The sequence below is a fragment of the Nocardia takedensis NBRC 100417 genome (assembly GCF_000308695.1).
Classification (GTDB): Bacteria; Actinomycetota; Actinomycetes; order Mycobacteriales; family Mycobacteriaceae; genus Nocardia; species Nocardia takedensis.
In genome coordinates this window covers 230,687-287,706 of record NZ_BAGG01000061.1, presented here as the reverse complement: position 1 = coordinate 287,706, position 57,020 = coordinate 230,687, and the positions used below count along the sequence as shown (strand labels likewise).

The 57,020-nt window shown below is 71.2% G+C and carries 55 protein-coding genes and 1 pseudogene (2 of these 56 running past the window's edge); 31 read left to right on the top strand and 25 right to left on the bottom strand.

The genetic code is table 11. The features are described from left to right. The 4 genes in view from ON30_RS13365 to ON30_RS13350 are tightly spaced (each overlapping or abutting the next) and all read left to right on the top strand, a layout consistent with a single transcriptional unit that may run on beyond the window. Positions 1 to 5,234: the 3' portion of a non-ribosomal peptide synthetase gene (locus ON30_RS13365; protein WP_169334907.1), read on the top strand. Its footprint begins 199 nt before the window's first position; only the last 5,234 of its 5,433 coding nucleotides appear in the window; its start codon lies off the left edge, out of view; its stop codon occupies positions 5,232 to 5,234. Continuing rightward, positions 5,231 to 6,301, top strand: coding sequence for a saccharopine dehydrogenase NADP-binding domain-containing protein (locus ON30_RS13360; RefSeq protein ID WP_040707142.1), 1,071 nt, complete (start codon positions 5,231 to 5,233; stop codon positions 6,299 to 6,301). Before ON30_RS13365 ends, ON30_RS13360 begins: the two co-directional genes overlap by 4 nt. Then, positions 6,298 to 7,329 carry a Gfo/Idh/MocA family oxidoreductase gene (locus ON30_RS13355; RefSeq protein ID WP_245554028.1) on the top strand — a complete coding sequence of 344 codons (1,032 nt, stop codon included), beginning with the start codon at positions 6,298 to 6,300 and terminating at the stop codon, positions 7,327 to 7,329. Before ON30_RS13360 ends, ON30_RS13355 begins: the two co-directional genes overlap by 4 nt. After that, positions 7,305 to 8,084, top strand: coding sequence for a thioesterase II family protein (locus ON30_RS13350; protein ID WP_051029271.1), 780 nt, complete (start codon positions 7,305 to 7,307; stop codon positions 8,082 to 8,084). The genes ON30_RS13355 and ON30_RS13350 overlap by 25 nt, the downstream gene beginning before the upstream one ends. Here the strand turns inward: ON30_RS13350 and ON30_RS13345 are convergent. Beyond that, entirely contained in the window at positions 8,012 to 8,893 is an 882-nt protein-coding gene (locus tag ON30_RS13345) for a TetR-type transcription factor C-terminal domain-containing protein (protein ID WP_083911356.1), read from the bottom strand. The two genes, ON30_RS13350 and ON30_RS13345, sit on opposite strands and share 73 nt — an antisense overlap. Before the next feature lie 139 nt (positions 8,894 to 9,032). Between ON30_RS13345 and ON30_RS13340 the strand changes: the two genes are divergently transcribed. Next, entirely contained in the window at positions 9,033 to 10,238 is a 1,206-nt protein-coding gene (locus ON30_RS13340) for an acyl-CoA dehydrogenase family protein (RefSeq protein WP_040707035.1), read from the top strand. Between the two features lie 22 nt (positions 10,239 to 10,260). Here the strand turns inward: ON30_RS13340 and ON30_RS13335 are convergent, their stop codons facing one another. From ON30_RS13335 to ON30_RS13325, 3 genes are read right to left on the bottom strand one after another with little or no spacing between them, the layout of a single operon-like run. Then, positions 10,261 to 11,616, bottom strand: a complete 1,356-nt coding sequence (locus ON30_RS13335) for a hypothetical protein (protein WP_245554027.1) — start codon at positions 11,614 to 11,616, stop codon at positions 10,261 to 10,263. Beyond that, positions 11,613 to 12,929, bottom strand: a complete 1,317-nt coding sequence (locus tag ON30_RS13330; protein WP_040707031.1) for a hypothetical protein — start codon at positions 12,927 to 12,929, stop codon at positions 11,613 to 11,615. Before ON30_RS13330 ends, ON30_RS13335 begins: the two co-directional genes overlap by 4 nt. Further along, the gene (locus ON30_RS13325; protein ID WP_040707029.1) at positions 12,926 to 14,197 is read right to left on the bottom strand and encodes a glycosyltransferase; all 1,272 of its coding nucleotides are present in this window, start codon (positions 14,195 to 14,197) and stop codon (positions 12,926 to 12,928) included. The genes ON30_RS13330 and ON30_RS13325 overlap by 4 nt, the downstream gene beginning before the upstream one ends. A 254-nt stretch (positions 14,198 to 14,451) precedes the next feature. On the opposite strand from ON30_RS13325, the gene ON30_RS42040 reads away from it, so the two are divergent. Continuing rightward, positions 14,452 to 16,599, top strand: a complete 2,148-nt coding sequence (locus tag ON30_RS42040) for a glycosyltransferase (RefSeq protein WP_306307375.1) — start codon at positions 14,452 to 14,454, stop codon at positions 16,597 to 16,599. Positions 16,600 to 16,612: 13 nt separating this feature from the next. Here the strand turns inward: ON30_RS42040 and ON30_RS13310 are convergent, their stop codons facing one another. Together ON30_RS13310 and ON30_RS13305 are read right to left on the bottom strand one after the other, a co-directional pair. Then, the gene (locus ON30_RS13310) at positions 16,613 to 17,362 is read right to left on the bottom strand and encodes an ABC transporter permease (protein WP_245554026.1); all 750 of its coding nucleotides are present in this window, start codon (positions 17,360 to 17,362) and stop codon (positions 16,613 to 16,615) included. A gap of 44 nt (positions 17,363 to 17,406) precedes the next feature. After that, the gene (locus tag ON30_RS13305; protein WP_174387482.1) at positions 17,407 to 18,369 is read right to left on the bottom strand and encodes an ATP-binding cassette domain-containing protein; all 963 of its coding nucleotides are present in this window, start codon (positions 18,367 to 18,369) and stop codon (positions 17,407 to 17,409) included. A 425-nt stretch (positions 18,370 to 18,794) separates the two neighbouring features. On the opposite strand from ON30_RS13305, the gene ON30_RS13300 reads away from it, so the two are divergent. The 3 genes from ON30_RS13300 to ON30_RS13290 are packed head-to-tail and all read left to right on the top strand — an operon-like array spanning position 18,795 to position 23,006. After that, on the top strand, positions 18,795 to 20,261 hold the full coding sequence (locus ON30_RS13300; protein WP_051029270.1) for a condensation domain-containing protein: 1,467 nt from the start codon (positions 18,795 to 18,797) through the stop codon (positions 20,259 to 20,261). Then, a complete protein-coding gene (locus ON30_RS13295; protein ID WP_040707027.1) occupies positions 20,258 to 21,691 on the top strand; it encodes a condensation domain-containing protein in 1,434 nt (477 codons plus the stop codon). The genes ON30_RS13300 and ON30_RS13295 overlap by 4 nt, the downstream gene beginning before the upstream one ends. Then, positions 21,672 to 23,006: a condensation domain-containing protein gene (locus ON30_RS13290; protein WP_040707025.1), complete on the top strand. Its 1,335-nt coding sequence runs from the start codon at positions 21,672 to 21,674 to the stop codon at positions 23,004 to 23,006. The genes ON30_RS13295 and ON30_RS13290 overlap by 20 nt, the downstream gene beginning before the upstream one ends. On the opposite strand, the gene ON30_RS13285 is transcribed toward ON30_RS13290, so the two are convergent. Further along, positions 22,949 to 23,215, bottom strand: a complete 267-nt coding sequence (locus ON30_RS13285; protein ID WP_051029269.1) for a GNAT family N-acetyltransferase — start codon at positions 23,213 to 23,215, stop codon at positions 22,949 to 22,951. The genes ON30_RS13290 and ON30_RS13285 overlap by 58 nt on opposite strands. Before the next feature lie 12 nt (positions 23,216 to 23,227). Further along, the gene (locus ON30_RS13280; RefSeq protein WP_040707023.1) at positions 23,228 to 23,851 is read right to left on the bottom strand and encodes a TetR/AcrR family transcriptional regulator; all 624 of its coding nucleotides are present in this window, start codon (positions 23,849 to 23,851) and stop codon (positions 23,228 to 23,230) included. 88 nt (positions 23,852 to 23,939) lie between these two features. Here ON30_RS13280 and ON30_RS13275 point away from each other — a divergent pair, with 88 nt between their 5' ends. Together ON30_RS13275 and ON30_RS13270 are read left to right on the top strand one after the other, a co-directional pair. Next, a complete protein-coding gene (locus ON30_RS13275; RefSeq protein WP_063719871.1) occupies positions 23,940 to 25,466 on the top strand; it encodes a carotenoid oxygenase family protein in 1,527 nt (508 codons plus the stop codon). A gap of 531 nt (positions 25,467 to 25,997) precedes the next feature. Then, entirely contained in the window at positions 25,998 to 26,282 is a 285-nt protein-coding gene (locus ON30_RS13270) for a hypothetical protein (RefSeq protein ID WP_040707021.1), read from the top strand. Between the two features lie 269 nt (positions 26,283 to 26,551). On the opposite strand, the gene ON30_RS13265 is transcribed toward ON30_RS13270, so the two are convergent. Then, entirely contained in the window at positions 26,552 to 27,409 is an 858-nt protein-coding gene (locus ON30_RS13265; protein ID WP_040707019.1) for a helix-turn-helix domain-containing protein, read from the bottom strand. 78 nt (positions 27,410 to 27,487) lie between these two features. Then, a complete protein-coding gene (locus ON30_RS37480; protein ID WP_083911354.1) occupies positions 27,488 to 27,988 on the bottom strand; it encodes a GNAT family N-acetyltransferase in 501 nt (166 codons plus the stop codon). A gap of 291 nt (positions 27,989 to 28,279) precedes the next feature. Here ON30_RS37480 and ON30_RS13255 point away from each other — a divergent pair, with 291 nt between their 5' ends. Continuing rightward, complete coding sequence (locus ON30_RS13255) at positions 28,280 to 28,885, top strand: NADPH-dependent FMN reductase (protein WP_040707017.1); 606 nt, start codon at positions 28,280 to 28,282, stop codon at positions 28,883 to 28,885. A 34-nt stretch (positions 28,886 to 28,919) separates the two neighbouring features. Here ON30_RS13255 and ON30_RS39125 read toward each other — a convergent pair whose 3' ends face one another. Then, positions 28,920 to 29,090, bottom strand: coding sequence for a hypothetical protein (locus ON30_RS39125; protein WP_157183717.1), 171 nt, complete (start codon positions 29,088 to 29,090; stop codon positions 28,920 to 28,922). 193 nt (positions 29,091 to 29,283) lie between these two features. Further along, entirely contained in the window at positions 29,284 to 29,610 is a 327-nt protein-coding gene (locus ON30_RS13245; RefSeq protein ID WP_245554025.1) for a hypothetical protein, read from the bottom strand. A gap of 339 nt (positions 29,611 to 29,949) precedes the next feature. Between ON30_RS13245 and ON30_RS13240 the strand changes: the two genes are divergently transcribed. Next, positions 29,950 to 30,129, top strand: coding sequence for a hypothetical protein (locus ON30_RS13240; protein ID WP_040707013.1), 180 nt, complete (start codon positions 29,950 to 29,952; stop codon positions 30,127 to 30,129). On the opposite strand, the gene ON30_RS13235 is transcribed toward ON30_RS13240, so the two are convergent. Beyond that, complete coding sequence (locus ON30_RS13235) at positions 30,130 to 30,843, bottom strand: hypothetical protein (protein ID WP_040707117.1); 714 nt, start codon at positions 30,841 to 30,843, stop codon at positions 30,130 to 30,132. Between the two features lie 27 nt (positions 30,844 to 30,870). Between ON30_RS13235 and ON30_RS13230 the strand changes: the two genes are divergently transcribed. Then, entirely contained in the window at positions 30,871 to 34,071 is a 3,201-nt protein-coding gene (locus ON30_RS13230) for an ATP-binding protein (RefSeq protein ID WP_051029267.1), read from the top strand. Between the two features lie 7 nt (positions 34,072 to 34,078). On the opposite strand, the gene ON30_RS13225 is transcribed toward ON30_RS13230, so the two are convergent. Further along, entirely contained in the window at positions 34,079 to 35,005 is a 927-nt protein-coding gene (locus tag ON30_RS13225) for an AraC family transcriptional regulator (protein ID WP_040707009.1), read from the bottom strand. A 108-nt stretch (positions 35,006 to 35,113) separates the two neighbouring features. Here ON30_RS13225 and ON30_RS13220 point away from each other — a divergent pair, with 108 nt between their 5' ends. Further along, positions 35,114 to 35,800: an NAD(P)H oxidoreductase gene (locus ON30_RS13220; RefSeq protein ID WP_040707008.1), complete on the top strand. Its 687-nt coding sequence runs from the start codon at positions 35,114 to 35,116 to the stop codon at positions 35,798 to 35,800. Between the two features lie 4 nt (positions 35,801 to 35,804). On the opposite strand, the gene ON30_RS42250 is transcribed toward ON30_RS13220, so the two are convergent. From ON30_RS42250 to ON30_RS13210, 3 genes are all read right to left on the bottom strand, one after another. Then, on the bottom strand, positions 35,805 to 36,035 hold the full coding sequence (locus ON30_RS42250; protein ID WP_083911353.1) for a VOC family protein: 231 nt from the start codon (positions 36,033 to 36,035) through the stop codon (positions 35,805 to 35,807). A gap of 79 nt (positions 36,036 to 36,114) precedes the next feature. Then, a complete protein-coding gene (locus ON30_RS13215; protein ID WP_040707005.1) occupies positions 36,115 to 36,576 on the bottom strand; it encodes a PPOX class F420-dependent oxidoreductase in 462 nt (153 codons plus the stop codon). A gap of 5 nt (positions 36,577 to 36,581) precedes the next feature. After that, the gene (locus ON30_RS13210) at positions 36,582 to 37,055 is read right to left on the bottom strand and encodes an SRPBCC family protein (RefSeq protein ID WP_040707003.1); all 474 of its coding nucleotides are present in this window, start codon (positions 37,053 to 37,055) and stop codon (positions 36,582 to 36,584) included. A 65-nt stretch (positions 37,056 to 37,120) separates the two neighbouring features. On the opposite strand from ON30_RS13210, the gene ON30_RS37470 reads away from it, so the two are divergent. The 4 genes from ON30_RS37470 (at position 37,121) to fadD8 (ending at position 40,015) form a co-directional block, all read left to right on the top strand. Further along, positions 37,121 to 37,369 carry an SDR family oxidoreductase gene (locus tag ON30_RS37470; RefSeq protein WP_083911352.1) on the top strand — a complete coding sequence of 83 codons (249 nt, stop codon included), beginning with the start codon at positions 37,121 to 37,123 and terminating at the stop codon, positions 37,367 to 37,369. Positions 37,370 to 37,459: 90 nt separating this feature from the next. Next, positions 37,460 to 37,930, top strand: coding sequence for a MarR family winged helix-turn-helix transcriptional regulator (locus ON30_RS13200; protein ID WP_040707001.1), 471 nt, complete (start codon positions 37,460 to 37,462; stop codon positions 37,928 to 37,930). Continuing rightward, entirely contained in the window at positions 37,923 to 38,297 is a 375-nt protein-coding gene (locus ON30_RS13195; RefSeq protein WP_040706999.1) for a DUF5313 family protein, read from the top strand. The genes ON30_RS13200 and ON30_RS13195 overlap by 8 nt, the downstream gene beginning before the upstream one ends. A gap of 116 nt (positions 38,298 to 38,413) precedes the next feature. Then, a complete protein-coding gene (gene fadD8 / locus ON30_RS13190; protein WP_040706997.1) occupies positions 38,414 to 40,015 on the top strand; it encodes a fatty-acid--CoA ligase FadD8 in 1,602 nt (533 codons plus the stop codon). A gap of 63 nt (positions 40,016 to 40,078) precedes the next feature. Here the strand turns inward: fadD8 and ON30_RS13185 are convergent, their stop codons facing one another. From ON30_RS13185 to ON30_RS13165, 5 genes are read right to left on the bottom strand one after another with little or no spacing between them, the layout of a single operon-like run. Further along, complete coding sequence (locus ON30_RS13185) at positions 40,079 to 40,492, bottom strand: hypothetical protein (RefSeq protein ID WP_040706994.1); 414 nt, start codon at positions 40,490 to 40,492, stop codon at positions 40,079 to 40,081. Continuing rightward, positions 40,489 to 41,601 (bottom strand): molybdopterin-dependent oxidoreductase, encoded by a 1,113-nt coding sequence (locus ON30_RS13180; RefSeq protein WP_040706993.1) that lies wholly within the window; start codon positions 41,599 to 41,601, stop codon positions 40,489 to 40,491. The genes ON30_RS13185 and ON30_RS13180 overlap by 4 nt, the downstream gene beginning before the upstream one ends. Continuing rightward, positions 41,598 to 42,242: a methyltransferase domain-containing protein gene (locus ON30_RS13175; RefSeq protein ID WP_040706991.1), complete on the bottom strand. Its 645-nt coding sequence runs from the start codon at positions 42,240 to 42,242 to the stop codon at positions 41,598 to 41,600. Before ON30_RS13175 ends, ON30_RS13180 begins: the two co-directional genes overlap by 4 nt. Further along, a complete protein-coding gene (locus ON30_RS13170) occupies positions 42,239 to 42,916 on the bottom strand; it encodes a TIGR04282 family arsenosugar biosynthesis glycosyltransferase (protein WP_040706990.1) in 678 nt (225 codons plus the stop codon). The genes ON30_RS13175 and ON30_RS13170 overlap by 4 nt, the downstream gene beginning before the upstream one ends. Continuing rightward, positions 42,913 to 43,572 carry a glycosyltransferase family 2 protein gene (locus ON30_RS13165; RefSeq protein WP_040707114.1) on the bottom strand — a complete coding sequence of 220 codons (660 nt, stop codon included), beginning with the start codon at positions 43,570 to 43,572 and terminating at the stop codon, positions 42,913 to 42,915. Before ON30_RS13165 ends, ON30_RS13170 begins: the two co-directional genes overlap by 4 nt. A 125-nt stretch (positions 43,573 to 43,697) precedes the next feature. On the opposite strand from ON30_RS13165, the gene ON30_RS13160 reads away from it, so the two are divergent. The 3 genes from ON30_RS13160 to ON30_RS13150 are packed head-to-tail and all read left to right on the top strand — an operon-like array spanning position 43,698 to position 46,752. Next, positions 43,698 to 45,029, top strand: a complete 1,332-nt coding sequence (locus ON30_RS13160) for a hypothetical protein (RefSeq protein ID WP_040706988.1) — start codon at positions 43,698 to 43,700, stop codon at positions 45,027 to 45,029. A gap of 6 nt (positions 45,030 to 45,035) precedes the next feature. Beyond that, complete coding sequence (locus ON30_RS13155; RefSeq protein ID WP_040706986.1) at positions 45,036 to 45,722, top strand: response regulator transcription factor; 687 nt, start codon at positions 45,036 to 45,038, stop codon at positions 45,720 to 45,722. Next, positions 45,715 to 46,752 carry a sensor histidine kinase gene (locus ON30_RS13150; protein WP_040706984.1) on the top strand — a complete coding sequence of 346 codons (1,038 nt, stop codon included), beginning with the start codon at positions 45,715 to 45,717 and terminating at the stop codon, positions 46,750 to 46,752. Before ON30_RS13155 ends, ON30_RS13150 begins: the two co-directional genes overlap by 8 nt. Here the strand turns inward: ON30_RS13150 and ON30_RS13145 are convergent. Next, entirely contained in the window at positions 46,736 to 47,791 is a 1,056-nt protein-coding gene (locus ON30_RS13145) for an NAD-dependent epimerase/dehydratase family protein (protein WP_040707112.1), read from the bottom strand. The genes ON30_RS13150 and ON30_RS13145 overlap by 17 nt on opposite strands. Positions 47,792 to 48,034: 243 nt before the next feature. Here ON30_RS13145 and ON30_RS13140 point away from each other — a divergent pair, with 243 nt between their 5' ends. Beyond that, positions 48,035 to 48,679 (top strand): LysE family translocator, encoded by a 645-nt coding sequence (locus ON30_RS13140; protein WP_040706982.1) that lies wholly within the window; start codon positions 48,035 to 48,037, stop codon positions 48,677 to 48,679. A gap of 15 nt (positions 48,680 to 48,694) precedes the next feature. Here the strand turns inward: ON30_RS13140 and ON30_RS42515 are convergent. Beyond that, positions 48,695 to 48,793 (bottom strand): annotated as a pseudogene (locus tag ON30_RS42515) (DUF7144 family membrane protein); the annotation flags it as partial. 182 nt (positions 48,794 to 48,975) lie between these two features. Here ON30_RS42515 and ON30_RS13135 point away from each other — a divergent pair. From ON30_RS13135 to ON30_RS13120, 4 genes are all read left to right on the top strand, one after another. Further along, the gene (locus tag ON30_RS13135) at positions 48,976 to 49,929 is read left to right on the top strand and encodes a TIGR00341 family protein (protein ID WP_040706981.1); all 954 of its coding nucleotides are present in this window, start codon (positions 48,976 to 48,978) and stop codon (positions 49,927 to 49,929) included. Between the two features lie 50 nt (positions 49,930 to 49,979). Continuing rightward, entirely contained in the window at positions 49,980 to 50,660 is a 681-nt protein-coding gene (gene ybiA, locus ON30_RS13130) for a riboflavin biosynthesis intermediates N-glycosidase (protein WP_063719870.1), read from the top strand. Between the two features lie 5 nt (positions 50,661 to 50,665). Continuing rightward, positions 50,666 to 51,745: a saccharopine dehydrogenase family protein gene (locus ON30_RS13125; protein WP_040707108.1), complete on the top strand. Its 1,080-nt coding sequence runs from the start codon at positions 50,666 to 50,668 to the stop codon at positions 51,743 to 51,745. A gap of 227 nt (positions 51,746 to 51,972) precedes the next feature. After that, on the top strand, positions 51,973 to 52,521 hold the full coding sequence (locus ON30_RS13120) for a putative immunity protein (RefSeq protein ID WP_040707106.1): 549 nt from the start codon (positions 51,973 to 51,975) through the stop codon (positions 52,519 to 52,521). A 67-nt stretch (positions 52,522 to 52,588) separates the two neighbouring features. On the opposite strand, the gene ON30_RS13115 is transcribed toward ON30_RS13120, so the two are convergent. Beyond that, positions 52,589 to 53,491 (bottom strand): LysR family transcriptional regulator, encoded by a 903-nt coding sequence (locus tag ON30_RS13115; RefSeq protein WP_040706979.1) that lies wholly within the window; start codon positions 53,489 to 53,491, stop codon positions 52,589 to 52,591. Positions 53,492 to 53,563: 72 nt separating this feature from the next. On the opposite strand from ON30_RS13115, the gene dapA reads away from it, so the two are divergent. The 4 genes from dapA to ON30_RS13095 all read left to right on the top strand — a co-directional run. Beyond that, positions 53,564 to 54,460, top strand: coding sequence for a 4-hydroxy-tetrahydrodipicolinate synthase (dapA, locus tag ON30_RS13110; RefSeq protein ID WP_040706978.1), 897 nt, complete (start codon positions 53,564 to 53,566; stop codon positions 54,458 to 54,460). A 139-nt stretch (positions 54,461 to 54,599) separates the two neighbouring features. Then, entirely contained in the window at positions 54,600 to 55,040 is a 441-nt protein-coding gene (locus ON30_RS13105; RefSeq protein WP_040706976.1) for a hypothetical protein, read from the top strand. Between the two features lie 130 nt (positions 55,041 to 55,170). Further along, the gene (locus ON30_RS13100; RefSeq protein WP_040706974.1) at positions 55,171 to 56,616 is read left to right on the top strand and encodes an alpha-L-fucosidase; all 1,446 of its coding nucleotides are present in this window, start codon (positions 55,171 to 55,173) and stop codon (positions 56,614 to 56,616) included. 95 nt (positions 56,617 to 56,711) lie between these two features. Continuing rightward, a protein-coding gene (locus tag ON30_RS13095; protein WP_040706973.1) for an FAD-dependent monooxygenase crosses the window boundary here: on the top strand, positions 56,712 to 57,020 show its 5' end (the start). The gene runs 897 nt beyond the window's last position; only the first 309 of its 1,206 coding nucleotides appear in the window; it begins with the start codon at positions 56,712 to 56,714; its stop codon lies off the right edge, out of view.

The following is a 57,020-nucleotide window of genomic DNA, read 5'->3' as shown; positions in this document are numbered from 1 at the left end:
ACCCGTTCCCGCTCACCGACGTGCAGGCCTCGTATCTGCTCGGGCGCACCGACGCCTACGACTGGGGCGGGACCGGCTGTCACGGGTACGCCGAATGCGAGGTCGTCCCGGGACCGTCCGGTGCGACGCCGAGCGCCGCCGACTTCCGCCGGGCCTGGCACGCCGTCCTGGACCGCCACGCCATGCTCCGCTGTGTCGTGCATCCCGACGGCCACCAGCGCATCGGCCTCGGCGCGGGCACACCGGACGCGCCGACCGGCCTGACCGTCCACGAGCACGAGGTGATCGGCCCGCTGCGCGCCCGGATCGCGGACCGGCTCGCGCACCGCGTCCACCGGCCCGGCGAAGGACCGATGTTCGAGGTGGTCGTCACCATCGGGCCCGAGAACACCGTCGTGCACTTCTCGATCGATCTGCTGATCGCCGACTTCCGCAGTATCGGACTCGTGCTGCGCGACTTCGAGCGCTGCCTGCGCGAGCCGGACACCGAGCTACCGCGGGCGGAGTTCACTTTTCGCGACTATCTGCTCAACGTCGAGCGTCGGACGCGCACACCGGCGGGGCGGGCGAAGATCGACCGGGACCAGCGGTACTGGCGTGCGCGCGTCACCGCCATGCCTGCCCCGCCGAGTTTGCCGCTCGTACCCGACACACCGACCGGCGCACCGCGATTCACCCGACGCGCCCTGCGGTTGCCGGCCGAGTCGTGGCGGACCTTCACCACGCGGGCGGCACGGCGGTCGATCACTCCCACCGCCGCGCTCGTCGCCGCGTTCGGCCGGGTGCTCGGACGTTACGCCGACAGCGACCATTTCACGATCACGTTGACGACCGCGCACCGGCAGCGGTTCGTCGAGGCCGTCGACACCCTCGTCGGCGACTTCACCGGAACCAGCGTCCTGGAACTCGACGTCCGGTGCGGAGAACCGTTCGCCGACTCCGCCCGTCGAGCCGGCGCGCGGGTGTTCGACGATCTCGACCACGCGGGCGTCAGCGGGGTGCAGGTGCTCAGGATGCTGGCCGAACGCGACGGCGGACGCGGCGGACGCTCACCGGTCGTGTTCACCTCGACGCTGGGAATCGCGGGCGCGGACCAGGATTCGCCACTGCTGCGCCCCGTGGTCGAACGCGGACTGAGTCAGACGCCGCAGGTCCTGCTCGACTGTCAGGTCACCGAGACCGGAGCGGGTCTGGACCTCGCCTGGGACACCCGCGACGGCGCGATCCCGTCGGCGGTGCTGGACCGCGCCTTCGCGGACTACCGGGCCGTGCTGCACACGCTGTCGACCGGGCCGGACGTCTGGGACGAGCCGTTGCTGCCCGCCGTCGCACCGCCGCTCACCTCGAAGGCCACCGCACGGCGGACACCGCACCTGCTGCACACCGGATTTCTCGAACGGGCGGCGGCCGCCCCCGACGCCGTCGCCCTGAACCACGGCCGGTCGCGGGTGACCTACGGCGAACTGGCGTCGGCGGCGCAGCGTGTCGCGGCGCACCTGCGAGGTGTCGGGGTCCGCCCGCGCGACCGGGTCGGCGTCCGCATGGACGCGGGCACACCGCAGGTCGCGGCACTGATCGGTGTCCTGCTCGCCGGCGCCGCTTACATCCCGCTGGACACGCGCTGGCCCGAAGCACGGGTCGCGCGCATCCGTGACCTCGCCCGCCCGGCCGCCGAGATCGCACCGGACGGGCCGATCGCCGCACTGCTCGCCGACCCGGCGACATGGGTGCCGTCTCCGTTGGACCTCGGTGTGACCGGGCTCGACACCGACCCCGCGTACGTGATCTTCACCTCGGGCACCACCGGCGTCCCGAAGGGCGTGGTGCTCGGGCACGCCGCCGTCGTCAACACGCTGGACGACATCAACGACCGCTGCGCGATCACGGCGTCCGACGCGGTGCTGGCCGTCTCCCAGCACACCTTCGACCTGTCGGTCTACAACATCTTCGGCATGCTGGCGGCCGGTGGCCGGGTGGTGTTCCCCGAGGGCTCGAACCGCGCCGATCCCGGAGCGTGGTGGCGCGCGATCGAGGAGCACGGCGTGACCGTGTGGAATTCGGTTCCCGCGCAACTGCGCCTGCTGCTCGACCACCGACGACTCGACCCGCGGGCGAGCGCGCCGTCGACCGGACTGCGGCGAGTCCTGTTGTCCGGGGACTGGATTCCGGTCACCCAGCCCGCCGAACTCGCCGCGGCGGCCCCGAACGCGTCGGCCTGGAGTCTCGGCGGCGCGACCGAGGCCGCGATCTGGTCGGTCCAGCACCCGCTGGAGAACCGGGTGTACGGGCGCAGCGTCCCGTACGGCACGGCCCTGCGCGGCCAGAGCGCGCGGGTGCTCACCCATCGCGGCGAACAGGCGGCCCCGTGGCAGATCGGTGAGATCCACCTCGGCGGTGCGGGTCTGGCCGACGGCTACCTCGGCGACCCCGATCGGACCGCCGCGTCCTTCGTCACCCTCGGGGACGAACGACGCTATCGCACGGGCGATTTCGGACGGCACGACGAGCACGGCGTCCTCGAACTGCTCGGGCGGCGTGACCGGCAGGTGAAGATCCACGGGCACCGTATCGAACTGCTCGACGTGGAGGCGGCTTTCGGCGCGGACGAGCGCGTGGACAGCGCGGCCGCGTGCGTGCTGGGTGACCGCCACCATCCCAGGCTCGCCGTCGCCGTCACCCCGGCGGCGGCCGACGACACCGAGATGCGCCGCCGGGCGCGGATACGCGAAGAGGTCCGCGCGGCCGGGCGCGAGGCGCACCGCGTCGCGACCGCGCGACTGGACGCGGCGGCGGTCACCGAATTCGCCGAAGCCGCCGAACACGCGGCGCGCGGGGCGATGATCGCCGCGCTGTCGCCGGTGCTGGGCCACGATCGGCCACGCGCGTTCGACCGGATCGCCGCCGACATGGCGGTCGCGCCCGCGCACCACCGTCTGCTGCGGCGCTGGCTCGAGGTCCTGGTCGCCGACGGCGCGGCCACCGCGGACGGTGACACCTTCGCGCTGACCGCCACCCTCACGATCGCGGAGGCCGAAGCCCGGTGGGCGTCGGCCGACGCGGCGGGCCGTGCCGTCGACTACGGGCCGGAGTTGCTGGCCTACGTCGGCCGGTGCGTCGCCGAATTGCCCGGCCTGCTGACGGGCGGCACCGATCCGCTGGCCCTGCTGTTCCCCGAGGGCGGAACGGATACCGCGCTCGCCGCCTACCGCGACAACCTGCTGAGCCGCTACCTGCACGAAATACTCACGGCCGAGGTGCTGCGGTTCGCGCGGGCGCGCACCCCGGACCGCCCGCTGCGCGTCCTGGAGGTCGGCGCGGGGGTGGGCGGAACCAGCAGCGTGCTGGTGGCGGCGTTGCGCGCGCACGGCGTCCACCACGCCTACACCTTCACCGACATCTCGACGTTCTTCCTCAACCGCGCGCGCGAAGCCCTCGCCGACCACGACACGGTGACCTACCGCCTGTTCGACCTGAATCTCGACCCGCTCGCCCAGGGCCTGACCGAATCGAGCTTCGACCTCGTGGTGTGCGCGAACGTGCTGCACAACGCCACCGACATCCCCGACCGTCTCCGTGCGCTGGAACGACTGCTCACCCCCGGCGGCGCGTTGGCCTTCCTCGACTCGACCTCCGTCAACCCCGCGCTGATGATCTCGATGGAATTCAAGGACGGCCTCGACGCCTTCCGCGATCTGCGCACCGACTCGCCGTTCCTCACCTTCGCCCAGTGGGAATCGGTGCTCGACGCCTCGCCTTTCGGCACGCCCGACACCTACCCGCCCCGCGGCGACGCGCTGGAAAGGCTGGGGCAACATCTGTTCTGGTGTCCGAAGGTCTCCCCCGCCGCCGCGATCGACCCGGACGATCTGCTCCGACGGGTGCGGAACACGCTGCCCGCCGCCATGATTCCGACGCACGTCGCGATCCTGTCGGCGCTGCCGCTGACCGGCAACGGCAAAGTGGATCGAGCCGCGATCCGGGAACTGCTGGACCGCGCGACCCGCGAGAACGCCGAGACCCTTCGTCCCGCCGAGGCCGGCGCGTTGGACGATCTGGAGCAGCGGATCGCCCGGATCTGGGTCGAGATCCTGCGCCTGCCCGACCCGGGCGCGCTGCGCCCCGACTCCGACTTCTTCGCTCTCGGCGGCGATTCGCTGCTGCTGGCCCAGGCCATCGGCCGCATCCGCCGCGACATCGCCGAAGCGGCCGACGCCGCGTGGGACGAACTGCTGCACGCGATGGTCACCGATCCGACGCTCACGGGCGCGCGCCGAGCGATCGGCGGCGGGACGGCATCGGTTCCGACACCGGAGATCTCCCCGCTGCGACTGCTGCACGGCCCACCCGACGCGAACGCCGGACCGGTCGTCGTCCTGGTGCACGACGGCAGCGGCGGCCTGGGACCGTACCACGCGCTGCTCACGGAATTGACCGGGCGCGAATCGGTTCCGACGATCTACGGGCTGTCCAGGTCGCCCGGCGACGGCTACGCCGACATCCCGCCCGAGGATCTGTTCACCACCCTCGCCGGCCGGTACGCGGAGGCGATCGCGGACCGCCGCCCCCTCGCGGTCCACCTGCTCGGCTACTGCATGGGCGGACTGCTGGCCGTGGAGATCGCCCGCCGCCTGGAGGAATCGGGTGTCGCGGTCGCCGACGTCACCGTGGTCAGTTCCTATCGCGTGCCGATCGAGATCGAGGACGAGGACGCCCTGGACTACTGCTTCGCGCAGATCATGGGCGTGCGCACCGCGGACCTCGGCATCGCGGCGCCCGAGGCGGCGATCGTCGACGCGTTCACCCGAGCGCGCGAAACTCGTGCCGCCGTCCTGCCGCCGGGCGCGTTGCGGGGAGCGCTGCCCGCGCTCGCCCAGGGGCCTTCGCCCGGCGCGGACCGCATGGCCGCCCTCGCCGCGTCCGGAGCGCTCGGCCCCGACTGGACCGCGCGGACCCTGACGGATCTGCGCGCCACCTTCACCCACAGTCTGCGCGCCGTCGCCAGGAGCGCCCGCGAACCCTACCTCGGCGACATCTGTTTCCTGCGTCAGCGCGGCGAGATCCACTTCCTGCCGACGCTCGGGGAGGACATGACCGAGTTCTGGCGGGAGTTCTGTTTGGGGGAACTCACGATCACCGAGATCGACGGCACCCATTTCGACTGCCTGGAACCGCCGAACGCGCGGGCGGTGGCGGACGTGCTGAACGCACGGTGGCACAACGGAGTCCGCTCGTGACGACCCGGGTCCTGCTGCTGGGCGCGACCGGCGCGGTGGGGAGCGCCTGCCTCGACGCGCTCGCGGCCGACCCCGAGGTCACGATCACCCTCGCCGGGCGCGATCCGGCCGCGCACCGGGCGCTGCGCGCGCCCGGGGTTCGCGTCGCCGAGCAACGCTTGGACCTGGCGGCGATCTCCACCGACGGCGCGCGACTGCTCGACCTGGCCAAGCGGGCCGACGTCGTGGTGAACTGCGCCGGACCCTCGCACCGGCTCAGCCGGTCGGTGGCCGCGGTGGTCATGCTCTGCGGGGCGGCCTACGTCGATCCCGGGCTCAATCGCGCGACGATGGAACGGATTCGGCGGCACATGCCGCACGACGCCGTCGCCGTCGTGCAGACCGGCGTGCAACCGGGACTGTCCGGGCTCGCGGTGCGCGGCCTCGCCGAATTCCTCGGCGGCGCGGACCGTGTGCGCGCGTGGTGCGGCGGATTGCAACCGCTCACCGCCGCGGCGGTCGCGGAGTATCTCGCCGAGGCCGCCGACGGTCGGTCGGCGGTGCTGCGCGACCACACACCGATCCGGGTGCGGCCCAGCGAGATCGGGGATCCGCCACGCGCGATCTTCCCGCCGTCCGCGCGCGGACACGCCCACCTGGACGACGAGATCGTCGCCGTCGCGGAGCGCTTCGCGATCCCGGACCTGGAATGGTTCAACGTCACCGACCATCCGGCGATCGAACGGGCGCTCGGGCGCCTGGACGGGGACGCCTCGGCGGCGGTCGAGCGGATCCGCGCCGCCGCCCACCTGGACCTGTTCGGCCGCGACCCCTATTTCACGCTGTTCGCCCGAGCGGATCGCGGGGACGAACACGCGGCCTACCTGCTCAACGCCCGCGACAGCTATGCCGTCACCGGGGCGATCACGGCGTGGGCCGCGCGGACGGCGACCACCGCGCCGCCCGGCCTGCACCCGCTGTGGTCGCTGCCACGGGCCGCCGAGCTCACCGCACGGTTGCGGCTGGTCCCCGGCCTGCGGATCACCCTGGAGGCCGGCGAACCCGACCACGACCGGGGATCGCTGTGACGCCCCCGACCGCGATCGTGGTGGGCGGCACCTTCGGCGGCGTCTACGTCGATGCCCTCGCCGGCCCCGGGAGCCCGGTCCGGCTGATCGGTGTGGCGGGCACCGGCGCGGGCCCCGCGCGTGACCTGGCCGCCCGCCTGGGCCTGCCGTTCCACACCGACCTGGACGCCCTGCCCCCGGTGGACATCGGCGTGGTGGTGGTCCGCTCGGCGATCGTCGGCGGTGTCGGCAGCGGCATCTGCGAGCGGTTGCTCGACCGCGGCGTCCACGTCCTGCAGGAGCAACCCGTGCACGCCGAGGAGATGCTGCGCCTGGCCGCGATCGCCCACCGCCACCGGGTCCGCTACGGCGTGAACGATTTCTACGGCTCGGTCGCACCGGTCCGCCATTTCGTCACGGCGGCACGACGACTCGCCGCGCGCACACCGATCCGCTACGTGCAGGCGCGCACCGCCGTCCACGTCGCCTTCCCGCTGTTCACCGTGCTGTCCGAGATCGTCCCGCGACTGCACCCCGCGCGGGTCGTCGGTTCGCTCGGCCCGGCCGCCCCGTTCACCGAGGTCCGCCTGACCCTCGACGAGATCACCGTCGACGTGCGGATCGACAACACCCTGTGCGCCCGCGACCCCGACAACCACCTGAGGTTGCTGCACGAGATCACCGTGGGGACCGACGCGGGCGAACTCGCCCTCGCCCACACCCACGGACCCACCCACTGGCGACCACGGGACCCGCGCGCCCTCCCGGATTCGGCCGTCGTGCGGCAGGTCGGCCCCGGCCACCAACCCACCGCGGGCGAGATAGTCCGGGACCTGTGGCCCGCCGCCGTGCGACACGCCGTCGCGGAATTCGCCGAGGCGATCCGGGAACGGCGGAATCCGCTGACGCACCGTTTCGTTCGCGCCGCGCGCCTGTGGTCCGAGGTCACCGCCGCCGCGGGTCCGCCGACCGTCTACCCCCCGCCGCCCCCGCTGGTGATCACCGCCGAGGAATTGAGCCCGCCATGTCCGTCCGCATCGATCCGCTGACCCCCGCGCGCCGCGACGCCCCGATCACCGTGTACGTCTTCCCGCACGCCGGCGGCAGTCCGCGCTTCTTCACGTCCTTGGCCCGTGCGCTGCCGTCGAATTTCGCGATGCTCGGACTCACCTATCCGGGCCGCGACATGCTGCTGGACCATCCGTATCCGGCCTCGCTGCTCGACCTGGCCGACCAGTGCGCGACCGCGATCCTGCCCCGCGCGCGTGCCGGCCACGTCATCCTGTTCGGGCATTCCCTGGGCAGCTACGTCGCGTTCGAGACCGCGCGTGTTCTCGAAGATGCCGGACTGGTCCTCGACGGCATCGTGGTCAGCGGGGCGGACGCGCCCGCCCTCGGCGCTCCCGGCCGGTGGCATCTCGCCGACGACCGCGCGTTGACCCGCCATCTCGCCGATCTGGCCCCCCGGACCGGCGCGGCACTGGCCGAGCCCGGTCTGGCCCGTCTGCTGCTGCCCATGATCCGCGCGGACTACCGCTTGGTGGAGACCTACCGCGCCCGCGTCGACCACACCGTGGACTGCCCGATCTTCGCGCTGCGCGGCGCGCTCGACACCGAAACCGGGCCGCAGGGCGTCAGCGCGTGGTCGGCCCACACCCGGTCGACCTTCCGCCGCTACACCCACCGCGGCGGCCATTTCTCTTTCCTGACCGATCCCGAGCAGTCGCAGACCTATCTCTGCGCGCTGGCCGGGGTTCCCCCGCGCGGTTCGCCACCCAGCAGCGCGAGCGCGAAATCGGCGTAGTCGCCCGCGATCTGCTCCGGTGTGGCGGGTCCGTCGGGGCGGAACCACTGCGGCAGTGACGTGCACATGGTCGCGATGGCCCGGCCCGCCGTCCGCAACTGCGCGCTGCCCGGCGCCGCGCCGCGCAGCGCGCCTTCGGCGGCGGCGCGGTCGATGGCGTCGTCCAGGGTGCGCTGGACCCGGTTGCGCGATTCGGCGATGCGCCTGCGGTTGTCCTCGGTGAGGCTGCGCATCTCGCTCGCGCCGATGAATGCCAAGGCGCGGCGGTGGGTGTGGAACAGGGCCAGCGCCTCGACGATCACGGCCACCTGCTCGACGCCGGTGCCCGCTTCGGCGCGCGCCGCCGCGATGCGTCCGTGCAGTTCGTCCATGGTGACGTCGAGGATGCGGACCAGCAGTTGCTGTTTGTCCTGGTAGTGGTGGTAGATGCCGGGCACGCTCATATTCGCCCGGCGCGCCACGTCCCGCATGGTGGTGCCGTGGTAGCCCGTCTCCACGATGGCGGCGACCGCCGCGTCCAAGACGGGGTCCATGTCGAGGGCGGGGAACACTCGCCACTGGGCCACCTCGCGCACCGGTTGCGCGGGCTCGGCGGGTGCGGTCGATCCGGCCAGCAGTGCGGCGGCGGGCACCGACAGCGCGGCCGCGATCTCGCGCAACCGGGTGACCGACACCCCGGTCCGGCCGTTCTCCACGGCACTCATCGTCGCCGCGCTGACCCCGATCCGCGCCGCCAGTTCGCGCGCGGTGAGACCGGCGGCGCGACGGGCCGCGCGAATCGGCGCGCCGGAGTCGGCTGGTGTGGACACGAGGTTCAGTATGTTCAGAAATCCCGAACACCACAAGTGACCGTCACTCTCGTTGACCCTAGTAAACCTCGTGTGCGATAGTCGAAGGCATCAGGTCACCGAGCGATCGCTCGGTCAGTCGAGCGAACGGGATGGTAGCGTGCCCATCGATTTCGAGTACTCCCCGCGGGTTGCGGAACTCACCGAGCGCACCGAGAAGTTCATCCGCGAGGTGGTCTTGCCGGTCGAGGACGAATTCGGCGGCGACATCGCCGCGGCCGGATCCGACGAGGTGCGGGTCCGTCTCCAGGACGCCGCCAAGAAGGCCGAGGTCTTCGCCCCGCACGCGCCGGTCGAATACGGCGGCCTGGGGCTCGGGATGTGCGATCGGGCACCGGTTTTCGAGGCGGCGGGGTACTCACTGTTCGGGCCGCTGGCACTGAATATCGCCGCCCCCGACGAAGGCAACGTACACCTGCTCGCCGAAGTCGCGTCACCGGACCAGAAGCAGCGCTTCCTCGAACCGTTGGCTACCGGGGCCGTCCGCTCGGCCTTCGCCATGACCGAACCGGCCCCCGGCGCGGGCTCGGATCCCGCGGCGCTGCGCACGGCGGCCGTGCGCACCGGCGACCAGTGGTCGATCACCGGCCACAAGTGGTTCATCACCGGCGCGGACGGCGCCGACTTCTTCATCGTCATGGCCCGCACCTCCGGCGAACCGGGCGACCGCGGCGGCGCGACAATGTTCCTCGTCCCCGCCGACACCCCCGGACTGAAGGTCGGCAGGCACATCACCACCTCGGACCGTTCGATGGTCGGCGGGCACTGCGAGGTCTTCTTCGACGAGGTCACGGTGCACGAGTCGGCCGTGCTGGGCGCGGTCGATCAGGGCTTCGCCTACGCGCAGGTGCGCCTGGGCCCGGCCCGCATGACCCATGTGATGCGCTGGCTGGGCGCGGCCCGACGCGCCCACGACGTCGCGCTCACCCACATCGCCCGCCGCGAAGCCTTCGGCAGCCGTGTCGGTGATCTGGGCATGGCCCAGCAGATGATCGCCGACAACGAGATCGACATCGCCGCCACCCGCGCGCTGCTCACCCACGCCTGCTGGGAACTCGACGCCGGACGCACCGCCGCCGACTCCACCTCGATCGCCAAGACCTTCGCCGCCGAAGCCATCTTCCGCATCGTGGACCGCAGCGGACAGTTGTGCGGCGGTCTCGGCGTCTCCGACGACCTGCCGATCGCGCGACTGGCCCGCGAGGTGCGCCCGTTCCGCGTCTACGACGGCCCGTCCGAGGTGCACCGCTGGGCGATCGCCAAGCGCCGCATCAGCGCCGCCAAGCGCGCGCTGCCCAAGGACTGAGTCACCCGCCCGAAGGGGGTTCTCACCAAGGTCTTCCGGTGAGTCCCCAGTCGGCGAGTTCGGCGGCGATGTCGTCGCGCAGGCGGTCCGGGTCACCGAAATGGTCCGGGTGGATGCCGAAGAACGTCAGCGTGATCTTGTCGTCGTATTCGACCGCCCACGCGGCGACGGCCGGCCCCTGGGCACGGCGGTCGGCGGCGCGTCGGCCCTGCATGATGGCGCGGATGGCGAAGGATTCGGCACGACGGCCGCCGATCTCGAGCGCGCTGTCGGGGGCCGCGCCCAGATTGGAGACGGTGGTGTCGGGTCCGGCGATGCCGCGCATGAGCCGGGCGATCACCGGGCGCGGCAGCAATCGCACCACGGCTTGCAGGTTGTCGGTGGGCGCGTCGGCGCGGGACCGCGCGTAGTCGGTGAACGCCCGCTTGCTGAGTGTGCGGACCTCACCGAGACCGGTGTCCGGGCCGATCGCGCCCGGGACACGGATCCACACGCCGCCGGAAGCGTTGGCGCGGTCGTCGCCGTCCTCCCGGTTGCTGACCGCGATGCAGACCCGTGTCCCGTCCTCGCCGACCGGATAGCGGCTGCGTCGGACCAGCCCGCACAGCACGGCGGTGAACAGTCCGTTGCCGGTGCCGCCCGCCTCTTTCGCGCGGCGGGTCCAGGCGTGGCGGTCGACGTCGACGATGGCGAGCGTGGTGTCCGGTTCCCCGGCCGTCGGCGGCGCGACGGCCCTCGGCACGGAGCGGGCCGCGGGCCGCGGCATGTCGCGGGCGCGCCACAGCGCGGTGACCAGCACCCGGCCCGCCGCGGCGGCCGCACGCAATTGGCCCGCCGCGTCGCGTAGATCGGCCGCCACCCGACCGGTCCCGCGGACCTGTTCCTGGGTGGGCAAGGTGCTCACGGAGGTGCCCGCGTGCGCGGCGGCGAGCGCGTTGTAGAGCCCTTGCCCGTCCGCGACCATGTGCGAGATCAGCAGGCACAGAACGAATCTCCCCGCATCGGTGCGCGCGCCGACCAGTTTCCACCCGCGCCCGCCGACCGGGTCGAGAGCCGCCTCGCGCAAGGTCCGATCGGTCCAGGCGCCGATCCCGTCGTCGGGAATCGTCTCGGCCTGTATCCGCAGCGACGGCGGATGCGGTGAGCGCACCCAGCGATGGCGGGCGAAGGGAACCGTCCGTTCGATCATCTTGCGACTCAACATCCCCGCGGCCAATTGGTCGCTGAAGGCGGTCAGCGCCGCGCCGTCCGGTTGCTCGGGGAACACCCAGGCGTACTGGATGGGGGCCGACATCCCGAACAACCGCTCGGCCAGCAGATACGACTCGTCGGCTCCCGCCACGCGATCCCGCGCGGACATGTCACGAATTCCGGTCACCACAGTCGGTGCACCACCTTCCATTTGCCCAATTCGGCGCCGAGCAGGCCGCGCAGCGCGGCGGAGTCGGCGATATGTCGTTCGTCGAACGCGGCGACCGAGAAACTCAGCGTCGATCCGGTGCGCAGCAGCCAGGACTGCACACCGTCGCCGAATCGGTACGGCAGGTCCGGATCGACGCCCTGCGCGGTACCGCGGAAAGCGACCGCGTCGGCGGTCACCCCACCGACATCGGCCAGTTCCGCCGGGAAGTCCCCGAGGTTGGAGGCCACCGCGTCCGGCATCGCCGACCCCGCCGACACCGCACGCACCACCACACCGGTCGGCAACAACGTCAGCAACGGGGTGAGGTGCACGTGCGCGGGCCGCTGCCCGGCCGAGAGTCGGGTGAAGGCGGCCTTGCAGAGCCGCCGGATCCCGGCGAGGTCGCCGCCCGGCACGGGATCGTCGGTGAGCACGACCGACACACCCGCGGTGGCGTTGCCACGCTCGTCGCCGTCCGCCCGGTGGCTGACCGGAATGCCGACCACGAGCGGTGTGCCGGAGCGCGCCGCACCCGAGGTCCGCAGCAGCCCGGCCAGCACCGCGACGAACAGCGTGTTGGCGGTACCGCCGTGCGCGGCCGCCGCCGCTTCCCAGTCCGCGACGTCCACGCTCACCATCGCCCAGGCCGGTTCGGCGCGCGGGGCGCGCTGATGCGCGGGTGCTCGGACACGGGCCTGCGGCGAGTCGGCGCGGGTGCCGGAAGCCCGTACCGCGCGCAGGATTCCGCGCCCAGCGGCGGCGACCTGTCCGACACCGTCGGCGAGGTCGGCCGCGAACGGCGACCTCGGGGCGCGATGCCGGGTCAAGGGATCGCGCGGATTCCCGTGCAGCGCGTCGACGGCGGCGGCCACCATCGACCGCCCGTCCGCGACGAGATGCAGAGTCGTCAGCGACAGCGCCGCGCCGCCGTCCGTGCGCGTCACCGCGCGCAGACGCCAGGCCGGGCCGCGCTCGGGATCGAGTGGCACGGTGTCCAATTCCCGACGCGCCCAGGGTTCGACGGCCGCGACAGGTATCGGATCGGGGTCGACGACGAGGTCGGGGCCCGCCGCGGCGCGTTCCCACCGTGGACGCGCGAAGGGCACGACCGCGGGCGCCAACCGACGCGCGAGCACGCCTTCGGCGAGCCGGGAGTTGAAGGCGCGCAGAGCTTCCGGCGCGGGTGGGGCGGGCAGCAGCCACAACAGTTGCAGCACCACCGACCAGCCGAACGCCTCGCGGACGAACCAGTAGGTGCTGTCCTCGGGCTGCATCCGGGTGGCGGTCATCGGCGGACTCCCACGCGACTCGGGCTGTCCTCGACCGCGTCGGCGCACGCGGCGACCGCCGCGCCGGGTGGGACGAGTCGACCCGACAGCGCCGCCGCGCGAGCCGCCGTCCCGGGTTCGAGAGCGACCCGAAGGGCCTCGGTGAGCGCGTCGGCCGTGAGGCCCTTCAAGGGCAGGCTCGCGCCGACACCCAGGTCGACGCAGCGCCGCCCCCAGAACGGTTGGTCCGAACCCAGCCAGCAGATCACCGAAGGCACACCCGCGCGCAGCGCCGCGGCGGTGGTGCCCGCGCCGCCGTGATGCACCACCGCACGGCAGCGAGGGAAGACCTGCGCGTGGTCGGCCGGGCCGATCGCGCGCAGTCGCGGATGCGCGCCGACGTCGAGCGCGTGCCACCCCCCGCCGACCAGAGCGCGCACGCCGAGGCGGTCGCACGCCGCGGCCACCGCCGCGACCGTCGACGCCGCGTCGGGGACCGGCATACTGCCGAACCCGACGTAGACGGGCGGATCGCCCGCCTCGAGCCAGTCACGCAGCCCGGCATCGATGCCACCGTCGCCCAGGCGCGCCCGGTCGGCGGGGTCCGGGGCGAGGAAGCCGGTGAACGGGCGGGCGACCCGCGGCGCCCACTCCTCGCACAGGTCGGGGCACAGGATCGGGTCGTAGACCTGGACCTCCACCGCCGTGCGCGGAGCACGCGTGGCGGGGCCGGGCGCGGCGAGAGCGCGACGCAGGGCGTTCTGTCGTGACCGGGTCAACGCCCACATCGCGGTCTCGGTCAGCCACCACCCCGCCGCGACCGCCGGTGCGGGCAGCGCGGGCGGCACGCCCGGCACCGGCAGGACACTGCGATTGGGCCGGACCGGGGCGTGATGCAGCGAGACACACGGCACCGCGAGGGCGTCGGCGTGCGCGGTCGCGATCTGCTCGCTCACCCACCCCGTCACGATCACCTGCGCCTCGCGCGCCAGGGCGGACATGTCGGCGACCGCTCGGTTCCAGCCGGCGTTCCTGATCTCCGACAGCGCGCGCCATCGTTCGCGCGGACCGCCGCGCCGCAGGCCCTCCCGCACCAGATCCGAATTCATGTGCGCCCTGGTGTCGTGACCGAAGGGTCGCGCGTCCACTCCGGCGGCGGCGGCGAAATCCACCAGGTTCGGCGGGACGCCGCACACCACGTCGTGACCACGGCGCAGCAACTCCGTGGCCACCACGACTGCGGGCTGTATGTCACCGCGTGTCCCGGTGAAGGCGAGCAGGAACCTCATCCGATCTCCCTTGCTGTCGACTGTGGGCGCAGCGGTTCTCCGACCGGTCCGCGCACCGTAGGTGGCGTCCGGCGGGTCCGCGGGCCCCTGCGGGATGGTTGTGAGATAGCGCACCCGCGACGGCGCTCACCGCGCCGATCGGCGCGCCGCGTGGTTAGTCTGGCCGTTCGCTGACCGGGGTCCGTACCGAAGATCGCCCCGCCCGCACTCGAGTTCACCGCGTCACCACCCCGACCACCGTGCCGAGGAGATCGATGAAGTTCGTGCTCGCGTTCACCGGAAGCCGAGGTGACGTTCAGCCCGCGGTCGCCCTCGGCGTCGAACTGACCCGGCGCGGTCACGACGTGACGTTGGCGGCCCCGCCGAATCTCGTCGAATTCGGTTGTCGCGCCGGGCTCGACACCCGCCCCTACGGCCCCGACACCGGACGACTGCTGGCCTCCGATCTGGTCGCGAGCCGCCTGCGCTCGCCGGACCCGCGCGTGCGTCTGCGGGCGATCACCGAGCTGACGGTGCGCGACGGCCGCGCGATGCAGACCGAACTGCTGGCGCTGGCGCAGGGCGCGGACGCCGTCGTCGGTGGCAGCGCCGGACAGGAGCGCGCGCTCAATGTCGCGCAGGCTCTGAGCATTCCGTACGTGCCGCTGCACTACTGTCCGCTGCGCCGCAACGGCGTCGTCTCGCTGCTGCCCTTCTCGGGCGGTCCCGCCGTGGCCCACCGGCTCGGCTGGACGGCGCTGGAACAGCTGCTGTGGCGGGCGAGTCGGGCGGCCGAACGGGATCTGGCCGCCGATCTGGGGCTGCCGGTTCCGGAACATCCCGCCGCGTCCCGGATCGCGCGGCGCGGCGTGCCCGAGATCCAAGCCTACGACCCCGCGTTGTTCCCCGGCCTGACCCGGGAATGGGGTGCGGCCCGCCCGCTGACCGGCTTCCTCGACCTGACTCCCGAGACCAGGGCCGCGATCGACCCGGTGGCCGACGCCGACCTGCGCGACTGGCTCGACGCCGGTCCGCCGCCGCTGTACGTGGGCTTCGGCAGCATGAAGCTCGCCGATCCGCGCAGGCTGGTCGACACCGTCGCCGAGGTGACCGACCGGTTGGGCCTGCGGGTGCTGTGGGCGGCGGGCTGGGGCGGGGTGGACGCGATCGCCGACGACCGGGTCAAGGTGGTGTCGAGCGTGGACCACGCGCGGGTGCTGCCACGCTGCGCCGCGGTCGTCCACCACGGCGGGGCCGGCTCCACCGCCGCGGGCCTGCGGGCCGGTCGCGCGACGCTCGTCTGCGCGCACGGAGCGGATCAGCCCCTGTGGGGCAGGCGAATTCGCGCGCTGGGCGTGGGCACGAGCATGCCCGCCGACCGCATCGACGCCGACGCGTTGACCGCCGCGCTCGCGGTGGTCCTGTCCCCCGATTCGCGCGCCGCCGCCGAAGCGCTGGCCGAGGCTTTCATCCCCGCGGAAGTGGCCGTGACCGCGGTGGCCGACCTGATCGAACGCGCGGCGACCCCTACCGGACCGAGCGCGCCCACCCCGAAAGGAAACCCCGTGTCCGAACTCTCGCTGTCGGTCGTGATCCCCGCCTACAACGAACAGGAGGTGATCGGCGAATGCCTGCGCAGACTCACCGACCAACTCGACGTCGTCACCGAGATCGTGGTGGTGGACAACAACTCCACCGACGACACCGCGGCGATCGTGCGGGCGGTCGCGCGGCGGCATCCGCAGGTGGTCCTGATCGAGGAATCCCGCCAAGGCTTGGTCTTCGCGCGTAACCGCGGACTCGACACCGCCCGCGGCGATCTCATCGCCCGCATCGACGCCGACACCCTCGTACCCGCGACCTGGGCGCGGACGGTCGTCGAGTTCTTCGGCGCCGACACCGAGGGCCGCTGGGCCGCCGCCTGCGGGCGTGGCGAAGCCTACGGTCTGCCCTACGGCGACCGACTCGGCGCGCTGAAACAGCGTGTGCGCGAACGGGGCCGCGAGGTCAAGCGGGTTCCGGTGCTGTACGGGTCGAACATGATCCTGCGCCGCGGGACCTGGGCCGCGATCCGGGATCGGGTCGCGATGCGCCGCGACGTGTTCGAGGATGTCGACACCGGGTTGTGCGTCGAGGCGACGGGCGGGCACAACGCGTTCCTGCCCGGACTCACCGTCGGGGTGGCGCCGCGCCGCATGGAGACCGGTGTGCCCGCCTTCGCGCGCTACATGGCCTGCCTGCCCCGCACCCTGTTGCTGCACCGCCGCTACGCGATGGCGGCCGGCGCCGCGTTCGTCTACGTCCCCGCGATCACCGTCCTGCACGCCGCGCGATTGGTGCTGCTGCGCACCCACGACAGCTGGGCCGGCGGCTTCTCCGTGCGACACCTGCTGCGCCGCACCGAGGATCGGGTGCTGCCCTGATCCGGGCCGACGCTCAGGCACGGCGCATGTAGACCCGCACCGTGATCGGCGCGACGACGGCCATCACGACCATCGCGCCGACCAGGGAGGTCGCGATCTGGGGGCCGACGCGGCCCGTGTCCGCCAGTTCCCGCACGGCCGTGACCAAGTGCGAGACGGGGTTGACCGCCGCGAACCCACGCAACCACGCCGGCATGGTGTCGATCGGGACCAACGCGTTGGAGACGAAGGTCAGCGGCATCAGCGCCAACATCGAAACCCCCTGCACCGTCGAGGGTTTGTCCAGCAGCACACCGAGCAGGGCGAAGATCCAACTCAGCGCGAAGGCCACCGCCATCGCCAGCAGGCAGCCCGCCAACAAACCGGCCGTGCTGCCCGGCCGGTAGCCCAGCGCGAAGCCGACCAGGACGGTCATCAGCGTCGCCACGGCGTAGCGCACGGAATCGGCCAGCAGCGAACCGGCCAAGGGCGCGATCCGCGCGATGGGCAGCGACCGGAAGCGGTCGAACACGCCCTTGTTCATGTCTTCACGCAGTTTCACCCCCGTCCCCACCGAGGCCGCCACCGCGACCTGCACCAGGACACCGGGAATCAGCAGCGGCAGGTAGCCGCCGACGGCCCCGGCGACGGCCCCGCCGAACAGGGTCGAGAACGTCACGACGAAGACCACGGGCAGCGCGATCACGTCGAACAGTTCCTGCGGATTGTGGCGCAATTTGAGCAGTCCGCGCCCGGCCATCACGCCGGCCTGGCGCACCGACATCGGCACCGAGACAGACGTCGTTGCCGCAGGACGGGTTTCGAGGATCACGCGGCGACCTCCGTCACACGCGGCGCACCGGTGATCGCGAAGAACACCTCGTCCAGGCTCGGTTTGGCCACCGCGACCTCCCCGACACGGATTCCGGCCTCGCGCAGCGCGATCAGCAGTTCGGGCACCGGACCGGCGTCGACGGCCGCCACGGTGATCCGGCCCTCGCCCGCCCGGACCTCGGCGCGGGGGCCGAGCATCCGGCCCACGATCGCCACGGCCGCGGCGAGATCGGGATCGGGTACCCGCAGGGTCAGGGTGGCCGTGCCGACACCGGATCGCAGTTCGTCGGCGGTGCCGTCGGCGACGGTGCGGCCGTGATCGATCACCACGATCCGATCCGCGAGCGCGTCGGCCTCGTCCAGGTATTGCGTCGTGAGCAGCACCGTGGTGCCTTGCCGCACGAGTTCGCGCACCGTGTCCCACATCTCGGCCCTGGTACGCGGGTCCAGTCCGGTGGTCGGCTCGTCCAGGAACAGCAGCGGCGGCCGCGCGACCAGGCTCGCCGCGAGGTCGAGACGACGGCGCATCCCGCCGGAGTAGGTCTTCACCGTCTGGCGGCCGACCTCGGCCAGCCCGAACCGGTCGAGCAGTTCGGCGGCCCGCGCCCGTGCGCTCCGCCCGGACCGGCCGAGCAGTCTCGCGAACACGGTGAGGTTCTCCAGCGCGGTGAGATCCTCGTCCACGGAGGCGTATTGGCCGGTCAGCCCGATCAGCGAGCGCACAGCGACGGCTTCGCGCACGACGTCGTAGCCGAAGACCTTCGCCTGTCCCGCGTCGGGACGCAGCAGTGTGGCGATCATCCGCACCGTGGTGGTCTTGCCCGCCCCGTTGGGGCCGAGAACGGCGCAGACGGTGCCGGTCGCGACGGTCAGATCGATGCCGTCGACGGCGCGCCGCCCGTCGAACGATTTCACCAAACCCTCGGCCCGTATCGCCGGAGACATACCCGCGGACATGAATCAGTCCTCCTGCTGGGTTATTTCGGGAAACTGTCCTGCAAAAAATTGACAGCTCACCCGCACGAAAGGGCGACGCCGCCCACGCGAACACCGGGAGCCTATGTGCGTCGATCTTCTTCCGCAACCTCCCAGCGGCCGACGGAACACACCCGTAACGCCGAAGGTGAAAACGGGAAACATCACTTTCAGCCGGAAGGGGACACCCCCTGCTTCCAGGCCATTCGAGAGGATTCGCGTTGCCCCCGCCTCCGGTTTGCCGTGATAAAGGCCACTCTCGCTCGACAGGACCCGTCGCGCCGCCACCTCTAGGCTGACGTTCGGATCCGTCGGCATCGACGGATACCTTCGGGGTCACGACGTCGTGTGCGAAAAAACCGGCTACGAATGCGGATTCACTTCGTTGTCAGTTTGCGATCAGCAAAATGAAATTGGGGCGCATCCATATGGAATTCACCGAGCTTGCCGACTATCCGCTTCCGGCGGGAACACTCACCGAATGGATACCGACCGCGGACGGTGCGGACTTCTCGCCCGACGACCGTCCGCTGAGCTGTATCCACGAAGACCATTGTGTGCGCGCCTCCGCCCGCCCCGACGCCGCTCACTCGAATTCCTGGCTCGGGGCCGTCTTCGAGATGCCGGGCCCGTTGGACGCGCGGGCACTGGCCGAGGCGCTGCGGGCCTGGACGGTCAGACACGAAGCGCTGCGCACCACGGTCACCGCCACCGAGTCCGGCTATATCCGCACCACCTGCGCCCCGCCCGCCGTGCGTGTCACCGCTCGCGCGATCGGGCCACTGCGTACCGGAACCCGTGTGCACCAGCACATCACGGACTTCTTCGGCGGTGGACTCGCGCCGACGCGGTGGCCGCACTGCCTGATCGTCACGATCGGCGACATCCAGCCGCCCTTCGGCGACGGCGGATTCCTGTTGGTCTTCGGCGCGGACCATTCGGTGATGGACGCCTACTCGATGATGCTGGCGATCGGGGAGATCCAGCGCCTCTACCGCGCCGCGAGGACCGGCACGCCCGCCGCGCTGCCCGCGGTGGCCAGTTGCGCGGATTACGGCGCGGTCGAACGCGCGGCCGCCGAAGAGTTGACCGCCGACCATCCGGCCGTGCACCGCTGGCGCGGATTCCTCGACCACGGCCGCGGATTCCCGACCTTCCCGCTCGACACCGTCTCGCACCGCCGCGCGCCCGTGCGGCGATATCAGAGCGGACTGTCGACCTGGGTGCTCACCGCCGATCAGTCCGAGGCGATCGAACGTCGGTGCCGCGCGGCGGGACACACCGTGCAATCCGGGGTGCTGGCCGCGCTGGCCGCGACCACCGCCACCCTGTCCGGTGCGCGAACGCTGCGTTTCGCGATGCCCGTGCACACCCGCCGCGACGCCCTCGAGGCGCACGCTCTCGGCTGGTATGTCGGCCTCGTGCCGATCGAGATCCCCATCCCCGCGGGCGCGGTCTTCGAGGACCTGCTGACCGACGCCGCCGCGGCGGCCCGGATAGCCCGCCCGTTGGCGCGCTATCCGTATCCGCGGATCGCGGGCCTGCTCGGCAGCACCGCGATCCCGCGATTCGTGGTCTCCTACCTGGACGTGCGGAAGATTCCCGACGCCGCGCGCTGGCGCGACTGGGCGGTGCGGCCGTTGCGCAGCGGGGAAGCGGACGACGACGAGGTCTACTTCTGGATAGCGCGCTCCCCGGACGGCGTCGCGGTCTCGGCGCGCTTCCCGAACAACGAGGTCGCGGCCGCCAACGTGCACCGCTTCATCCACACCTTCGCCTCGGTGCTCGCCCACAGCGCGGGCGCAGACAGCCATCGCGCACGGCGGCGCGAGGCCGACCTGGCGCCGGTCGGACAGGTCGGTGAGCGCCGGTGATCATCACCGCTTCGGCGAACTGGTCGCCCGACCCGGGCACGGTGATCGAGTGGCGGGCCACGCGGTCCGCTCGCGATGCCGCCGCGGTCGCGCACCCCGACGAGGGGCACCCTTCTTTCCTCCAGGAGAACCACGTCCGCGCGATGGGGGCACGTCGCGGCGGGGCGCACCACGGATACCTGGCGGTGGCCACCGAGGTCGACGGTCGGCTCGACAGCACCGCGATGGCCACCGCCCTGCGCGCGTTCACCCGCCGACACGCGGGTCTGCGGACTTGGCTGCGCGAGGCGGACGGCGTCGTCACCCGGTTCCGCATCCCCTCGGCGGCAGTGGATTTCGAGCCCTGCGAGATCGGCGCGACCCCCGGCGGCGCACGATCGCGCGAGCACCTGCTCGACCGCTGCGCGCGGGAGGCGACGGTGACCTCGTGGCCGGGCTTCGTCGTGGGCGCGATCGCGAGAGCGGACTGCTTCACCCTCTACTACGCCTGCGACCACGCGCTCAGCGACGGCATCTCCCAGGCGCTGGTGCTGCCCGAACTGCTCGAGCTCTATCGCGCGGAGACCACCGGCACGCCGGCGCGACTCGTCCCGGTGGGCGGATTCCCCGACTACGCCGAGGACGAACGGCGCCGCGCCGACGAATATCACCGCGACCACCCGGTGATCCGCGAATGGGTGGACCTGTTCACCGACCACGGCGGTCGAATGCCCTCCTGTCCTGTCGATCTCGGCCTGGAGCCGGGTGCGACCGCGCCGATGCGCCCGATCGAGTTCGACCTGCTCGACGCCCCGGACACCGACGCCTTCGCCGCCGTATGCCGAAGCGCGGGGGTGCGATTCGTGGCGGGCGTCCTGGCCGCGGTCGCGGTCGCCGACCACGAGATCGCCGGTCGGGCAGGGTATTACGGCATGATCGTCACCAGTACCCGCGACGGTGAGCATCTGGCCGGACAGGGGTGGTATTGCAACTTCGCCCCGGTCGCGTTCGCGATCGACGGCAACCCGACCTTTCGTGACCTGCTCGCCGCCGCCCAGGCCGGATACGATCGCGCCCAACGGTTGACCGCCGCGCCCGCCCGCTCGGTCATCACGGCGCTGCTCGGGGCCGGCGCGGACCCGACCCGGGTCGCGGCGAGTCCCCACCTGTTGTCCTACATCGATTTCCGCCGCTTCCCCGGCGCGGGCACCGCCCCCTACGACCGCGGCGTGCTGTTCACCGGCGAAGGGCCGACCGGCAACGCCTCACTGTGGATCAACCGCGACCATCGACACCTCTACCTCGGCTGTCAGAGCCCGGACACCGCGCTCGCGCAGCAGCGCCTCGCGCCCTATCACGCTCGTCTGCGCGAAGTGTTCGCCACCGTCGCCCGCGACGGCGACCGACCGATCGGCGCGCGGGAGGTGACCGGTGCGGGTCACCACCATTGACCACCTACTCCCCCGTCCCGGCACGTTCGTGCGATTCACCGCCCCATCGGCGGCGGGCGAACTGTCGCCGGTACCCCCGTCCTTCAATCAATCCCTGCATCTCGCGGCGGCCACGAATCGACCCTCGACCTGGCTCGCCGCGGCCTTCGAGATTCCCGGCCCCGTCGACCTGCGCGCACTGGCCGCCGCCTACCGCGCGTTGATCGCCCGGCACGGCACACTGCGCAGTTCGTTCCTGCCCGGCGACACCGGACCGCTCCGACTGCGACATCCGCTCGCCTCGGCGCTCATCGCCGAATTTGTGCTGAAGACCGAGACCGCCGTGCAGACACGGGAAGTCCTGCGCGCGAGTCTCGATGCCGCCTGCGCACCGTTCGGACACCCGTCCTATCTGCTCGGCGCGATCGACCGTCCCGATTCCGCCACGGTGGTGTGCGGATTCGACCACGCCCACGTCGACGGGTATTCGATCGCGCTGATCATCGATGACCTGCGCCGCCTCTACGCGGGTGCGCCACCCGACAGTTTGCCGGAGGCAGGCGATTTCGTGGACCACTGCGCCGAACAGGCGGCGATGCGGGTCGAGGCGGACGACCCGAGAGTGCGCGGATGGCAGGACTTCTTCGGGATCGACGGGGCCACGCCGCCACCTTTCCCCCTCGACCTCGGTCTGGCGCCCGGACAGACCGCACCGCAGGCGGTGGTACTGCGCGAACTGCTCGATACCGTCGGCGCCGACCGGTTCGAGACATGGTGTCGCGCTCTCGGGGCCGGTGTCTTCGCTGGCTGCGCGTCCGCGATGGGCCACGCCGTGCGCGCGCTGACGGGCCGGGACCGGCTGTCGCTGCTGTTCCCCCTGCACACCCGGCACCACGATCGGTGGCGAACGGCGGTGGGGTGGTTCGTGAACAACGCACCGCTGCGAGTGGACAGCGCCGCCACACCGGATCGAACCGTGCGCGCCACGGGCCACGCGACGCGCACCGCCCTCGCACTGGGCACGATGCCCACCGGCGCGGTCCTCGCCCACCTCGGCGGATTGCGCCCGACCAGGGGCGATGTGTTCATGACCTCCTACATCGACTATCGCCGCCTGCCCGGTGCGGCCCACCACCGCGAGGTGGCGGCGACCCACATTTCGGCTTCGGGACACACCGACGACGCCCAGTTCTGGTTCTCCCGCACCACCGAAGGCCTGGCCCTACGGGTCCGCCACCCGGACACCCCGACCGCCCGCGCGACGATGTCCCGGTTCTGTCACGAACTGCAGCACTTCGTGTCCTCGGCCCCGAACTCGACCACGTCGAGGATATGACCCGGCAGCGCGACCCGACCGGTCACGCCGTCCTCGCCGATCAGCCGTTCGGCGGCGGCGAGGGCGGCCGACCCGTATCCGCGCCGCCGGAAGGGCTCGAACACGTAGATGTCATACAGCCAGGCCGACCGCTCGGTGCCGGTCGCCTCGCGCGGACCGGGCCCGATCCAGAGGTCGCCGACGATCTCGCCCGCCGCGTTCTCCGCCACCAGTTCGGCCGACTACCGGTCGGGCGGCTGCAACACGTTGATCGACATCCGCGCGCAGTCGGCGGCGAGTTCGGCGGCGGTCCCGGTAATGGTCCCGGCGAGCCAGCCTTCGATGATCTGATCGACGCCGCCGGTGATGAAGATGCCGGCGCGCCTGAGGAAGTCCGGGTCGGGGTCGAATCCCAGAGCCGCGGGCGCGTGGTCGACGACGAGGTCGGCCACGGTGTCGACGACGGCGCGGCGGCGCTGGGCGAGCGCGCCCACGTCGGTGGGGTCGCTCGCGATGATGCGATGCACGTAGGGCGTATTCGCCACGGTCTCGAAGAAAGCTTCCAGGGCGGCGCGCAACCGCGCTTCGGCGGGCCCCGTGCTCGACAGTCCGGCACCGACCATCGCGGCCAGCAACTGGTCGCGCACCTCGTCCGCGACGGCGACCAGCAGCTCCTCGCGATTGGCGAAGTGTTCGTAGAAATATCGCGGTGTGAGGCCGGCGGCCTTGCACACCCCCCGCACGGTGACCGCCGCGATACCCGATTCCCCCCACAGCGCGGTCGCCGCCGCGAGCAGCCGATCCTGGCGACTCGAGCTGCGTTCCGCGGCGCTGACGCCGCCGTAGATACGGGACTCCTCGCTCATTGACAGCAGTGTAGCGGCCTCCTATCGTCTGATAACACCCGTGTTCAGATAACAGGCGTTGTCAGATTTCGATCCAAGGAGACTCGCGATGACCACGACCCGCCCCGGCCCGAGCGCGACGCCCTATCAGCAGGTCACCGCGCCCTTGCTCGAGGAGCACGACTACCGCGTCACGCGCATCGACGGAACGCTTCCGGCCGAGCTGACCGGCACCCTCTACCGCATCGGCCCCGGCAAGTACCAGGTCGGACGGACCTTGCTGCACAACATCTTCGACGGCGACGGCATGATCTCGCAGTTCATCCTCGACGGCCGATCGGTGCGCTTCCGCAACCGCTACGTGCGGACCCGGCACTTCGAGCACGGCCGCGGATCGAACACCATCCGCTTCCGCGGCGTCGGAGATCAGATCCCCGGAGGATTCTGGGCGAACGTCGGGCGGTTGCCCGCGAACGTGGCCAACACCAATATCGTCAACTGCGGCGACGAATTGCTCGCGCTCTGGGAGATCGGCAATCCCCATCGGATCGACCCCGAAAGTCTCGACACCATCGGCATCACCGATTTCGGCGGTCGACTCGGCTATCTCGGCGCGTTCTCCGCGCACCCGAAATGGGACCCCGCCACCGGCGACATGTACAACTTCGGACTCGACCTGCTGCCGACACCGCGCTTGCGCACCTTCCGCGTCGACCGCAGGGGCCGCCTGACCAAACTCGCCACCGTCCCGATGCTGGACCTGCCGTGGAATCACGATTTCGCGCTCACCGAGAAGTACATGGTGTTCGTCCTGGACCCGATCCTGCCCGACATCACCAAAATCGCCCTGTCGACGACCTCCTTCGTGGACGCCCTGGAATTCAAGCGCCACAAAGGAACCCGCTTCGTCCTCGTCCCCAGGAACGGCGGCCGCGTGCGCGTCCTCGAGCACGAAGCCCTCCTGCACGTCCACTTCACCAACGCCTACGACGACGGCGACGACGTCGTGATCGAACTCCCCCGCCTGGAAACCGACTGGGCGAAACTGCGACACATGACCGGCATGGTCAACCGCACCGACCGCGGAATCCCCGAATACCCCGACTCCACACTCCTGCGATATCGGATCACCAAAAACGGTCGGATCATCGAGACCCAACTCACCGACCGGTCCGGAGAATTTCCGCAATTCGACTGGCGCCGCGGCGCCCGCGAACACCGCTACACCTACTTCGCCGGCAAAGGCGGACCCGCCCGCCTGTTCAACTCCCTGGTCAAAGTCGACACCCGCACGGGCAAGACGACCGCCTGCGACCTCGGCCCCAGCTCCGTCGGCGAACCCCTGTTCATCCCCCGCCACCCCGACGCCGCCGAAGACGACGGCTGGCTACTGGCCCTGAACCACCACCTGGACGAAGACCTGTCCCAACTCGTCGTCCTCGACGCCACCGACCTCGAGCGCGGCCCCCTCGCCACCGCCTGGCTCGAACACCACATCCCCTGGGGATTCCACGGCACCTTCCGACACCGAATCGCCACCCCACCGAACCGGAACGGCCGCGCTGACGGCCAATCCTCGTCGATCACCCCGACGCGATGCCGAATTACGCCGAGCCGCCCCCGAATCGGCGCGTAACCGATCACGCGGCGAATTCACCACCGGACCGCCCGCCGTCGTCTCGTATCCTGAAGCCATGGCGGGTGAAGTGGCGCACCTCGAGCCTCCCCGCCCCCGCCTGAGGACTGCCCATCAGGATGGCACGAGGAGAGCCGCGGTCGGTTGGCCACCAAGACTCCAACCTAACGGGTTAGGGGCAGACTATGACGTCACCTACTCGTGCAGCAGCCCCATTGACTTTTCTCCCCACTATTCCTGACCCCTCTCTGGTCGCGCCGAGCTGGGCCTGACGTTTTATCGGCTTCACTGGCAATCGCGGTTCGATAACCGCCCACTACTCATCATCCATGAACCACAGCGCTGACGCGCCGAAATAGACTGCACACCAATGATTCTCGCCGCACCCGATGGAGGCTCCAAGTGGCCATTGCATGGATCTGTCCACTGCATGAATGACAGCGCTCGGTGACGGCCATCAGGTAGATTCTGTCAAGAAATTGAGGCTGACAGTCGGCGGGCCGAGGCAAGTGCGCGTGGAAGGTATCGCAGGTGGCGATGTTCAAGAGTAAAGAGCTCAAGCAGGTCGAGAAGGACCTGAAAAAGAGGGTCGACGACTTGCTGTACCTCACCAAGCAAGGCAAAGTACATCAGGAGACATTGCCCTTGCAGTACCGCGCAATGGCACAACTGGCCAACAAAATCGAATCTTTGGGCGGCGATGCTTCCAGGATTGTTCTCGGCGAGCGAGGCATCGCAAAGGCGTGGTTTCCCAGCGTTGGCGACCAACTGATCGAGCAGATGCTTTCGAATATCCGGCAATTTCAACAGCCCTGAGAATCCAACGGTCACCTCAACGGCCTGCCGCGGTCGTAGGTGTTGTCGACACCGTCGCCGATCAAGGCTCGTGCCGGCTCAGAGAATCCGCGGCTTCGTGTTGTACGGCGGTGTCTTCGTCGCGTAGCAGTGCGGTCAGGTCCGACAGCGCGACGGGGTCGGGAAGCATTGTGCCGCGCGGCCGAACTCCGGGTCTCCCGATCCGAGGAGCTCGGATCTTCGCGAATTCGATTGCGCCTCATGCTCTTCTTTCGCTGTGGCTACGCTGCTCAACCCGAAACCACATGCAGCCCAACACGGGCGTGGCCTGCGAACTCGGCCAGAGCAGTAGCGGTCACCTCATCCGCCGGGAGATGGACGACCAACTGTTGATCGTCATCCGCGGGAAGATCGAGAGTTTCATACGACAGCCGCAACCGACCGGCCTCGGCATGCTCGACACGCGTGACACCGTTCGCGGCGGGCAGGCTGGGCACCGTGGCGACGCGGCGGGTGAACTCCGCGCCGGCGACGATCTCGAGTTCATCTGCCAGAGCCGCGGTCGCCGGATCGTTGCGGAAAGGTCCTTGCTTCAGGGCAGCCACCTGTTGATCGGCGACATGGCTCCAATCCGGATAGAACTCCCGGGCCCGTGCGTCACCGAAAACGAACAACGCGAGATTGGCGGTGGACGGATCATCGAGAAGACCTGTCGACGCCATCAACCGACGATAGCCCTCGGTGTGAGCGAGAATATCGCTCAGACGATTCACCACTACCGCGGCAGCGGGCTCCAGATGATCCAGTACCGCCCGGACCGACGGGCGAACACTGCGGGCCGGACGAGCATGGCCGAGGCAACTGAACCCAGGATCACCGGCTTTGGTCAAGCGGAACAGGTGAATACGCTCACTCGGCGCCAGCAGAAGCGCATCGGCGATAGCCGAGAGCACCGACGGCGACGGGTGACGATCACGACCTTGCTCGAGTCGAATTATGTACTCGACGCTGACGCCGGCAAGAGTAGCGAGTTCGGCACGACGCAGACCGGGCGTGCGACGCCGTGGCCCGGACGGCAGACCGACGCGGGCCGGTGTGACCGCCTCTCGTCGAGTACGCAGGAACAACCCGAGTTCGTTGTCACTCACCTTTCGAATCTAACGGGCGTGGTCGTGCCGAAGGTATCCCTGTCACCACCACTCTCCCACGGCCCCGGATCGACCGGATCAAGGCTTCTCGGCGCTCACCTGCCGGTGCTCGTGCCAGATTCCGGGGACGACCGAGCCGTCCGGCAACGGCTGCGCGCGCCGATCCTTTTCCGTCGCCCCGATCCGGTCGCAGATTCGCCGCACCGCGAGATTCGTTTCGTTGGTGCCGATCTCGACGGTGGTGAAACCGGCGGCGTGGATCGCCTCGACCAGCGCGGCCACCGCTTCGCTCGCGTAGCCGGCGCGTCGGTCCTCCGATCCGATCCACCAGCCGAGAGTTCGCGAGGACACGTCCCCACCGGGCTGCACGGTCGCGCCACCGACCAGGACTCCGTCCGCGGACTTCTCGAATACGAGGAACCCGGGAGGCGTGTCGCCGTGCGGACGAGATCGGCGACGGCTTTCGATCTGCTGTGCGGCAGCCGGGCGATGACTGTCGTGACGGCCGGTCCGTGTAACACCGGCACAATGGCGTGATCGCGCAACCGGGCCCGCAGCGACTCGGGCATGATCGCGCAAGCTCGGCCGAGGGTGATCAGCTGGGTCAACTGGGTGTGGTCGCGGACCCGCGGGCCGGGGCCGTCCGGATAACTTCCCTCCCGGCGGACTCGCCGTCCCGGTCTACGACGGACCGACCGGCGGATTCTTCGACGATGCCGGGCCGCTCCCCTGGTGACGGCTCGACTTCGGCACTTCCTGCGGGCGCGGAGGGTGCCCCTGTCGCTACCACCCTCCCCACGGACTCCCCCGCTCGTCCGCACGGCGAGAGAGTTGATCTCGACAGCCGATCGAGCATGCGGGAGCGACAACGTGAGTGAGAAGACAGTATCCGGGAGCCCGCTGAGGCTCGCGGTGATCATCGGCAGTGTGCGCGAAGGCCGTTTCGGGCCGGTGGTGGCCCAGTGGTTCGTCGAGCAGGCGGTGCGGCACGGTGGGTTCGAGATCGATGTGATCGATCTGGCCGACGCCGAACTCCCGTTGGCCCTGCCCGCGGTCTCACCCAGACTGGAACCGAATCCACCACGACCGGAGGGGATGCTCGACCTGACCGCGCGCCTCGACGCGGCGGACGCGTTCGTGATCGTCACGCCGGACTACAACCGCAGCTATCCGGCCGCGCTGAAATCGGCCATCGACTGGCATTTCACGCAGTGGGAGAACAAAGCCGTCGGATTCGTCGGCTACAGCGGGGCCAGCGGTGGTCTGCTCGCCATCGAGCACCTGCGTCAGATCTTCACCGAACTCAACGCCCACACCGTGCGCGACTACGTCAGTTTCCCGCGTTACTACCTGCTCTTCGACGCCGAGGGCGAACTCCTCGAACCGCGCGAACCCGCCGAAGCGGCCGAGGCGTTGCTCGACCAAGTGCAGTGGTGGGCTTCGGCTCTCGCCGCCGCGCGGGCGGTGTCGGTCTAGAGTTCCGCACCGGGCCGGCCGGACCGGTGCGGGCTCACCCCAGGATGCCGAGGGGAACCACCACCGCCATGGTCAATCCCATGCCGGCGATGGCCGCGGGCCCCACCCAGGCGGTGATCCGCGCGGTCATCGCCGCGATCCCGCTCGGAATGCGCGGCACTGCCGGGGCGGCGGTTCCTGACTTGCGGTGGGTGTGGGCGGTCATGATGCAGCGTTACCCGCAACGCGGCTGATCACTCGCCGCGAAGGCTCCCGGTTCAGTGGGAGTCCCACCGACCCTGCTCGGGATGCCGCGGCGCTGTTCCCGATCGCGGCGGTCCCGCGTCCCATCGGCTCGGCTCCGCATGCCGACGCCCCCGACGCTGTTCCCGATCGCGATGGTCCCGCTGCCCACCGACTCAGTTCCGGATACCGACGCCTCGACTCTGCACCACGTAGAGGAACGGGCACCACACCGTGCTGGTCTCGCCGCTGCCCGCCCCCTTCCACGGCCCTTCGACGAACTGGTAGAAGGTCGCACCGGGAATCGTCGGGTTCATGCAGGTCGCGTATGCCTGGTAGGAGCCGGTTCCGCCCGTGCAGCGCGCCGTGGCGTAGGTGCCGCCGCCGCCCGTCGAACATCCGGTCGGCGCGGCGGCGGCGGAGCCCGCCCCCACGGTGCTCACGGCCAGGACGGCCGCCGTGAAACCCCCGAAAGCCATCATCTTGCTGTTCATGCGCTTCATATCTACCCCTGGAAGTCAGCGACGTGATGGGACGCTCGAAGGGTATCCAGGCCAATACGACTCTCGCAGTAGGTGATTCGACCGACAGCCGCATAGGTGGCCGCGCCGTGCGTCCGGGTGTCGAGGGATGGATGCGCCCGCCCTGACGGCGGAGGCGACAACGTGCGGCAGACCGGTCGCGGAAGCGCACATGCTCGAAGTCGCGTAGTGGCGCGGAATCGTCGCCGCCGAGGCGACCTGGCTGCGGGGCTGATCGCGCGACTCCGGTCCGGCGCTATCGAGTGGCCGGAGCACGCTGCGAAAGACGGTATAGCCGTGTGAATTTCGGCATCATCCGACATGTGGCGGGCGATCCTCTCGGCAGCGGACGCCCTGAACGTCACCCGGTACGAGTTGTTCGGGCTCAGGGACGCCGACAGCGCGTCGGATCAGCCGGTCGGCACGCTCGGTTTGGTCACCGACGCCTACCGACCGAAACCGTCCTTCGCGCTGTACCGGGCACTCGTCCGAGGTCACTGATCAGGAGCGCCACCGGAGCAGCCCGCCCGGCCTGCGCAGCATCAGGACCCCGATCGCAGCCACGGCGATGCCGCGCGGGGCCTCGTAGACGAAGCCGGAGATGCCCGCGGTCGCGGGGATGGGCAGGAAGAAGCCGACCATGCCGAACAGGGTCAGCAAGGCGATCCAGCGCGGGACGGTGGCGTTGCGCAGCATGCTCGCGCCCAGCAGGCCCATACCGGCCAGCATCACCAGACCGCCGAGGGTGTTGAACAGCGCGAAGGCCGTGGTGTCGATCATGTTGTCGTTATCGGCGATGAGGTGGGCGGTGTCGGGATCGCTCGCGAACGGGTAGGCGACGAAGAGTTCGACGATCAGGTGGCCGGTGGCGGTGACGATGTTGCCGATCAGATAGCACACGACCCCTAGGAAGCCGATCGGGCCGAGGCGGGTGCGCATCCACGCGTACATGCCGGGCAGGCCCAGGACCAGCGCGACGGTGCCGAGTCCGAGCAGGGTCTGCGCGATCGGCGTGCCGCCACTGGTGAGGGCTTCGACGGAATGGCCTTTGCCGGCGACGATCGGGTGCAGGGTGCCGCCTGCGACGCACAGCGCGCCGCCGAGCGAGAGCGCCGCGCCGCACAGGCGCAGTACAGTCTCGCTGGAGGGACTGCCCGCGGCGGTCCGCTTCGCGCGGGTGGTGGTGGTCGGCAGGAGGGCTTCGGTGTTGGTCATGGGCCAAGGGTCGGCGAGGGCGCTGGTGTGACGCTGGTGCCCGACTGGTCCGACGCGGACCGGCCCGCGATCGCGGTGCTCGGGCCGTTGGAGGTGCGCGGTCCCGACGGCGCCCGCCTCGAGGTCCCCGCGCGCAAGCACGCCGAACTGCTGGTCCTGCTCGCGGCCGAGCGGACGGCGCGCAGTGCGGGCCACCTGTGCGAACTGCTGTGGCGCGGGGATCCGCCCGACAGCGCGCAGGTCACCTTGCAGGGGTATGTGTCGCGGCTGCGCCGCACCTTGCGGCCACTGCCCGATCTGCGCATCGAGACCGTCGCGAGCGGGTATGTGTTGCGCTGCGCCGGGTCGGGCACGGACCTCGACCTGCTCGATGTGCTCTCCCGCGACGCGCGGACCGCCTACGCCGACGGTGACCTGGAACGGGCCGTCGCACTGCTCGAGCGGGCGGTGCGACTGTGGCGGGGCGAGGCGTTGATCGAGGTCGCCGACATCGTCGAGTTGGCGCCCGAGCGCACCCGCCTCGAAGAACTGCGGTCGGATCTGGTGGAACTGTGCGCGGAGGGACTGCTGGCGCTCGGACGCGCCCGGCCCGCCGTGACGTTGCTGACCGAGGAGTTCGAACGTCATCCGCTGCGGGAGTCCACCGCGCGACTGCTCGCGGTGGCGTTGCGCGATCGGGGGCGGGTGTCGGAGGCGCTGGACGTGCTGGTGCGGTTGCGGCGCGACCTGCGCGAGGAGTTCGGACTCGACCCGACCGCCGACACCGCGCGGGTGGAGCGGGAGATCCGCGATCCGCGCGAGTCGCACGCACCGGTGCTCGGTCCGCGACTGGTCGGTCGCCAGGACGTGGCGGCGGTTCTGGATCGCGCGTGGGCTCGGTCGCGACAGGGGCTCACCGTCGTCACGGTGCGTGGCGCGCCGGGAATCGGCAAGACGGCCGCGGTGGAGGACGCGGTGCGCCGCCACGGCGGCGACGCCTATGTCACGGCGGGGATCAACGGGGTCGGTGCGGCGATGGCGACGGTGACGCCGTGGCTGGATCAGGCGGCGGTGCGGGGCCGCGTCGTGCCGGAGACGCCGACCGCTCGGACCGTGGCGGGGTTGTTCGCCGAGGTGGCGCGCGAGACCGGTCACGTGGTCGCCGTGCTCGAGGACGCGCAGTGGGCCGACCTCGATTCACTGCGGATGATCGCGGGAGCCGTGCGGGTGCTGCGGGCTCATCCGGTGCTGCTGCTGGTCACCGTTCGGGCCGAACCGCTCGCGGCGGAGCGGGACGCGGTCATGCGGGTGCTGCGGGCGGCGGGCGCGCACGTGCCGGTGGAGGTGGGGCCGCTGGCGGCGGGCGCTGTCGGCGAATGGGTGGAGGTCGAACTGTCGGGCGCGCCGGCGGGGGTGCGCGCGGAGATCGTGGCGCGCGCGGGCGGCAGTCCCTTCCTGGTGGCGCAGTTGTGTGAGCTGGCGCGGGCCGGACGGCCGCTGACCGGGGCGGCGGGCGAGATCACGGCGGCGAAGCTGACGGCGGTGTCGGCGGGCGCGCGGGACCTGGCCGAAGTGCTGGCCGTGATCGGCGCGCGCACCACGGTCGGCGTGGCCGCGGCTGCCACCGGCGGGGCCGAATTCGACCGGTGGACAGCGGAACTCGTCGCCGCGCAGATCGTCACGGTCGAGGGTCGCGCAATCGGTTTCACGCACGAACTGGTGCGCGAGACGATCCTCGGCGGCCTCGGCGCGTCGCGACAGGCGTCGCTGCACGGGCGGATCGCCGAGGCGCTGGCCGAGCGGCGGCCCGACGCCGTCGCCGAACGCGCGGTGCATCTGAGCGCCGCGGCGCTGGATTCCCTCGACGGCGCGGCGGCGCGAGCTTGTCTGACGGCGGCCCGAGCCGCGTTGCGGAGCGGGGCGGCCACCGACTGCCTCGACTTCGCCGAACGCGGTCTGCGCCATGCCCATCCGGACGAGGACGCGACCGTGCTCGAACTCGAGCGGCTCGCGGGGCAGGCCGCCCATCGGCTCGGACACTACGACGCGGCGGGCGCGCACTTCGAGCGGGCGGGTCGACTGTGCGAGGCGCGCGGCGACTGGACCGGACTCGCGCGGACCGCGCTGCTGGCCGCGCCGCGCGGCGTCGCCGGATATTTCTCCGGATACGGTGTGGTGCAATCGGGTTCGTCGGGGTTGCGGGCGCGGGCACTGGCCCACCGACTCGAACTCGACACCGACCTGGTGGCCGAGGTCGAGGCGATGGAAGCCGTCGACCGCGCCGTCCACGGTCTCGCGGGCGACCTGGACGCGCTGGCCGACGCCCGGTCACGCAGCGCGCCGGGTGCCCCCTCCTGGCCGCAGGTGCTGCTCGCCGAATTCGTGTGCGGGTGGGATCCGACGACGGTAGCCGAACGGCACAAGATCGCCGAGGAGCTCGAGGAACTCGCCGGCCAGGACAGCCACGCCAGGGCCACGGCGCTGCATCTGCGGCGGGTCTGCGCGCTGGAGGTCGGCGATCTGCGGTTGGTGCGCAGGCTGTCGGCCGAATTCGCGCGCGCGGCCGTCGACGGCGGCACCGATCTGGCCGCCACCCACCTGTGGTGGCAGGTGATGCTCGCCGTGCTGCGCGGCGACTACGACCGATCCCGCGCGTTGATGACCCGCTTCGCCGAGGATCTCGGCGCGCTCGACGGACCGGCCCGACTACTCGCCGACGCCTCGCTGCTGACCAGCGGTTCCCTCGAGTTGTGGCACCGGGGACGGCTCGGCGAGGCGCTGGCGGAGGCCGACCGGATGGCCGAGGACTTCGACGAGGACTTCGGCTTGGTGGTGGCGATGGCCGCCGCCGAGACCGGCGATCACGAGCGGGCGCTGGAACTGGTCGAGACCATCCTCGCGCTACCCGGGCGACTGCACGGACCGCGCGTCGCGGTGCGGGTGCCGCTGCTGCTCGAGGCACTGCTCGCTGTGGGGCAGCGAGCGCCCGGTCATCGGGCGCGGGTCGCCGAACTCGCCGCCGTCCTCGAACCGCTCACCCGCGGGTGGGGCGAGACGTTGCTGGTGCAGTGGCCGGGCCTGGTCTGCCTCGGCCCCTCGGGCCTGTACCGCGGCACCGCCCGCGGCCTGCTCGGACATTCCGACGGGCGAGGCCTGGTCGCCGAGGCCGAGCAGCGGTCCCGACTCCTCGGGGCGCGCCCCTACGCCCAGCGCGCCCGGGATCGCCTCTCCCACTGGCCTTTCGCCTGATCACCGCTCAAGCGGCGACGCGGAAGGCGGTGGGGCTCAGGCCACGGTGGCGCTTGAAGGCGGCGCTGAAGCCGAAAGCGTCGGCGTAGCCCACGGTTCGGGCGATGTGCGCGATGGTCAGATCGGTGTCGAGCAGCAGGGCGGCGGCCTCGTCCATGCGAATCTCGGTGAGGTAGGTCAGCGGCGGGCGGCCCATGACGGCGGTGAAACGCTTCGCGAACAGGGCCCGTGACACGCCCGCGCGTTCGGCGAGGGCGGCGACGGTCCACGCGCGGGTCGGTTGGCCGTGGATGGCCTCGAGACCGGGGGCGACCACGGGATCGGACAGTCCTTGGAACCATCCGGGCGCGTCCGCGCCTTCGTCGGTGAACCAGCTGCGCAGGGAGCACACCAACCCCCAGTCGAGCAGTCGGTCGAGCAGGGCTTGGGAACCGGCGCCGGGTGCGGTGGACTCGTCGGCCGCGGCGTCGAGCCACGCGCACCCTTCGGTGTCGTCGCTGATCACCACCACCGGCGGCAGGGCGCGCAGCAGTCGCTCGTGACGGTGGCCGGAGGCACGGTAGGCGGCGACGATCAGGACCGTGGCGTCGTCGGTGTCCGCGTCGCGGCCGATGCCGTGCGGACCGGGATCGCCGCACTCGGAGGCGTCGACGAAACAGGCGATCTCGTATTCGGCGGGAACCCTACCGAGTTCCTCACGCCGGTCGGCCAAGCGGAACGGGGCCGGCCCGCGCACGACGGCCGTGTCACCGGCGCGCACTTCGCGTTCGGCGCCGTCGTCCAGGATCAGCGTGCCGCCGCCGCGCAGCACGGTGACCATCGTCAGCGGCGCGCGGTCGACGAACCGGATCGTCCACGGGGCCCGCAGCACGGCGCGCCCGATCATCGAGCCTTCCGCACGGATTCCGCTGAGGACGTAGCTCAAAGGGTCCACCCACTCAGCGTAGACGAACTCCTATCCTTCGGAGCTTTTCCGCCATGGATCGTCCACGCGGCACGCGATGTACTCGATCTACCGATTCCTCGAACACAGGAGACACCAGTGTCCTTCGACAGCAACGCCCCGCGCACCGCGCTCGTCGTCGTCGCCCATCACCGCGCCGATTCGCTGACCGCCCACATCGGCGCGCGCACCGCGGCCCAACTGCGCGACGCGGGCTACCGGGTCGACCTGCTCGATCTGCGCGCCGAGGGCTTCGACCCGCGGATGACCCTCGCCGATCAGCCGGATTGGAACGACCGGGAGAAGGTCTATTCCGCCGAGGTCGGCGCGCACATGCGGCGCCTGTCGGCCGCCCAGTTGGTCGTCGCGGTCTTCCCGGTGTACTGGGGCACCGTGCCCGCGCTGCTCAAGGGCTGGATCGACCGGGTGTGGAACTACGGATTCGCCTACGGCCGCAGCACGCCGCGCCTGGCGGGCAAACGCATCCTGTGGCTGGGTCTGGCGGGCGCCACCTCCGACGATCCGGCGATCGAGGCCATCCAGGCGTCGCTGGACAACCATCTCAGCGCCTCCGTCGCCTACTACTGCGGCTTCGCGCAGTCGTCGGTCGGTCTGCTGCCCGATGCCGAAGAACGTCCCCAAAGCGTCACCCCCGAAGGCGAACTGCTCGTCGGCGACGCGATCAGCGGCGCCGAACGCGACGCGCACTACGCCGCGTTCGACCGCACCGCCGCCGATTTCGTGCGCGAGTTCCTCGCCGCCGACGCGGTGCCCGCACCCCTGTGAGGTCTCAGGCGGGGTCGCGGTCCTCCCAGGTGCAGACGCAGACCTCGTTGCCCTCGGCGTCGGCGAGAATCCAGAACGCGCGGGCCGCGGCATCGCTGACCAGAACGCCGCCCGCGTCGAGGGCGGCGCGGAGGCGGCGATTCCGCCGAGCAGGTAGCGCCAGCCGAGGGTTTCGACGGCCCGCGACGCCGCGGCGCGGGTGAGTTCTTCGGCGGCCATGCGGGCAGTCTCGCACGTCACCCGTGCGGGGCGGGTTCGATCGAGGGTGCGGACAGGCGCGCCACACCGACCCGCCTTCGAGCGCGGTGCGGTCCTCAGGCCAGGCGGGCCGGGAAACCGCCGGTGGCGACGGGGCCCCAGCGGCGCGGGGTGACGCGGATGATCGATTTGCCCTGGTCGAGCATGGCGGCGCGGTACTCGTCCCAGTCCGGGTGCTCGCCGGAGATGTTGCGGTAGTACTCGACCAGCGGTTCGACCGAATCGGGGGCGTCGAGCACTTCGGCCTCGCCCTCGATCTGGACCCACGCGCCGTTCCACTCGTCGGACAGGACCACGACGTCGACCGCCGGATCACGGCGGGCGTTGCGGGTCTTGGCGCGCTCGGGATAGGTGGACACGACCACGCGCCCGGCATCGTCCACCCCGCAGGTGACCGGCGAGGCCTGCGGGGCGCCGTCGCCGCGGCGGGTGATCAGGATCGCGTGGTGACGCGGACGGACGAACTCGAGCAGGGCGTCCAGGTCGACGCTGGTGTTGGTGGCGATCGAACGGGGCACAGCACTCACCTCTCGCGGTTCTCGACGGTGCGGGCGAGGATGCCGAGGGTGGCGCGCAGGGCCGCCTCCGGGAGGATCGGGAAGATGCCCGCTTTCCGGTATCTGGGCGCGATGGCGCTCCAGTCGTAGTAGGAGGTGACCAGGGTGCCCTGCGCGTCGGGTTCGAGGCGGTAGCCGTAGCGGTGTTCGATGGGCGGCTGGATGGCGCCCGACACCGTCCATTCGATCAACGCATCCGGCTCGTAGGCGGTGATGATCACCGTAACGTCGTATTTGCCCATCGGGAAGTCGTTGAGCGCCTCACGGTCCATGTGCACCACGAATTCGTCGCCGACGCCCCGCACCGGGTCGCCTTCGGCCGATTGCAGCATGCCGGAACTGTCGATCGCGACGTGCCCGGCCGGAGTGCACAGCAACTCGAAGATCTCAGCGGGCGGCGCGAGGATTCCCCGCCGCACCTCGAACCGTTCCTCCGTCATGCCCCCACCCTCGCACGCCGTCCCCGCCCCTGGCGAGCGGGCCCTGGTGACAGTGCGCGCGCTCGATCGCCAAGGAATGCGCGGGGCCCAAGCGCGACATCACCGCGAACGTCGTCTCCCCCGGCTACATCGACACCGACATGCTGGGCCAGGTGAATCCGGAACTGCTGGCGCGGGAGGTCGGCACCGTGCCGCTCGGACGGGTGGGCAGGCCGGAGGAGGTGGCCGCGGCGGTGGCCTTCCTGCTGTCCGCGGGTGGTTCGTACACGACCGGGGCGATCATCCCGGTCGACGGCGGGATCACGTTGCGCTGAGCGCGGATCGCCCCGGTTCCCCCAGCCCGGTCATCGAGGTCACACCCGAATAGTTAGTGCGTTAACTGTTGAGGCACTAATCTGGAGGGCATGACCACGACCGACCCCCCGGACACCGAGGACCCGCTGCGCCTCGAACGGCAGGTGTGTTTCGCGCTGGCGGTGGCCAATCGCTCGGTGCTCGCCGTCTACCGACCGCTGCTCGAACCGCTGGGCCTGACCCACCCGCAGTATCTGGTGATGCTCGCGCTGTGGGAGCGGGCGCCGATGTCGGTCAAGGCGATCGCCGAGGCGATCCAACTCGACTCCCCGACCCTCTCGCCGCTGCTCAAACGGCTCGAGAGCGCCGAACTGATCACCCGGCGTCGCGATCCCGCCAACGAGCGGACGCTCATCGTCGACCTCACCGCCGCGGGGCGCGACCTGCGGCGGCAGGCCGAACGCATTCCGCCCGCCGTGGTCGAGCGCCTGGGCGTGAGCCTGGAGGACCTCGAGCGTCTCCGACAAGCCCTGACCCACGTCAACGAAGCCGCCCGGCTCACAGGAGACAGCCATGCCTGACGCCTCGCCCACACTCGTCCAGCGCCTGCGTTACCTCACCGGCGGCACCCTGCCGCCCGACCTGCGCGCCTGGGTGCTGCGCGATCAGACCGGCCCCGGCGCCACCGCCCGCTACTTCGCGCGCTTCCTGATCCCGCCGCTGCCGCTGCTGTGCCTGTTCCTGCTGGTCCCCGGGCCCGCGTGGATCGGGCTGTCGATGGCCGCGCTGATCTACCTGCCGCTGATCTTCTTCACGATCGCGCTGATGTACGTCTTCCGCCGCCACGTCCTGGTCCAGCACGGACTCGATCCGGAACTGGCCAACCAGGCCGAACGCGACCGCGCCGAACGTGATCGCCTCCGCTACGAGGCGCGCCACGAGAGGTAGTCGCCGGCCAGGCTGTTCGGACACCTGTATGGACTGCTGAATGGAGCTTGTGTAGCGTTCGCGTGCGACCCGTCGCGCGGGTCGATGTTCGTTTCGGCAGGTAGGAGTCAGCGTCCATGAGCAACGAATTGCTGCGCCACCCGGTCCACGCGGGCCATCTGACGGCCCGTGCGCTGGAACGCAATCGGGACAGGCCGGTGCTGCTGCTCGGCGAGACCACCTGGACCGGAGGCGAACTCGCCGACCGGATCAGCCAGTACGTGCGCGCGCTGGAAGCGGCGGGGGCGGGACCGGGCGCGGCGATCGGCCTGCTCGCCCTGAACCGGCCCGAAGTGCTCATCATCATCGGCGCGGGCAGCACCCGGGGCTACCGGCGCACCGCCCTGCATCCCATGGGTTCGCTCGACGACCACGCCTACGTGCTCGCCGACGCGGGCGTCACCACGTTGATCATCGACCCGACGCCCGCGTTCACCGAACGGGCCCTCGCACTGCTCGACCGCGTCGAATCGCTCACCCGCATCCTCACTCTCGGCCCCGTCCCGGAGGTACTCGCCGAGGTCGCGACCGACCTCGCGGCCGCCGCCGCCCAGCACGAACCCGGCCCGATCCAGGTCGCCGAACTCCCGCCCGACCACATCGGCGGCCTCACCTACACCGGCGGCACCACCGGACGCCCCAAAGGCGTGATGGCGACCGTGGGTTCGATCTCGGCGATGACCACCATCCAACTGGCGGAATGGGAATGGCCCGCCAACCCGCGGTTCCTGATGTGCACGCCGCTGTCCCACGCGGGCGCGGCCTTCTTCACCCCGACCGTGGTCAAGGGCGGCGAGATGATCGTGCTCGCCAAATTCGATCCGGCCGAAGTGCTGCGCACCATCGAGGAGCACCGCGTCACCGCGACCATGCTGGTGCCCTCGATGCTGTACGCGCTGCTCGACCACCCCGATTCACACACCCGCGACCTCAGCTCGCTCGACACCGTCTACTACGGCGCCTCCGCCATGAACCCGGTCCGCCTCGCCGAGGCCATCCGCCGATTCGGCCCGATCTTCGCCCAGTACTACGGCCAGTCCGAAGCGCCGATGGCGATCACCTACCTGGCCAAGGCCGACCACGACGAGAAACGGCTCACCTCCTGCGGCCGCCCGACCCTGCTCGCGCGCACCGCACTGCTGGACGAGAACGACCGTCCGGTGGCGCGCGGTGAGGTCGGCGAGATCTGCGTCAGCGGGCCACTGGTCTCCGGCGGCTACTGGGGGCTGCCCGAGCAGACCGCCGAGACCTTTCGCGACGGGTGGCTGCGCACCGGCGACCTGGCGCGCGAGGACGCCGACGGCTTCTGGTACATCGTCGACCGCACCAAGGACATGATCGTCACCGGCGGTTTCAACGTCTTCCCGCGCGAGGTCGAGGACGTCATCGCCGAACACCCGTCGGTCTCCCAGGTCTGCGTCATCGGCACGCCCGACCCGAAATGGGGCGAAGCGGTCACCGCCGTGGTCGTCCTGCGTCCCGACGCCGCGAGTGACGAACAAGCCGTGGCCACCCTGACCGCCGAGATCCAGGAGGCCGTCAAGGAACGCAAGGGCTCGATCCAGTCGCCCAAACGCGTGGAGATCGTGGACTCGGTCCCGGTGACCGCCCTCGGCAAACCCGACAAGAAGGCCGTGCGGGCGCGGTTCTGGGAAGGCGCGGAGCGCGCTGTCGGCTAACCGGGCATCTCGCCGACGGTCACGTTGGTGTGGTCTCCTCCAACACCCCCGAAACGCCAGGACTCAGCGTTTCGCCGCGCCCCGGCGACCCAGCAGGAGGGTGAGGGCGACGATCGACCAGATCAGGAGGAGGGCGAGGGTGAGGCCGAGGGGGTAGTCGCGGTCGAGGACGGTGGGGTTGTCGGGGAGGGCGTCGCGGCGGCCGACGACCGGGGCGGCGAGGAGTAGGAGGGCGACGGTGCAGACCGCGCCGCAGGCGAGTGGAGGCCACCACCCGCGCGGGAGCAGGCGGCGGCCGGTGAGGCCGAGTGCGGCGGCGAGCGGGGCGAAGACGGCGTCGTGCAGCAGGATGCCCGCGGCCAACCAGAGGGCGACCGAGGTCAGCGCGTCGGGCGGGAAGTCGAGCAGCAGGGAGATGCCGTATCCGGCCAGGGCGACGCCGACGAGCAGGAGGACGGCGCGGACGGCGGTGGTCACGGGAGGACCTCGATCCGGGACAGCCATTTGGTCTGGAGGACGCCGGGTCGGCTCGGGGCGATCAGGCGGCAGGGATAGCCGTGGTCGAGGTCGAGCGTTTCGCCGTTGAGCGCGAGGGCGATGAGGGTGTCCGGGGCGCGGACGTGCGGTTCCGGCAGGACCGAAACCCGGTACAGGCCGGCGGTTTCCAGGGATTCGCAGCGGACCTCACCGGTCTGCGCGCCCACCGCGGCCACCAGGTCGCGCAGGCGGACGCCGGTCCAGCGCGCCGAGGCCGACCATCCTTCGACGCAGGCGATCGGCAGGTCGGCGCTGGTCTGCGGGAGGGCGGCCAGATCCGCTCGACTGAACTCGCGGGTGCGCCCGCCCGCGACGACGACCAGTCGATACGCGGGGTCGCGGGCGCGGTCGGCGACACCGGCGGCCGCGGCGGTGCGATTGATCGGAACACCCTGCGGCCCTTCGCCACTGCGCGGCGCGAGGACGGCGGCCCAGCGCAGGAACGGCACGGTCTGGCCCGCCATCGTCAGCACGGCGACGGCCGAGGAGACCCACGCCGCGGTCAGCACCGCGCGGCGGGAGACGCCGGTTTCGGGGGGCGAGTCGACCGGACGACCCAACGCCGCGCGTATCACGGGAAGTTTCACCGCCAGATGCACGGCCAACGCGCCGATCGCCACGTAGGCCATCGCGTGGTGGGCGGCCGGGAAGAAGAATTTCCACGGGTAGTACTGGGCGATGTTGACCAGTCCGGTCGCCAGTTGGAACAGCACCGCGCCGACGAGCAGCGCGATCGACGCGCGTTCGGCGATCCGCGGCGGGGAGCCCAGCACGGGGCGCTGGAACAGGCGCGGATAGACCGCCCACAGCTTCACCAGCAGCAGGGGAATCGCGGCGACACCGGAGATCACGTGCGCGCCCTGGGTGAGGCGGTACAGCCAGACCGGGCGCGCGGGCCACCAGAACCAGTCCGGCGGATGCTGGATCCAGTGGCTGAGCAGGCCCGTGACGAAGCAGACGAGAAGCGCCGCGCCGAGCGGTATTCCGACGCGGGCGGCGATCTCGGGGCCGCGCGCGGTGGTAGTGGGTTCGGGAGGTCGAGCGGTCATGCCGTGGCCGCTCCGACCCGGTCCATCCAGACGATGTGGCGGCCGGCCACCGAGAGGTCGGCCCGCACCCGGAACCCGTTGGCGGCCGCGAGATGCCAGGCGTGTTCGAGGCCGACGCGGGTCCACGGGAACCAGGGCCCGAACCCGGTCTCGGTCTCCACGCGCAGGCGCTGGTGGACGATACCCGTTCCCGGACGGTCGAATTCGACCACCGCGACGCCGTCCTCGGCCAGCAGTTCGCGGGTGCGGGCCAGCAACCGGTTCGGGTCCGCGCCGATGCCGATGTTGCCGTCGGCCAGCAGCGCGTAGGACCACAGGCCGCTGGCGGGCAGCGGATCGAACAGGTCGCGGTGCAGGACGGGCGCGCCGCGGGCGCGGGCCAGTTCGACGGCGACGGGTGAGATGTCGACGCCGAGGGCCTGCACATTGCGGCTCAGCAGGTCGGCGACCAGCCGTCCCGGCCCGCACCCGAGGTCGATGGTGGGGCCGTCGCACCGGCTGGTGAGGGCGTCGTCCGCGCGGCGGTCCTCGGGGCCCGACGCGCCCGCCCAGCGGTGGTTCGGCAGCACCGAACGGGTGCCGTCGGCGTCGCGCACCCAGCACGGCGCGCCCGCCAGCGCGCGGTCGAAGGTCTCGATCACGGCACCACCAACTGACGGTCGCGCACCCGGTCGACGGCCTCGGCGAAACGTCCGGTCGTGTCGTTGGCGACCCGCAGCGCGTCGGCGAAGACGTCGACGTCGGTCCGCACCGGCAGGGTGCGCACCTCGAAACCGCAGCGGCGCATCGCGTTACGGGTCGCCAGGCCGGTGCGGTCGGTCGACATCGGCACCCCGACCAGGGCGCGCGCGGGCTGCGGGGTGGGCAGGCCGAGCGCCCACCATCCACCGTCGGTGGCCGGGCCGAGGACGACCGCGCCGGACTCGACGAGGTCGTCCGCGGCGGCGGTCAGTTCCGCGGCGCGCACCTGCGGGGTGTCCATCCCGATCTGCAGGACCGGCAGCGCGGGGCGGGCGGCGTCGGCGTGCGCGTTGGCCAGTCGCTCGCCGAAGGTGCGGCCGCGCTGTGCCACGACCTCGCACCGGCCCAGCAGGTGACGCAGTTCCGCGGACCGTTCGGCGGCGTCGAGGTCGCCGGTGAAGGCGACCACGCGGCGGGCCACATCGCTGAGCAGGACGGTGTCCAGGGTGTCCAGCAGGGCGGCGGCGGCCAGGTCGGCCGCTTCGACCGGGGTAAGCGGCGGGCTGAGTCGGGTCTTGGCGAAGCCGGCCACCGGCGCTTTGGCCAGGACGAGCAGCGTCGCGGGACAGCTCATTTCATCACCGACCAGAAGTCGAGGGTGGCTCGCAGCGATCCGCGCACCGAACCGGACACCTTCGAGGTCCCGCCCGCGCGCGGCCGGTAGGTGATGTCCTTCTCCACGATCCGCCAGTCCGCCCGCGCGGCGCCGACCAGCAGTTCCAGCGGGTAGCCGAATCGGTTGTGCAGGGGGCCGAGGGACAGCAACTTGGTCCGGCGCGCCACGCGCATCGCGCCGATGTCGTGCACCGGCAGGCCGTACTTGCGGCGCAGCCGACCCGCGATCACCCGGTTCCCGAGGTGGGCGTGCCACGGCCACACGCCGGACCGGACCGGGCGGCGGCGACCCACCGCGAGATCCGCGCCGGCCAACACCTCCCTGACCAACCCGGGCAACTCCCCCGGGTCCATCGAACCGTCGCCGTCGAGGACGGCGATCAACTCGGTCCGCGCCGCGGCCACCCCGGCCTGGACCGCCGCCCCGTATCCCGGCCGCGACTCGGGGACCACGCGCGCTCCGGCGCGGCGCGCCACGGCCGCCGTGGCATCGGTGGATCCGTTGTCGACGACCAGTACCCGGTAGCCGTCGGGGACGGCGGCCAGGACTTCCGGCAACGCTTCAGCTTCGTCGCGGCACGGGATGACGACGGTCACGCCGTGCGGCTGATCCATGCGTTCGGTCACCGTGCCGACGGTATTCGCCGAAAGGCGGGAATCGTCGGATATAGCGCTTACGAAACTCTGACATCACGTGCTCGAGCCCCCGGGAACCGGTCGAACGGACCTATCGTGGCCCTGTGCAGGACATCGAGGAAGTCGAGCGCAAGCGACTGGTAGGTCGGGCGGAACTCGTCGCCGTCGGTGCCGCCGTCGTCTTGGTGGCCGCGGCGTTCATCGTTCCGCGAATCGCGGGCGAACAGTGGCGCGACTCGCTCTACGCCGCCGCCGCGCCGATCTTCGGGATGTGGTCGCCGCATGTCGGCTGGGGCACCGTGCCCGCGATCGCACTGGCCGCGGCGGTCGTGTTGTACGGGCCGGATCTGGCCGCGCGATTGTCGTGGCGGCGACTGCTGGTCGGCGGCTACCTCGCGGCGCTGGGCTGGGCGATGTCGCTGGCCTTGGTCGACGGGTGGCGGCGCGGATTCTCCGAACGCTTCACCGACCCCAACGAATACCTGAAGGAAGTTCCCGGCGTCACCGACATCCCGGCCGTGCTCCGGGGTTTCGCGGATCGCATCCTGGATTTCCAGCCCGATTCCTGGACCACGCACGTCTCCGGCCACCCACCGGGCGCGCTGCTGTTCTTCGTGCTTCTCGACCGGATCGGGCTGGGCGGCACGACATGGGCCGCGTGGGCGTGCGTGCTGATCGGGTGCACGGTGGCGCCCGCCGTGGCCGTCACACTCGACGCGCTGGGCGCGCGGGAGCACGCGCGCGCCGCGCTGCCGTTCCTGGTGCTCATGCCCGCCGCGCTGTGGATCGCGGTGTCGGCCGACGCGGTGTTCGCCGCCGTGGCCGCCTGGGCCGTCGCGGCGCTGGCGGTGGCGGCGAAACGCGGCAGCGCGACACTCGCGGTCGTGGCCGGAATCCTGTTCGGGCTGGCGCTGTTCCTCAACTACGGCCTGGTGCTCATGGGGTTGCCCGCCGTGGCGGTGCTCCTCGCCGCGCGGACCGCGAAACCGTTGCTGCCCGCGCTCGCCGGGGCGGTCGCGGTGGTCGCGGTCTTCGCCGCCGCCGGTTTCTGGTGGTTGGACGGCTACCACCTGGTCGTCGAGCGCTATTACCAGGGCGTCGCGGCCACCCGCCCGTACGGCTACTGGTGGTGGGGCAACCTCGCCGCCACCGTGTGCGCGATCGGGTTGGCGACCGTCGCCGCGCTGACCCGCGTGCCCGCCCGGTTGCGCGCGGCCGACCCGACCGCGATCCTGGTGACCGCCGCGCTGTGCGCGATCCTGCTCGCCGACGCCAGCGGCCTCAGCAAGGCCGAGACCGAACGCATCTGGCTGCCCTTCGACGTGTGGCTGTTCGCCGCCACGGCGTTCCTGCCCAGGCCCGCCGTGCGGATCTGGCTCGTCGCGCAGGCCGCGGGCACACTGCTGTTGGTCCATCTGCTGCTGACGAATTGGTGAATCGCGATGCGCGTACTCGTCGCCGACGACGATCCCGTGGTGCGCGAGGTCGTGCGCCGCTACCTCGAACTCGACGGACTCACCGTCGTCGAGACCGCCGACGGTCCCAGCACCGCCGACGCGCTGGCCCGCCGCGACGATCCGCCGATCGAACTCGCGGTGCTGGATGTGATGATGCCCGCCCCGGACGGCATCGACCTGTGCCGTGCGGTCCGCTCCGGTGAGCGCCCCGACCTGCCGATCATCCTGCTCACCGCCCTCGGCGACGAGGACGATCGGGTCGTGGGCCTCGAGGCGGGCGCGGACGACTACGTCACCAAACCGTTCAGTCCCCGCGAGCTCGCGCTGCGGGTCGCCTCGGTGTTGCGCAGGTCGCGGCGCGCCCCCGCCGCGGATCACGACGTGCTGCGGGACGGGCCGATCCGCGTGCGGCCCGCGGACCGGTCGGTGGCGGTGGCGGACCGAACCCTCGACCTCACCCCGCGCGAATTCGACCTGCTCGAATTCCTGCTGCGCCACCCGGATACGGTCTTCGCCCGCGAGGAACTGCTCGCCCGGGTGTGGGGTTGGGATTTCGGCGATCTGTCGACGGTCACCGTGCACGTGAAGCGACTGCGGGCCAAACTCGGCGACCACCACCGGTTGGACACGGTCTGGGGGCGCGGCTACGCCTGGCGGCGCGCGCGTGGATGAGTCGACGCTGCGGCTGATCGGTTTCACCGCCGCCGGTTCGGCGCCGGTGGTCCTGCTCGGCGCGCTCGCGCTGCGCGCGGGCGGACACCGGTCGCTGACGGGCAGCATGGTCGCCCTGGTCCTGATCCCGATCCTTTCCGCGCTGGCGGGGATGACCGCCGTCAGCGGGTTGATGTTCACCGCCGAGATGCACCGGGTGCTCATCGTGCTGGCGGTCGTCGCCGTCGTCACCGTGCCCGCCGCGGTGTTGCTCGGCCGACGGCAGGCGCGGATCACCGTGTGGGAGAAGCAGATCCGCGACCAGGAACGGGCCGCCGAACATTCCCGGCGCGAACTGGTCGCCTGGGTGAGCCACGATCTGCGCACCCCGCTGGCCGGAATCCGGGCCATGTCCGAGGCGCTCTCGGACGGCGTCGTGCGCGAGGGCGCCGATATCGTCCGCTACGCCGACCAGATCGGGCGCGAGGTCGACCGACTGTCCGGGATGGTCGACGACCTGTTCGAGATGTCGAAGATCAACGCCGGTTCGCTGCGACTGGACCGTGAGCCTGTCGACCTGCGGGAACTCGTGGACGAGGTGCTGGCCGCGCACCGGGGCACCGCGGCGCGCGCCGACGTGGCGCTGCACGCGGAGCATCCCGACACCGAGATCACCGTCTCCGCCGACGACCGCGCCCTGATCCGGGTGCTGACCAACCTCGTGTCCAACGCCATCGCCCACACCCCGCCCGGCGGTCGGGTGTCGTTGTCGGCGGGCGCGAGCGACGGACATGCCTGGGCCCGGGTCGACGACACCGGCCCCGGCATCGCCGAGGCCGATCTGCCGCGCGTCTTCGAGGTCGCCTACCGCGGCGCCGCCGCCCGGTCGCCGGTCGCCGTGAACGGCCTTCCGCCGGGCAGCGGCATGGGTCTGGCCATCGCCGCCGGACTCGTCCGGGCCCACGACGGCCACATCACCGCACGCAATCGCGACCGGGGCTGTCGTTTCGAGGTGCGGTTGCCGATGCCGCCGCTCACCGCCCCGAAGTGACGACCTCGCCGCCCCGCAGCGGCGCGAAGGCGAATTCGGACAGTCCCGCCCGGGGGTCGACCGCGGCGGTGAATCCCAGGACGCGGCGCGCTTTCTCGGGGCAGGCCACGATGTGCCGGACGTCGCCGGGACGGAACTCACCGGTCACCTCGGGCGCGGGCCCGCCGCGCGCGGTCGCCAGCAGTTCGGCGACCGCGCCGATGGTGATCGGTTGTCCGGAACAGACATTGAACGCCTCGAACCCGGTCAGCGGGTTCTCGATCGCCGCGAGGTTGGCCGCCGCGATGTCGGCGACGTGCACGAAATCGCGGGCCTGCCCGCCGTCTTCGAATACGCGCGGGGCCCGCCCCGCCTCGAGCGCCGATCGGAAGATCGCCGCCACACCGGAATAGGGTGTGTCCCTGGGCATGTCGGGACCGTAGACGTTGTGGTAGCGCAACGCGGTCGCGGTTCCCCCGGTCGCGGCCGCCCAGGCCACCGCGTAGTGCTCCTGCGCCGCCTTGCTCGCAGCGTACAGGCTGCGCGGCTGGAAGGCGGCGGTCTCGGGAACGGTCGCCCAGCTCAGCGTCTCCCCGGTCCGTGGACATCGGTGCTCGAAATATCCGCCTTCGAGATCGGCGCGCTCACGCGGGGCCACCTCGGCGACCGCGGACCGTTCGGTGCGGTACCGGCCCTCGCCGTAGACGACCATCGAAGAGGCCAGCACCAACCTGCGGCACCCGGCCTCCGCCATCGCGGCCAACAGGACGGCGGTGCCGAGGTCGTTGTGACCCGCGTACTCGGGCGCGTCGGCGACGCTGACCCCCGCACCGACCACCGCCGCCTGGTGACACACCACGTCCACACCGCGCAACAGCGGCAGCAACGCCGCGCCGTCGCGCACGTCGACCCGGTGCACCCCGTCGGGAACGACCGCCCCCGGACCGTGCGCGGCGGGCAGCATCAGATCGACCGCGACCACCTCGTGCCCCGCCTCGGCCAACACCCGGCGGACCCGTGTTCCGATGAAACCGGCGGCCCCGGTCAGCAACACTCGAATCGGTCGTTTCTCCTGGCCACGCCGGGCGCTCACCGCTTGGTCGAGGTTCATACCGGCGATTCTGTCCGGCCCGACGCCGGAAAGCTCGCACCGACGCCCCGCCGTCACAGTTCCGTCACCCGTCGCGCTCCACGAGCGGGCGACCCATCCCTCGACGCACCGGTTTCCGCCACGCGGGTGGACCTCTGCGATCGGCTCCGAATTCGGTTGCCGGCACCGGGTATCGGGGAATAGCGTGCGGCCATGGTGTCCTCGACTTCGCTGCTGACCTTCGCGGGACTGGCTTTCCTGATGGTGTTGGTCCCGGGGCCGAGCGTGCTGTTCACCATCGGTCGAGCGCTGACCGTCGGACGGCGAGCCGCGCTGCTGACCGTGGCGGGCAACGCGGTCGGGGTCTACACCCAGGTGGTCGCGGTGGCGTTCGGACTCGGCGCGCTGGTCACGACATCGGCGACGGCGTTCACGGTGGTGAAGTTCGCGGGCGCGGCGTATCTGGTCCACCTCGGTGTGCAGGCGATCCGGCACCGCGGAGACCTCGCGGGCGTGCTGGGAGCCGCCGACACGCCGACGGTGGTCGCGCCCCGCACGATGCTGCGCGACGGATTCGTGGTCGGCTTCGCCAATCCGAAATCCATCGTCTTCCTCGCGGCGCTGCTCCCCCTGTTCGTGGATCCGACGCGGGGCGGTGTGCCGCAGCAGATGCTGATCCTCGGGATCTGCATCCCGATCTTCGGACTGCTGTGCGATTCCGGGTGGGCGATGATCGCCGGGTTCGCGCGCGCGTGGCTGGCCCGCACGCCGCGTCGCCTGGCCGCGGTCGGCGGGACGAGCGGGCTGGTCATGATCGGGCTCGGAACCTCGCTGGCGCTGACGGGACGCAAGGACTGAGCGGTGGATCCAGCCCCAACTGGTGACGTCGAGGTCGAAGGCGTAGTGCGGGACGACCCGGAAGACCCCGTCGCCCGCGACCGCCGAGGTGCCTTGCAGGATCGACAGGATGCCCCGCGACGCTAGCCGGCCCGCGCCGGCGCGGCCTCACACGTCGCGGGTGATCGGCGCGGGTCCGCGTTCATCCGCTTCGGATGAGGCGGGCCGAGGACGCCGCGTCGAGGCTGAGGGCACCGGGGCGGGCCGCCCGCGCGCTCGCCGTCGTCTCCGGTGCGGGATCGACCGAGGAGCGTCGCATGGCTGTCCTGGCCCCACCGAACAAACGACGCACCCTCGACGAACTGACCGAGCGCCTCGACCCCGCGGCGGGTGACGTCGGGGCGAAACGGTCGGCGTTCTGGGCGATGCTGCTGCTGTCCGGTGTCATCGCCGTGTCCGGTGTCATCGCCGACTCGACGGCCACGGTGATCGGCGCGATGATCGTGGCGCCGCTGTCGACCCCGATCCTGGGCGTCGGATTCGGGATCGCGACGGGACGCGGCGCGCTGATCGTGCGCAGCATCGTCCTGGTCGTCCTCGGCGCGGCCGTCGTGGTCGCGATCGGGTTCGTGTTCGCGCAGTTCCTGCCCGACCCGACGAACGTGCTGTCGAATTCCCAAGTGCTGGGCCGTACCTCGCCGACCCTGATGGATCTGACAGCCGCCCTGGCGACCGGCTTGGTCGGCGTCGTTGCCTTGATCCGGCGCGATGTCGGCGACGTGCTGCCCGGTGTCGCGATCGCGATCTCGCTGGTGCCGCCGCTGGGCGTGGTCGGGGTCTGCCTCGGGTCGGACGCGCCGGACCTCGCGACCGGGGCGCTGATCCTGTTCGCCTCCAACATGGTCGCCATGATCATCACCGCGACCGTGGTGCTGGTCGCGACCGGATACGCCGCGCAACCCCACGGCCACGGCCGCGCCTACACCGTGCTGGCCGCCGCCCTGATCCTGGTCGCCGCGCCGATGACGGTGAATTCGCTGTCCTCGCTGTGGGCCACCCGGATCTCGCAGGCCGCGCGCGGCTGGTTGAGCGATCTGCCCGGGGCGCAGATCTCCCAGGTCACCCTGCACAGCCGGACGGCGACCGTGGAGGTGCTCGCGCCCAGTGACCTGCCCCCGCTCGCGGACCTGCAACGTCGCGTCGACGAAGTGGTGCCCTGGCGGCCCCGGGTGGTGCTCGTACACACTGTCGGCACTCGACTCGACGGCTGACCCGGGAATAACCGGGTGCGCCGGATCGGCGCGCGCGGCACACTGCACGGATGCGCAGCGTCACCGAATTCATCGACCACCTCGCCGCCGGAGAGTCGGTGAAGTATCTGCTGTTCTGGGGTCACAAGCCACGGCGCGACGGAACGATCGGGGCGAGCTGCCTGAGTCAGTGGTGGCCCGCCGAATTCACCGTCGAAGGCACGACCTTCCGCACCGCCGAGCACTACATGATGTGGCGCAAAGCGCTGCTGTTCGAGGATCCGGCGACCGCCGAACAGGTCGTGGCCGCCGACCATCCGAGCCAGGCCAAGGCGCTCGGCAGGAAGATCGCCGGATTCGATGAGAAGCGCTGGGAAGAGCACCGTTTCGAGATCGTCACCACGGCCAGTACCGCCAAGTTCGCTCAGCACGGCGACCTCCTGACCTACCTGCGCGGCACCGGTGACCGCGTGCTGGTCGAGGCCAGTCCGGTGGATCGGGTCTGGGGGATCGGACTGGCCGCCGACGATCCGGCCGCGCAGGACCCCGCGCGCTGGCGTGGCCTCAACCTGCTCGGATTCGCCTTGATGGCGGCCCGCGCCGCGCTGCGTGCGGACCCGCGCCCGCCACAGACTGAGACACTCGAACCGCGCGCCGCGCGCGATTGTTATGGTGACCGAACGATACGGATATCGCGGACCGCCCTGCGGTCGGGCGGTGTCACTGCGACCCACGAACAGAGGAACGGGTGACGGCCATGCCGAAGATCGTCGTGTTCGGAGCCACCGGGTACACCGGTCGCCTGATCGCCGAGAACCTGATCGCGCGCGGCGCGGCCCCGGTGCTGGCGGGACGCAACGCCGAATCGCTGAAGAAACTCGCCGAGGAGTCGGGCGGCGCGGAGACCGCGGTGGCCGACGTGGCCGACCCCGACTCGGTCCGTGCCCTGCTCGACACCGGCGACGTGCTCGTGACGACGGTCGGCCCGTTCCTGCGCTACGGCGGACCCGCGTTGGCGGCCGCGCTCGCGGCGGGCGCGCACTACTTCGACTCCACCGGCGAAGGACCGTTCATCCGCCGGGTGTTCGACCGCGACCAGGAAGCGAAAGCGGCGGGGGTCGCGCTCGTGAGCGCCTTCGGATTCGATTACGTGCCCGGCAATCTGGCGGCCGCGCTGGCGCTCGAACAAGCGCCCGAGGCGACGCGCGTCGACGTCGGCTACTTCATGCCCTCCCCCGGCACCAGCGGCGGCACCCGCGCGTCGATCGCGGGCATGCTCTTCGAGCACGGCTTCGCCTACCGCGACGGCGCGATCGTGCCCGAACGGTCCGGGGCGCGCGTGCGCACCTTCGACGTCGCGGGCAAGACCCTGACCGGCGTGTCGATCCCCGGTTCCGAACAACTCGCGCTGCGGCACACTTACCCGGGACTGCGCCGGGTCGACGTCTTCCTGGGACTCCCGCCCGCCGCCGCCCGCGGCATGCAGGTCACCTCGCTCGTCACCGGCGCGCTGGCCCGGGTCGCGCCCGCCCGCCGGGCCGCCGAATACGCGTTGAGCCGCGCGGTGCCGGGCTCGACGGGCGGACCCTCGGCCGAGGCACGCGCCCGCTCGCGCACCTGGGCGGTCGCCGAAGCCTACGACGCGGCCGATCGAGTCCTGGCCTCGGTGACCCTCACCGGCGGCGACCCCTACGACTTCACCGGCGCGATCCTCGCCTGGGGCGCGGCCACCGCCCTGGACGGAGGTCTGCTCGACACCGGCGCCCTCGGCCCGGTGTCCGCGTTCGGACTCGAAGCCCTCACCCCCGCCGCCGCCGAAGCCGGCTTCACCCGCTGACACCGCAGGGCACGCTCGATGGATCATTCGAGGGCCGGCGGGACGAGCGATCGACCCCTGGTCGGGTGGCAGGCCGCCGTCGACCCGGTCAGCGCTTGCGGAACCGGCTGAGGACCAAGACCGCCGGTGGCGTGGCACCGCCGGAATCACCTCGGCGACATCACCGGAGAGTGCGTGCCACCACGGCGCGGGCGATCGCCTCGGTGTCGCCCGCTACCGTCGACACGGTGACGACGGAAACCGAAGCGACCATCGGGCTCGACCTCGCGGAACTGCGTGCCGTGACCGCGTACGCGGCGGCCTGCGCCGAACCGGCGCTGCCGTTGTTCGAGCGCGAACGCCCCGACGATCCCCGCCCCCGCGCGGCACTGGAGCAAGCCCGCGTCTTCGCCGACGGCGGGGCACGGAACAAGGCGCTGCGCGTCACCGCGCTCGACGCCAACCGGGCCGGACGCGAAGCCCAGGACCAGGGTTTCGCGGCGGCAGCCGACGCGGCCCGGGCCTGCGGCGCCGCCGCGGCGGCGGCCTACCTGCACCCGCTGGCCAAGGCGACCCAGGTCCTGCACATCCTCGGCTCCGCCGCCCACGCGGCGCGCGCCCTCGAACTCGACGCGGACACATCCGCGGGCGCGGCACACCTCGAAGCGGCGCGCACACTCGCGAATCCCGTTGTGGTGCGAGTCCTCCGCCGCTATCCGCCCGCCCCGAGCGGACGCGGACGCATCGGCGAACTAGCCCGAACCCTCGACGCGCTACTGCGTCCGGCAGTCGAATAGCGCTCGCCCGCAGGGCAATAGATTCGGCTCGTTGACCGACGATCCTTCGATCGACCGGTTCGGACGCTCAATTTCCCTTCGAGCGACGGAGTTCGGTGAGTAGGGCGTGGATGGCGGGGCTGGCGTCGGCGCTGCTGCGCCAGGCGGCGTGGATTTCGCGGGTGGGGTGACGGCGCAGGGGGCGGGTGAGCAGGTTCTCGCCGAGTGGGGGGCGGGCCAGGCGGGGAACGAGGGCTACGACGCCGCCGGCGGCGACGAGGGCGAGTTGGGTGGCGAAGTCGTCGACCAGGTGCCGGACGTCCGGGTCCTCGGGGACTTCGGCGAACAGGCGGCGGAACCACTGGTGGCAGGTGGTGCCGGGTGGGCTGGTGACCCACGCGTGGCCGAGCAGGTCGGCGCAGCCGAGTGGGTGGTCGAGGCCGGCGAGCGGGTGGGTGCGGTCGACCACCAGGTCGCCGATGTCGGTGTGGATGTGGCGGCGGGACAGTGTCGGGGGCATCGGGGCGGGCAGACCGTCGGCGTCGTGGACCACGGCCAGGTCGGCCGCGCCCGCGTCGACGGCGTGCAGGGCTTGGTGCGGGTCCTGTTCGGTGACGTGCACGCGCAGATCGGGGCAGCGGACGGCCAACGCGGCGACGGCGGGAGCGAGCAGGCCGCGGATCGCGGTCGAGAACGCCACCACGCGCAGGGTGCCGCGCGGCGCGCCCGCGGACACCGACTGGGCGGCCTCGACGCAGCGTTCCAGCGCCTGGAAGACCTCGGGGGCCGCGTCGACGAGCGCCTGACCGGCGGGGGTGAGGACCACGCCGCGCCCGGCCGGGGCCAGGACCGGCACGCCCACCTGCCGTTCGAGTCGCTTGATCTGCTGGGAGACCGCCGAGGCGGTGAACCCGAGTGCCTCGGCGGCGCGGACCAGGGTGCCGGCCGCGGCAACGGCCCGCAGCGCACGCAGCGCGGCCACATCGATCATGAAGCGATGCTACGCAATATCGTCCAGAAAGCATCGCTGGACCGTGGGTATCCGGGGGCGCACCATCGAGTCATGTCCTCCCCCGATGCCCTGTTCGGCACCAATCTGGTCGCCATGGTCACGCCCATGCGCGCCGATACGACCATCGACCACCGGGCCGTCCTCGCCCTGGTCGACCACTTGCTCGCCGCCGGGTGCGACGGACTCGTCGTCGCGGGCACCACCGGCGAATCGCCCACCTTGTCCGACGCCGAGACCGCCGAACTAGTGCGGGTCGTCGCGCGGCACGCCGCCGGGCGCGCCCGCGTGATCGCCGGTGTCGGCACCTACGACACCGCCGCCACCGTCCGACGGGCCCGCGCGGCGGCCGAGGCGGGCGCGGACGCGCTGCTGCTGGTCTGCCCTTACTACTCCCGTCCGACCCAGGCCGGGGTGATCGCGCACTGCGTCGCGGTCGCCGACGCCACCGATCTGCCGGTCATGCTCTACGACGTGCCCGCTCGCACCGGCACCGCTCTGACCGCGGCCACCCTCGCCGCGCTGGCCCGGCATCCCCGCATCCGCGCCGTCAAGGACGCCAAAGGCGATCTGTTCGAGGCGATGTCGGTGATGGCGAGTACGCCGCTGGCCTACTACTGCGGTATCGACGAACTGAATCTGGCCTATCTCGACTGCGGGGCAACCGGATTGGTCAGCGTGGTCGGCAACATCGCCGCCGACCGCACCGCCGAACTGCTGCACGCCGTCCGCACGGGCGATCTGGAGACCGCGCGCAAGATCCACACCGCACTGATCCCGCTGACCGAGGCCGTCATGCGGACCTCCCCGCCGGCCGTGACGGCGAAGACCGCGCTCACCGAACTCGGGGTCATCCCGGACGACACGGCGCGTCTGCCGCTCGTCGCGATCGAACCCGCGCCTCGCGAGCAACTTCTCCGCGCTCTCGCGGACATGCGCTTGCCCGGGTGAGCCGGGAACGAACGGCGCACATCGCGACGCCCGGTCCGATATGCTCGGCGTCGGAACGACTTCCGCTGTGCCGAAGGGGTTCATCCGGTGCCCGCGGGGGGCGGCACCGCGCGCGAAGCACCGGGAAGGTCTGCGATCCATGAAGCTGCGGCGACTATCGTTGGGGATTGCGGCGGCCGCCGGAATCTGTGTCCTCGGAAGCACGACAGCCGTTCCGGCGCAGGCTGATCCGCTACCGCAGTTCACGCCCCTCGGCACCACCCTCTACACCTTCGGTAACGCGAACTTCTGCACCGGGACGATCACCGTCGACCTCGAAGCCGCCCCGCGGCGACCGGGATTCGTGCGCGCCCACGTCACTCCGCAGGGCTATCAGCGCGGACCGTGCGGCAACCACGTGATGTTCGGGTGGGCGGGGTCGGCCGGATTCCGTCACCAGGACGTCTACGTCCACGCGGGGGCCACCCGCGGCGCCACCGTCACCATCGACCTGTGGGTCGGCATGGGCCCCGCCAAGATCATGGCCGACACCTGGCCGATCCAAGGGCCGTTCCTGGAGTGGTATCTCTACGTGCCGTGACCCGCCGCGGCGGATCGGCTTGTCCGATTCCTCGTCGCCTGAGAGCATTCACCCTGCACGGATGTTCACGCCAGTTCCAGCGCGACACGCGGGTGTCGACCACGACGCCCCCGCCGACCGGAGGCCAGCGATGAGTTACCAGCCGGACAAGCACTCTCTCGACACGCGGCCCCTGCCGTCGTGGTACTCGGACGCGAAATTAGGGATCTTCGTGCACTGGGGCCTGTATTCCATCCCCGCCTTCGCCGAGAACACCGACGGCTCCTACGCGCGGTTCATGGCCGAACTCGGCTCCGGCGAGAAGTCGGCCGAAGGCATCCCGTACGCGGAGTGGTATCTCAACGAATTACGCACGCCCGGTTCGGAAACCGCGCGTCACCACGCCGCCACCTACGGGTCGGATTTCTCCTACTACGATTTTCGGGAACGGTTCGAGGCCAACGCCGCGAAGGTCGACTTCGACGAGTGGGCGGCGCTGTTCGGGGCGGCGGGCGCGGACTACGTGGTCATGGTGACCCGACACCTCGACGGATATCCGTTGTGGCCGACGGAAGTTCGCAATCCGCGGATGCCCGCCGACTTCCGGTCGCCGCGCGATCTGGTGGGCGCGCTGACCGAGGCCGTGCGGCGGCGCGGGATGCGCATGGGCCTGTACTACGCGGGCGGCGTCGACTGGACCTTCACCGACGAACCGATCCGGACGATGACCGACCTGCTCGACCAGAGCGCGCTCGGGCCGGAATACGCCGACTACGTCGCGGCCCAGTGGCGCGAGCTGATCGAACGATATCGGCCGTCGGTGCTGTGGAACGACATGGGCATGCCCGAGGAACTCGACCCGCACCGGATCTTCGTCGACTACTACGACGCGGTTCCCGACGGCGTGGTCAACGACCGGTGGGAACAGGTCGAACTGCCCGACGAGGGTTTCGGTCGCGAAATCTATTTGGGTGTACTGGGTTTCGCACTACGGCTGATGCACCGGATGGGTCGCTCGGTGCCCACGCGCAAACCGCGCGTCCACTCCGATTTCCACACCTTCGAATACACCGAACCCCAGGACCCGCCCGCGGTCTGGGAACTGACCCGAGGGCTCGGCGAATCCTTCGGTTTCAACGCGGCCGAGACCGCCGCCGACCTGCTGACCGGTCCCGAACTGGTGCGCCTGTTCGTGGACGTGATCGGGCGCGGCGGACATCTGCTCATCAACGTCGGGCCCGACGGCTTCGGCCGGATTCCGCTCATCCAGCAGCGTCCGCTGCGCGAGTTGGGCGCGTGGTTGGAGGCCAACCGCGACGCGGTGGTCGGCACCGAACCGGTGCCGGGGGCTGTCGCGCAGACCGCCGTCGGCACTCCAGTGCGGTTCACCCGACGCGGGGACGACCTCTACGCGATCATGCTCGCCGCGCCGACCGGAACGGTGGTCTTCCCGGATCTGAAACCCGCCGTGGGGAGTCGGGCCCGACTGGTGGAGACCCGGCAGGAACTGCCGTGGCGGGCCAACGGAAACGGCGTGGAGGTGGACCTGCCCGCGCTCCCCGAACGGCCCGCGCACGTCATCGCGTTCTCCCGGTGACGGCGGAGGTTCGGCGATAGTTTCGGGTGGGTGGGGCGTCGGTATCTGCGAGCGTGCCGGGAGCGGTGGCGACAGTCGATCGGCAGGAGGCCGGAGTGAGTGGTGTCAGGGTGTTGGTGGCGGGGGCTAGTATCGCGGGGCCCGCGGTGGCGCATTGGTTGCGGCGGCGCGGGGCCGAGGTGACCGTGGTGGAGCGGGCTGCGGACCTGCGTCCCGGCGGGCAGGCGGTGGACGCGCGCGGGATCACCAAAGAGGTCATCCGGCGGATGGGGTTGGACGCGGCGGTGCGGGCGGCGCGCACCGAGACCGCGGGCGCGCACACCGTGGACCGCGACGGCGCGGTGCTCACGACCTTCAGCGCCGAGGACGACGGCGGCGACGGCTTCATCTCCGAGATCGAGATC

Bases quoted from the DNA above. Each gene is read 5' to 3' on its own strand.
- ON30_RS13155 (WP_040706986.1), top strand. From the start codon at position 45,036: ATGCGCGTACTCGTCGCCGACGACGATCCCGTGGTGCGCGAGGTCGTG.
- ON30_RS13105 (WP_040706976.1), top strand. From the start codon at position 54,600: ATGAAGCTGCGGCGACTATCGTTGGGGATTGCGGCGGCCGCCGGAATC.
- ON30_RS13330 (WP_040707031.1), bottom strand. From the start codon at position 12,929: ATGACCGCCACCCGGATGCAGCCCGAGGACAGCACCTACTGGTTCGTC.
- ON30_RS13305 (WP_174387482.1), bottom strand. From the start codon at position 18,369: ATGTCCGCGGGTATGTCTCCGGCGATACGGGCCGAGGGTTTGGTGAAA.
- ybiA (WP_063719870.1), top strand. From the start codon at position 49,980: ATGCGCAGCGTCACCGAATTCATCGACCACCTCGCCGCCGGAGAGTCG.
- ON30_RS13245 (WP_245554025.1), bottom strand. From the start codon at position 29,610: ATGAAGCGCATGAACAGCAAGATGATGGCTTTCGGGGGTTTCACGGCG.
- ON30_RS13280 (WP_040707023.1), bottom strand. From the start codon at position 23,851: ATGAGCGAGGAGTCCCGTATCTACGGCGGCGTCAGCGCCGCGGAACGC.
- ON30_RS39125 (WP_157183717.1), bottom strand. From the start codon at position 29,090: ATGACCGCCCACACCCACCGCAAGTCAGGAACCGCCGCCCCGGCAGTG.
- ON30_RS13310 (WP_245554026.1), bottom strand. From the start codon at position 17,362: ATGTCGGTGCGCCAGGCCGGCGTGATGGCCGGGCGCGGACTGCTCAAA.
- ON30_RS13210 (WP_040707003.1), bottom strand. From the start codon at position 37,055: ATGACGGAGGAACGGTTCGAGGTGCGGCGGGGAATCCTCGCGCCGCCC.
- ON30_RS13235 (WP_040707117.1), bottom strand. From the start codon at position 30,843: ATGACCAACACCGAAGCCCTCCTGCCGACCACCACCACCCGCGCGAAG.
- fadD8 (WP_040706997.1), top strand. From the start codon at position 38,414: ATGAGCAACGAATTGCTGCGCCACCCGGTCCACGCGGGCCATCTGACG.
- ON30_RS13165 (WP_040707114.1), bottom strand. From the start codon at position 43,572: ATGGATCAGCCGCACGGCGTGACCGTCGTCATCCCGTGCCGCGACGAA.
- ON30_RS13240 (WP_040707013.1), top strand. From the start codon at position 29,950: ATGTGGCGGGCGATCCTCTCGGCAGCGGACGCCCTGAACGTCACCCGG.
- ON30_RS13325 (WP_040707029.1), bottom strand. From the start codon at position 14,197: ATGAGGTTCCTGCTCGCCTTCACCGGGACACGCGGTGACATACAGCCC.
- ON30_RS13135 (WP_040706981.1), top strand. From the start codon at position 48,976: ATGGCTGTCCTGGCCCCACCGAACAAACGACGCACCCTCGACGAACTG.
- ON30_RS13100 (WP_040706974.1), top strand. From the start codon at position 55,171: ATGAGTTACCAGCCGGACAAGCACTCTCTCGACACGCGGCCCCTGCCG.
- ON30_RS13200 (WP_040707001.1), top strand. From the start codon at position 37,460: ATGACCACGACCGACCCCCCGGACACCGAGGACCCGCTGCGCCTCGAA.
- dapA (WP_040706978.1), top strand. From the start codon at position 53,564: ATGTCCTCCCCCGATGCCCTGTTCGGCACCAATCTGGTCGCCATGGTC.
- ON30_RS13140 (WP_040706982.1), top strand. From the start codon at position 48,035: ATGGTGTCCTCGACTTCGCTGCTGACCTTCGCGGGACTGGCTTTCCTG.
- ON30_RS13170 (WP_040706990.1), bottom strand. From the start codon at position 42,916: ATGAGCTGTCCCGCGACGCTGCTCGTCCTGGCCAAAGCGCCGGTGGCC.
- ON30_RS13195 (WP_040706999.1), top strand. From the start codon at position 37,923: ATGCCTGACGCCTCGCCCACACTCGTCCAGCGCCTGCGTTACCTCACC.
- ON30_RS13300 (WP_051029270.1), top strand. From the start codon at position 18,795: ATGAAATTGGGGCGCATCCATATGGAATTCACCGAGCTTGCCGACTAT.
- ON30_RS13350 (WP_051029271.1), top strand. From the start codon at position 7,305: ATGTCCGTCCGCATCGATCCGCTGACCCCCGCGCGCCGCGACGCCCCG.
- ON30_RS13125 (WP_040707108.1), top strand. From the start codon at position 50,666: ATGCCGAAGATCGTCGTGTTCGGAGCCACCGGGTACACCGGTCGCCTG.
- ON30_RS13115 (WP_040706979.1), bottom strand. From the start codon at position 53,491: ATGATCGATGTGGCCGCGCTGCGTGCGCTGCGGGCCGTTGCCGCGGCC.
- ON30_RS13180 (WP_040706993.1), bottom strand. From the start codon at position 41,601: ATGACCGCTCGACCTCCCGAACCCACTACCACCGCGCGCGGCCCCGAG.
- ON30_RS13275 (WP_063719871.1), top strand. From the start codon at position 23,940: ATGACCACGACCCGCCCCGGCCCGAGCGCGACGCCCTATCAGCAGGTC.
- ON30_RS42040 (WP_306307375.1), top strand. From the start codon at position 14,452: ATGAAGTTCGTGCTCGCGTTCACCGGAAGCCGAGGTGACGTTCAGCCC.